Origin of the sequence: Nonomuraea ceibae (assembly GCF_019396325.1) — a bacterium.
Taxonomy (GTDB): domain Bacteria; phylum Actinomycetota; class Actinomycetes; order Streptosporangiales; family Streptosporangiaceae; genus Nonomuraea; species Nonomuraea ceibae.
The window spans coordinates 1-54687 of the sequence record NZ_JAHKRO010000001.1 but is presented as its reverse complement, the minus strand read 5'-3'; the positions used below and the strand labels follow the sequence as shown (position 1 = coordinate 54687).

Here is a 54687-nt window from a genome sequence, read left to right as displayed (position 1 = left end):
TGTCGGACCGGTCGCCGATGTCGCCCACCAGCTCGACCAGGCCGTAGTGCTCGCCCGCGATGCGCGCCGCGATGGCCGCGTCGTACGGCGAGCCCGGCAGCGACACCTCCTGGGCCGCCGCGGCGGTCGACGGCGCGGACACCACGACCGCGTCGGGCAGCTCGCGCGACACGAACGCCCGGCACTGCGTGATCGCCGCCGGATGCGTGTAGACGCGCTTGATGTGCACCAGCTCGGTGTCGGGCCTGGCCAGCAGCGAGAACCGCACCGGCAGCAGCAGCTCGGCGGTGATCAGCAACGGCTCGCCCCAAGCGAACTCGTCGAGCGTCGTCGTGATGCCGCCCTCAAGGGAGTTCTCCAGCGGCACCACGGCCCCGTCTGCCTCGCCGCTCCGCACCGCGTTGAGCGCGGCAGGCACGGTGGCGCACGGCAGGCGCTCGGCCCCTGGCTCCAGCAGCCGCAGGGCCTCCTCGGTGAAGGTCCCCTCCGGTCCGAGATACGCGAGTCTGGGCATACTCACAGGGTATCCGCAGGTTGACGAGCCGCGTCGGGTATTTCGGAACGCCGTTTCGGCAGCCACCAGCCCAGCAGCCACACCAGGGCCAGCGCCCCCAGCCCGAAACCGTTCTGCACGATCTTGCCGAGCACCGGGCTGACCACCGGTATCTCCGCCGCCTTCAGCGACACCCCCCACCACGGGACCGGCACCACGTAGTACAGCCACACCCCCGCGGCCACCCTCAGCCGCACCGGATCGCGCCCGTCGCCCACGATCGCCCCCAGCACCACGACCACCCAGGCCAGATGGTGGATCCAGGCGACCGGCGACAGCAGCACCGCCATCAGCCCCACGAGCGCCACCGCGCGCACCCCGTCACCCGCCCGGTACGCCTCACGCGCGGCGCGGAACCCGTACCACCCGACCACCGCCACCAACGCCAGCCAGATCACCGTCGTCAGCGCGTCCGGCATGTACAGGCGGATCAGCATGCCGCGCATCGACTGGTTCGTCGTGGCGGCGTTCGCGCCCAGCCGCTCGGAGTCGAGCAGCGCCCCGAACCAGAAGTCCACCGCGTCCTGCGGCACCACCGCGAACGGCAGCAACGTCAGCAACGCCGTCACGAACGACGCCATGAACAGCGTCCGCCACTGCCGCGTCACCAGCAGATAGATCAGGAAGACGCCCGGCGTCAGCTTGACCGCCGTCGCCACCCCGATCAGGAACCCGCGCGGCCACCACGGCCGCCGCGCCACGCAGTCGGCCAGGCACAGCGCCACCAGCAGGATGTCCACCTGCCCGAACCGCACCTGGTCGCGGATCGGCATCAGGTACGTGCACGCCACCATCAGGAACGCGAACACCCACGGCGCATACCTGCCGCCCAGCACCCGCCGGAACGCGAACCCCACCGCCACGGCCAGCGTGACGAAGATCCCCGCCGTCCACGCCCACTGCGCCGTCTCCCACGACATCGCCGCGAGGCCCGCCGCCATCATCGCCGCCACCGGCGGGTACGTGAACGGCAGCAACTGCGGCGCCGGGGTGAAATAGTCGTAGACCGGACGCCCGTCGAGCAGCATCCGCCCGCCGGTACGGTAGACGTCGAGGTCCACCAGGCGCTGGTCGTCCGGGTTCGTCAGCCAGTGCTGCACCAGCGGCGTCACAGCCGCCGCGACGACCAGCACCGCCACGGCCCACGCCCACCACTGCCGCCGCCACGGCGCCTCGACACTCGTCACGGTGTGGCACGTTACCGTGGCTGTTGTTCACCGAGCGCGCCAACACCGGGGGTTCCGCACATGCCGCAAGCCACCTTCCGCGCGCCCTCCCCCCTCCCCAAGCACGGGCGCGACCTCCCGGAAGGCCAGCACAACCTCCCCGGGCGCCTGCCCGGTCTCCCCGAGCACCAGCGCAGGCTCCCCGGCCGCCAGCGCGCCCTCCCCGAGCACGGGAGCGACCTCCGCGAGCACGGGCGCGACTTCCCTGGACACGGGCGCGGTCTCCCCGACGCCCGGAGCGACCTCCCCGGGCACGGGCGCGACCTCTCCCTGCGCCGGTGCGGCGAGTACGCGGTACGGCGGAGGTCGGCGCAACGGGTACGGCGAAGTGGCGCACAAGGCGCACGGCGACCGGCCCTCGGCGCACTGGCCGCCCTGCTGCTCACCCTCATGCTCACCACCGTCCTGGCAGCACCCGCCTCGGCCACCACCGCACCCGGCCGGGTGGCGCTCATCGGCGTCCCCGGCCTGGAGTGGAGCGACCTCGACGAGTCCCGCACCCCCAACCTGTGGAAACTCGTCACCCAGGGCGCCTCCGCCTCCATGTCCACCCGCGCCGTCCCGCCCCCGGACCGCGGCATCACCTGCCCGGTCGCCGGCTGGCTCACCGTCTCGGCGGGCCAGCGCGCGGGCACCCCCGGCAAGGGCTGCCCGCCCACCCCCGCCCCCCGGCCCACCGCGGACGGCGGCGCGACGGTCCCCGGCTGGGCCGAGCTGTCCGCCCACCAGGCCGACACCGGGTACGCCGCCCAACTCGGCACCCTCGGCCAGTCCGTGGCCGACGCCGGGGGCAGGACGGCCGCGATCGGGCCGGGAGCCGCCCTCGCCGCCGCCGACAAGGCGGGAAATATCACCCGATACGCCGACACCCCCGAGGCCCTCCCGGACCCGTCCGCCTACACCCTGATCGTCCTCGACGCCCCCGAACTCGCCGACGCCTGGTCCCACCGCCCCCTCGACCAGTACGGCGTCCCCACGGCCATGCCCGCCGCCACCCGCCACGCCGCCGTGGCCAAGGCCGACGCCCGGATCGGCGCGTTCCTCGCCACCCTCCCGCCCGGCTTCACCACCCTCGTCGCGGGCATCTCGGACGTCACCCCCAGCGCCCACCTGCACGTCGCCATCGCCGCCGGTCCCTCGCCCACCGGCCGGCCGTACGGACCCGGCCACCTCACCGCCACCTCCACCCGCCAGGACGCCCTCGTCACCATCTCCGACCTGACGGCCACAGCCATCCAGCTCACCGGCGCCGAACACCCGCGCCAGGTCGTCGGCCGCCCCTGGCAACCGAACGGCGCCGCGGCCACCCCGGCCGAAACGGTCACCGGCCTGGCGGACGCCGACCTGGCCAGCCAGGTCCTCCGCGAGGTCCGCGGCCCCTTCTTCGCCGTCTTCGTCGCCGTGCAGCTCCTCTTCTACGCCTTCGCCGCCCTGGCCCTACGCCGCCGCCGCACCCCCAACCTCGAGGGCCACCCCACACAAGCCGGACACCCCACCCCACAGACCGACCAGGCCCGGACCGAAGAACTCGGCACCGCAGACCAGCCGGCCCACGTAAGAGAGACCGGGACCGCAGTCCCCCTGCCCCCGGGCGACGAGGCCGGGACCGCAGGCCCCCTGGCCCAGGGCGACGAGGCCGGAACCGCAGACCACCCAGCCCATGCCGAAGAGGCCGGGGGCGCAGACCACCCAGCTCCAGCCGAAGAGGCCGGGGGCGCAGGCCGCCAGGCGTCTCCGGGAGCGCCCCTGGGCGGGCGGTCGGCCCACGCCACCGGCAGTGGGCTCCGGGCGGCCGGGGGGATCGATGTGGCCAGTGCCTCACGGTTGCTGGTGGCCGTGCAGGTGGTGTCCGTCGTGAGTGGCGCCATCGCCGTGTCGACGTTCCTGGCCCAGCTGGTCCCGTGGTGGAGCCTGGGGGCGCCGATGACGGCGCTGATCGGCACCATCCTGGCCACCGCCGCCCTGATCACCGGTCTGGCGTTCGCGGGCCCGTGGCGGGCGCACGTGCTGGGCCCGCTGACCGTGGTGGCGGCCGTGACGTCGGTGGCGATGCTGGTGGACGTGATGACCGGCTCCACCCTCCAGGTGAACGCGGTGTCCGGCTACGAGCCCGTCACCGGCGGCCGCTTCTACGGCTTCAGCAACATCGCGTTCGCCATCTACGCGACGGGCACGATCCTGGCCCTGGCCGGAGTGGCGCAGTGGCTGAACGGCCGGGGGACGCCGCGGGTCGTGGTGATGGCGGTGTGCGCGGCGTACGGCGGGCTGGCGGTGTTCGCCGACGGGTGGCCGTCGTGGGGCGCCGACTTCGGCGGGGTGCCGGCGTTCGTGGTGGGGCTGGCGGTGTTTCTCATCCTCCTGTCGGGACGCCGGGTGTCGGTCGTGAAGCTGCTGCTGGTGGGCCTGGCCGGAGCGGTGCTGATCGGCGCGATCGCGGTGTTCGACTGGCTGCGCCCGGACAGCCAGCGGACGCATCTGGGCACGTTCGTCCAGCAGATCATCGACGGTCAGGCGTTGACCGTGGTGGCCCGCAAGTTCGGGGCGATGGTGGGCGTCACGGTGGGGAACTGGTCGCTGACCCTCCTGTCGCTGGTCGCGCTGGCCTTCCTCTTCCTGGTGCTGAACCGGCCGTCGCGGTGGGGCGCCTCGGCGCTCGGCCAGGCGTACGCGCTGGCGCCCACGCTGCGTGCGGGGCTGTTCGGCGCGCTGACGTGCGCGCTCATCGGTTTCCTCATGAACGACTCGGGCATCGCCATCCCGGCCATGGCGCTGACCGTGGCGGTGCCGCTCACGCTCGCGGCGTGTGTAAGGGCCTTGCAGCTCGCCGCGCCCACCACAGCAGGGCCGCCGTCAGGGCCAGCAGCGCCCACGGCGTCACCTGGCCGCGCACGACGCTCCTGAGCCATTCGAGGTCGTCGGGCAGCACGTAGACCCGGGCCGGCAGGTAGGCCAGCGACAGCACGAGCAGGTGGGCGACGAGGAACCGGTCGAGCGTGGACGCGGCGACCAGGGCCAGCACCCCGAACGCCAGCCCGTCGTACCAGGGCAGCACGTAGGGCGAGGCGAACAGGTAGGCGACGACCAGCACCAGCGCCACCACCGCCGCGCTCTCGCCGGCGGGCCCGCGCGCCGCCCGGGTCGCCCGGAACAGCGACCAGGCGATGAGCGCGAGCAGCAGCAGCGAGCCGATCTGGATCTCGCCCCGGTAGGCGCTGCCGGTGCCGACGATCTCCTGCAGCCAGCCCTGGACGAGCTTCCACGGCGAGGCGTGGGAGATCGACTTGCTGGTGCGGGTCACGGGCCCGACGGCCTCGGCCCCGACGAGGACGTAACCGGCGACCACCACCGCGAGCGCGATCCCGGCCACGAGGGCCAGCCGGCCGGGCCGCCGCCGCATCTCCCACGCGGGCCCGAGCGCCACGAGGCCGACGTTGACCTTGGCGGCGACCCCCAGCCCCAGCAGCGCGCCGGTGGCCAGGGCGCCTCCTCTGGACGGCAGGCCGCTCGCCAGCAGGGCGGCCACCACGCAGGCGATGGCCAGCGTGTCGACGTGCATGCCCGCGACGAGCTGGTAGAGCAGCAGCGGGTTGGCCGTCCACAGCAGCGCGGCGCGCACGCGCCTGGCCGGGTCGTGCCGGGTGAAGCGGTCGATCAGGAGCCCGGTCGCGACGAAGGCGGCGGCGTTGACCAGCGCGAGAACGAAGATCGTGAGGCGCAGGGAGTCGCCGCCCACCAAGCTCGCCAGGGCCTGCACGAACGTGGCGACGGGCCCGTAGACGCTGGGCTCCTCCCGCCACGGCTCCTCGACCGCGTCGGCGATCGGGTCGCCGGGCAGGTCGGTCGCGCCGTGGGAGTAGGGGCTCAGGCCGAGCGTGAGCATGCGCCCGTAGGCGGCGTAGTTGAGATGGTCACCGGAGCCGGACGGCGGCAGGAACGCCAGCACCCCGGCGGCCACGCAGCCGAGCGCCACGAGACGGCGGGCGACGAGAGGACGGGCGACGCCCCCGCGCGAGGGCAGGACGCTCAGCCCGGCGAGCAGCCCGGCGGCGCCCAGGACGAGCGCGGCGGCGGCCATCGCGACGACCAGGTGCGGATCGGGCGCGGCGGACAGCGAGAACGGCGGATGCCAGGCCGCGCCGGTCAGCGCGGGCACCAGGGCGGACGGGCCGAGAAGACCGATGGTGATCGTCAGCAGGATCGACGCGACGATCGCCGCCGTGGCCAGGACGGCCACCGGCGTGGCGGCCGGCGCGGCGGCGGCCCCGGCACTCCGGGTCTCGGAAGTCACCCGCAAATTCCAGCACACTCGCCGCGCCCGCCCGGACGCCGATCTCCAGCCTGTGGAAAACGTGACGGGGACGGTCAGCGCCGCAGCTTGGCGAGGTTGTCGGCGACCACCGGCTCGCGGCTGGCCAGGGCCAGCGCCACGTCACGCAGTTGCCGGGCCCGGTGGAGCTGCGCCCGCCAGTCGGAACCGGTCGCCCGGTGGGCCATCTCCACCTCCACCTCGCGGACGCGGAAGCCCTTGCGCAGCAGGTCGATGGTCAGCGCGGTCTCCACGCCGAAGCCGTGCGCCAGCGGCCGGGCCGCCTCGAAGGCATCGCGGGTGAGGCAGCGCTGCCCGTTGAGCGGCTGGGTGGCCTCGAAGCCGGTCGCGCGGCGGATGCCGTCGCGGGAGACGCGGACGACGATGCCGTGGCCGGCGAGCTTGACCCTGGTGGCGAAGACCGCGATGGTCATGTCGGCCTCGCCGGTGCGCACGGGTTCGATTAACGGGGCCGCGGCCTGCGCGGTGCCGGCCAGGTCGGCGTCGAGGAACAGCAGGTGGCGCGGGATCTCGCCGTCGAGGAGCCGGACGGCTTCGGCGCCCGTCTCCATCGCGGCGGCCTTGCCGCGGTTGCGGCTGTGGCGGACCACCCTGGCCCCCGCCGCGCGCGCCACCCGGCCCGTCGGGTCGGTCGAGCCGTCGTCGACGACCACGACGAGGTCGACGCCGGGCAGGCCGAGCGCCGCCTCGACGGTGAGACCGATGCGGTCGGCCTCGTTCTTGGCCGGGACGACCACCGCCGTGTCGGCCGTCATGAGCCCTCGGCGATGAGGAACTCCTGCGGCACCTCGTCATGCACGGTGAACACCGAGTCGAGCCCGGTGACCTGCAGGATCTTGCGCACGGCGGGGCGCGGGGCGGCGACGTCGAGCGCGCCTCCCTGCTCCTTCATCCGTTTGAGCGCCGAAAGCAGCACGTTCATCCCCGTGGAGTCGCAGAAATCCACGGCGGACATGTCGATGACCACGCGGCTGGGCCCCTCCTGCAGCAGTCGCGTGAACTCCGACTGCAGGTGGGGTGCCGTATAGAGGTCGATTTCACCGGCGATCACGACGAGTGCGTGGCCGGCATGTGATCGAGTCGAGACCTTGAGCTCCACATGGGCAGGCTAGCGGCGCGAGCGCCCCGGGTCACGTTGTCACGCCGATAGGGCGACGACCGGTATGGAGCGACGCCGGGAAACGACGGGTTCTTGGCCGAGGCTCGCGAGAGACTTTGACCGCCGGCCGCGAGGTCGTACGAGAGTCGCCGTTTGGGCTCCACGGCGACGGAGAGTACGCGAAACTTGACGGTGCGAAACCTTGGGGTCCGGCGACGGCCCCACTTCACACAGGAGGAGGGGCTGGGCTGGAACCCGCGGGCCCGATCGTCCATGAACACAGACCGACTCGAAGATCCGCAGCGTCAGAGGCTCCGCGAACACCTGGAGGCCATCCTCATCCGCTCCGAGAAGGCCACCTCGTGGCACGACGAGGCCGCTCGCCTGCGCGGCCTGGTCAACCATGAGGGGTACGTGCCGGTCCGCACCCGGTTGGCGGGCGTGGACCTCGACTTCCTGGCGGGCGCCCGGGAGGACCTGCTGAGGTTCTCGGAGCTGGGGCTCCGGCTGCTCGACCTGCACCAGCCGCGCGACGCCGGGGGCATCACCAGCGACGCCGCGCATCCGATCCTGCGGTGCCGGAGCTGCATGTGGCGCTGGCCCTGCCCGACATTCCGCGCTATTTCCGACTCGTTCAACGCGCCTCCGGAGTCCGCCCTCCCGGAGTCGGCCTGACGGCGCCCACCCCGGCCCCTCACGGAGCCCGCCTGACGGCGCCCTGAGCGGGCCCTCCCCCCTCCACCGAAGCCGCAGCCGCAGCCGTAGCCGAACCCGTAGCCGAACCCGCTGGGAGCCGGATCTCGAACCGGCACCCGGGCCCCTCGTTGACCACGCCGATCGTCCCGTCGTGCGCTTCGACGAGGCCCCGGGCGATCGCCAGCCCGAGCCCGGCCCCGCCGTCGGCGGTCGGCGTCCGCGCCGCCTCGCCCCTGAACGCCACGTCGAACACCCGCGGCAGGTCCTCTGCGGGGATCCCGCCACAGCAGTCGGAGACCGACAGGCAGGCCAGCCCGTCGTCGAGCCCGGCGCGCAGCACGACGTCGCGCCCCGGCGGCGTGTGCCTGATCGCGTTCGCCACCAGGTTGAGCAGCGCCCGGCCGAGGGCTCCGGCGTCGGCCGTGACCGGCGGCGCCGCGCCCGCCTCGGCCGTCAGCCGCACGCCCTTGGCGCGGGCCAGCGGCTCGGCCCCGGCGAGCGTGTCGGCGACCAGGTCCGCCAGCCCGATCCCGCTGCGCGACAGCCGCAGCGCCCCGGCGTGGATCCTGGACAGCTCGAACAGGTCGTCGACCATGGCCGACAGCCGGTCCACCTCCAGCCGGATCTGGGCGTGATAGCGGCCGACGGTCGCGGGATCGGACACCACGCCGTCCTCCAGCGCCTCGGCCATGGCGCGCATCCCGGCCAGCGGGGTGCGCAGGTCGTGGCTGACCCAGGCGACGAGCTCGCGCCTGGCTCCCTCCAGGGCGCGTTCGCGCGCGTACGCCTCCTCCAGGGTGGTGGCGATCGTCTGGAGCTCGGCGGGCAGCCCGCGCGGCGCGCTGAACGGGACCTCGCGGACGGCGGCGACGAGCCGCCTGCTCTCCCCCACCACCCGCCTGGCCAGCACGAACGCGACTCCGAGCCCCACCAGGCCGCCCACCGCGACGACGCTGAGCACGATGTCGCGCGCCGGGCCTTCGAGGATCATGCGCATGGTGATCGCCACCACGCCGGCCAGGGTCGCCACGACCGCGACCACCACGACGACAGCCAGCATCACGCCGATCGAGCGGGTGCGCAGGCGGCCCATCACGGCCAGGCCGAGCCCGGCCACCAGGAGCCCGAGCCCGGCGGTGACGGCGACGATCATGCCGAGGTCGCCGGTCATGCCAGCGGCTCGTAGCGGTAGCCGACCCCCCAGACCGTGACGATCCTTCGCGGTTCGGTCGGATCCGGCTCGATCTTCTCGCGCAGCCGCCTGACGTGCACGGTCACGGTGGAGGAGTCGCCGAACGACCAGCCCCACACCTGGTCGAGCAGCGCCGAGCGGCTGAACGCCTGGCGGGGGTTGCGCATCAGGTAGGCGAGCAGGTCGAACTCGCGGGCGGTCAGCATCACCGGCGCGCCGCCGAGCCGGACCTCGTGCGCGCCCACGTCCACGACCAGGTCGCCGTCGCGGAGCACGCCGGTGCCGGCCGTGACGGCGGCGCCGCGGGCGCGGCGCAGCACCGACTGGACGCGCAGCGCCAGCTCGCGGGGGCTGAACGGCTTGGTCACGTAGTCGTCGGCGCCGGTCTCCAGCCCGGCCACGCGGTCGATCTCCTCGCCGAGCGCGGTCAGCATGATCACGGGCACGGGCCAGCGCTCCCTGAGCTTCCTGCACACCTGGAGGCCGTCGAGCTTGGGCAGCATCAGGTCGAGCACCATCAGGTCGGGCGGGCTGGCCAGCGCGCGGCGCAGTGCCTCGGCGCCGTCGCCGACGCACTCGACCTCGTGCCCGTCGCGCTCCAGGTAGCGGGCGACCACCTCGGACACGGTCGGATCATCCTCGACCACCAGGATTCGGGTGCTCACCCCTGCACGGTACGGCGCGGACCTGATCGGGCGGCACCCGCGTCATCGGTTCGTAAGGGTCGCAGATCGTCCCGGCAGGACGTACGGTGGCCTCATGGGTCGAGTAATCATGCTCGTGCTGGGCGCACTGCTTGCGCTCTTCGTGTTGTTCAACTTCATCGTCCCGATGGTTCTGGGGCTTCTGAAGGTCGCTCTCATCATCGGCGTCGTGGCCGTGCTGGTGTTCATCGTGGTCACGATGGTCGGTAAGTCCTCGTCGGCACGGTGACGCTCTTCCTGTTCGATCCGTGGCTCATCGCCGTGACCATGGTCGCGGTCCTGTTGCTGGCCTCCTGGGCCGCCAGGCTGCTGCCTGTCCTCGGCGGTGAGCCGTCCGGGTTTCCGCTGGTCTACGCGCGGCGCACGGCTTTCCAGCGCCAGCGCGATCCCGACGCGGCCGGGCGGCCCCGGCCGCGAGCGCCATCGGCGCGCCCCGCTTTCCGGTAAGCGGGGCTCATCCGGGCCCTGAGGTTCTCTCCCATGGGAAGGGCTCATGATCGACTCACTTGTCACGTTCGTCATCGGCATGTCCGGCGGCCACGCCGCGCTCGGGATCGTGCTGTTCACGCTGGCGGTGCGGCTGCTGTTGCTGCCTCTGGCCGTCAAGCAGGCGCGTAGCGCCCGGGTCAGGGAACGGCTCGCGCCCAGGCTGCGGGCGCTCCAGAAGCGCTATGGGCGCGATCCGGCGAAGCTGGCCGGCGAGACGCGCGCGCTCTACGCCAAGGAGGGCACGTCGCCGTTCGCCGGGATCCTGCCGGGGCTGGCGCAGTTGCCGTTCATGTGGCTGATGTACCGGGTGGCGACGCATCCGACCGCGCTGGCGGGGCACGACCTGTTCGGCGCGCCGCTCGGGCAGCACGTGGCCGCGATAACGGTGAATTACGGTCTGTTCAGCGTGCCGGTTTTGGTCTTTACACTCGTCATCACTCTGATGGCGCTGGTGGCGTGGTGGATGTCACACAAGACCACGGCCATGATGACCGAGGAGCAGCCGGAGCTCATGCGCCGGATCATGCCGCTGCTGCCGTTCGGCTCGCTGCTGGCCGCGGCGGTGCTTCCCCTGGCCGCCGGGCTCTACCTGCTCGTGTCGACGGCCTGGACGGCCGGAGAGCGCGCGGTGCTGGCTACCCGGCCTCTCTGAGCGCGTGCACCTGCCCGTTGTTCACGGTCCCCGTGGGCGCGGGCAGGATCGCCCACACCGTGGTCGTGTCGCCGTCGTGGCGAACCCCCCAGCTCTCCGCGACGTACTCGACGATGCCCAGCCCACGGCCGCCCAGCGACGACAGCGCCGGCCGGCCCGCCCGCGGCTCGGTCGCCGCTCCCCCGTCGCTCACGGCGACCTCGATGTGATCGTCGCTGCGCAGCCAGGTCACTTTCACCATGCCCGACGGCAGCGGATGCGCATGCCTCAACGCGTTGCTCAGCAGCTCGCTCACCACGAGGACGGCGTCGTCGATCGCGGCGGTGAACACCCCGCAATCCTGCAGGTCGGTGCTCAGACGCTGGCGGGCAACGGCGACGCTGGACGGCGCGTACGGCAGCAGCACCACGCTTGACACACCCACCTCCCCGCTCCCAGTGCCCCCCGCGGGAACACTCCCCGGTACGACCGAAATGCCCCGTTACTCAATCCCAGAAACCGCATCTCGATCACAGCTTGTACACATCGGACGATAGATCAGCTCAACCGTGACCACCTCGTTACCGCATCGGTGTGTCGGATCCGATAGGGGATGCACGCTTGAGCACGAGTCTCATACGGGTGCCGCCGCCGGGCCCCGGATGGGCGCTCACCTCGCCGCCCTGGGCCCTGGCCAGGCTCCGCACGATGTAGAGGCCTAAGCCGACCCCGCCGAACCGTCTTCGGTCACCGCTGTCGACCTGCACGAACCGTTCGAAGATCCGCTCCCGGTCGGCCGGCGCGATGCCCACGCCCTCGTCGTCGACGACCACGACCAGCGCGCCGTTCTCGGGCCGGGCGGAGACGCTGATCAGGCCGCCCTTCGGCGAGTACTTGAACGCGTTCTCCAGCAGTTGCGCGAGCACGATGTCGGTGGCAAGCGCGTCGCCCATCGCGAGCGGCAGCCCGTCGGCGACGCTCACCTCGACCCGGTGGCTGTCGGACAGCACGGGTAAGCCCAGCGTGGCCGCGCGCACCCGCTCGGCCAGGTCGAACGGCTCGTCCCTGACCACCTGCTCCTCCGCGCCGGCCCGCGCGCCCAGCAGCAGGTGGTCCATGAGCTGCCCGAGCGACCTGGACCGCTCGGCGATCGTGTGCACGGCGGAGCGGCGCTCGGCGTCGCTCAGCTTGTCCCAGCGGGAGTCGAGCGTGCTGGCGAAGCCGCGCACGATCGTGATCGGGGTGCGCAGCTCGTGGCTGGTCGTGGCCAGGAACAGGTCCTTGGCCTCTTCCAGCTCCTTGGCCGCGGTCACGTCGCGGAAGTCGACGACCAGCTCGCCGGTCTCCTGGATGCGCGCGCCCACCACGTCCAGCCAGCGCCCGTCGGCGAGCTGGACCGTCAGCTTCTCGCCCGGGGCGGGCTGCGGGAACGGCGGCGGCTGCCCCACGGCCTCCTCGGCCGGGACGGCGGTCAGCCGGGCGGCGGCCGGGTTCCAGCGCAGCACCCGCCCCTCGCGGTCGAGCACGGCGATGCCGTCGGCGCTGGCGTCGAACACCGCCCGCTCGTGGGCCCGCTGCCGCACCGCCTCCTGGTAGGCGACCGCGTTGCCGACGGCGATGCCGGCGTGCCCGGCCAGCAGCTCCAGCAGCTCCAGCTCCAGGTGGCCGGGCTTGCGCCGGGCGAACAGCGCGTAGAGCGCCCCGTACGGCCGCCCGCCGACGGCCGCCAGGCCGAGCGCGACCGTGTGCAGGCCCTTGAGGCTGGACCAGACCAGGCTGTCGAGCCCCTCCGACTCCAGCAGCACGGTCTTGCCGGTGCGCAGCAGCTTGCCGACGAGGCTGTTGTGCAGGTCGGTGGTGGTGCCCTTGGGCACGTCGGGAAGCTGGTAGGTGCTGACCAGCCGCAGCCGGTCGCCCTCGATGAGCACGAACCCGCCCGCGTCGGCCCCGGTGAGCTCGGTCAGGCTGGCCGAGATCCGGTCGAGCACGGCGGGCAGCTCCAGCTCGGCGTTGATGTCGCCGACCACGTCGGTCAGCCGCCGCACCAGCCGGGCGCGGCGGGCCATCCGGTTCTTGGCCGCGTCGTCGGCCTGCACCAGGTGGTGGACGCACACGTAACCGGCGACGGCGCTGCCGATGCGCAGCGCGCTGATGTCGACCCGGACGTCCAGCACCTCGCCGTCGCCGCGCACGCGCTTGGTGCGCAGCGAGACCTGCCCGCCGGTGCGCACCCGCTCCAGCACCGCATGGTGCTCGGCGGTCAGCTCGTCCGGCACGATCGGCGCCCGGCGGCCCAGCATCGTGGCCGCCGTCAGGCCGAAGAGCCGCTCGGCCGCGGCGTTCCAGACCAGGACGGTCTGGTCCCGGTCGAGGACCACGACGGCGTTGGGCGAGCTGTCGAGCACGGCACGGGCTATGTCATCGTCACTCCCAGCCCATTCGTCCCCCACGACTCCATAGTGCCCCCGGCGTGGCGGCCTTGTCGGGCGATCCGTCCGATACGCTGCGGTCACGGCGTTTCCAACAGGGGGTGAAGGCATGTCGGACGACATCGACGCCCTGTTGCGGGTGACCTCCGCCACCTATCGAGGCGACGGGCCGCCCGATGTCGCGTTCGGCACGTACGACGGCGCGGTCGGGCGGATGATCATCGCGGTGACGGGCCGCGGCATCATCTCGTGCAGCTTCGAGGACGAGCAGGACGTGTACGAGCGCGTCACCAACCACGTGGGCCGGCACATCGCCCCCAACCCGAGACGGCTCGACCCGGTGCGCCGCGAGCTCGACGCCTACTTCTCGGGGCGGCTGCGGGCCTTCGCCACGCCGGTCGACCTGGCCCTCGCCACCCCCTTCGCGCGCACGGTGCTGCAAAAGACGATGGCGGTGCCGTACGGGACGACCACGACGCTGGAGAGCATCGGCGAGCTGATCGGCAGGCCGCGCGCCCTGCGCGCGGTCGGCAACGCGCTCAGCGCCAACCCGGTGTGCGTGGTGGTGCCGTGCCACCGGGTGGTGCGTGACGACGGCGGGCTCGGCGACTACGCCGGGGGCGAAGCCGCCAAGCGCCACCTGCTCAACGTCGAGCGCCGCGCCGCCTGATCGCGCCGAGCGCCAGCGTCACCAGGGCCGCCACGAGGGCGGCGCCGAGCGCGCCGTTCATCCACGGCTGCCGCTCGAAGCCGATCGCCTCGCGCGCGGCGGCCCAGATGCCGTCCCACTGCTCCACCGTGGGCGTGGAGGTCGTCAGCCAGTAGGCGGCGAAGCCGAGCGCCCACGGCGCCAGCATGGACCAGCGGGCCGGCGCGTCCTCGGCGGTGTTCCACCGGGTGGCGCCGCCGAGCAGGAAGTAGTCCACGGCCAGCACCGCGAACATCGGCACGAACACCGCGCCGATCACGCCCAGGAACGCGCCGTAGGAGGTCACGTCGACCACCAGCGCGATCGCGACGGTCAGCACGCCGATGGCGACGCTGAGGATCCGCCGGTCCACCCGGGGCATGAGGTTCTGCAGCGAGACGGTGGTCGAGTAGACGTTCGCGAACGACTGGTCGGCCTCGCGCAGCACCAGGATGCCGAAGAACATCGCGCCCAGCGGCACGGCCACGAACGGCCCGAACACGGCGGTGCTGTCGTTCTGCACGGCGGCGGCCCCGGCGATCGCCACCGCGTAGACGCCCAGCCCCAGGCAGGCGACCTGGGCGAGCGTGTAGCCGCCGACGACGCCGGTGAAGGCGGCCCGGCTGGAGCGCGAGTGCCTGGCGAAGTCGGCGGCCAGCGGCACCCACGACACCGACAGCGCGATCACGTAGTCGACGGCCGGCGCGAACGCGGTCCAGGACCCGCCGCTCTGCGGGGGCGCGTCGCCCAGGAACTGGAACGTGAACCAGATCAGCGCCACGATCACCAGGGCCGTGATGTAGCGCCGCAGCAGCCTGATGGCGCCGAGCGGCCAGATCGTCAGGGCCGTGGTCAGCACCCCGGCGACGATCACCCACACCGCGTACGGGACGGTGTCGCCGAAGACGGCCATCGCGCCCTGGGCGATGACCCAGAGCTCGAACGCCCCCCAGCCGATCATCTGGATGATGTTGAGCACGGTCGGCACGTACGAGAGCCGGGCCCCGAACAGCCCGCGCAGCAGCACCATCGCGGGCTGGCCGGTCTGGGTCCCGGGGATGGCCGACAGGCCGACCATCGCGGTGCCGATCAGGCTGCCGACGACGGCGGCGGCCAGCGCGGCGGTCAGGCTGAGCGGTGCGTTGCCCAGCGGGTCGAGCAGGAACAGGGCGCCCGAGAACCCCAGGAGGCTGACGGCCAGGTTGGCCCAGAGGGCTCCCTGGTCGAGGACTCCGAGGGTTTTGGGGGCGGCCCCTTCAAGAGTGAGAGGGACTTCGTCGTCGCGGACGTCATGCGCCATCGCACTGCTCCCTACGCCGGCATTACCCGGACAGGTTCATGCGGTCGGCGACGGCCTCGGTCGCCCTCTCAGCCCGGTACGCCCCGAGCTCCCGCGTTGGCTTGATTGGAAAGCTGAGATCAGCCCAGCTAGCGCCCCTATGATGCACCATTTGCCCGAGATCGGCCAGCGTCCGGACGGAGCTGTAGGCGCCACCACAGACAGTCCGCTGACGTCCGCAGAAGTACAGCTAAGTACGCTCCGGTTGCTGTACTTCTTGGCTGTACGATCCGGCGCCGACTCGCCCGCCGGATGGGGAAATCACGCCATGGCGGGAAGCACTGCGGTCGGGATGTCCGCCGATCTGATGATCTGCTTGGGACCAATGAACCGGGCTGTCACGAGCAGCCCCGCGTCATGAGCGACCTGGCCGGCATGGCTAGCGGACGCGTCCTCAATGAGCCACGGCGTCAAATCCAGCTCAAACGCGTCCACCACTGTCTTGAGCACACAGCTTTCAGTGGCAATCCCACATACGTATAGGTCCGTCCAACCATGCTCACGTACGAGCTTGGCACCTTCCGCACTGAACAAGCTATAGATGGTCTTGTCTATGACCGCCGTCGCCTTTTCCGCATATGGCACAAGCTCCTGCGCGATGTCAGTTTCCGGAGAGTCCATAAGCTTGGACCAACCGAAAAGTTTCTCGAAGTTGCTGCCCGAATAGTTCAGATAACGCGTGAACACCACATCGCCACCGGTCGCCTGCCAGCGCTGGACGAGGTCCGCAATCACGGGCACCACATGAGCCGACGCCTCACGAATGAACCCGTTTTGAACGTCAACCACAACGAGAACTGCCGACTTGGACATGAATCTTACCTCTCGCTAGTTTCGCGGAGAACATCAATTGCTTGCGTAAGGTGATCGACTAGGCCGCTCGTTTCCAGTATCGCGGCCCTCATAGAGCGATGCTGACCGGTCTCCTGTGGACGCGCATTGGTCAGGCGAGAGCGAACGCCCCGCAGAAAGCGCCAGCCATACGGCTCCGGCACATCCGGGTCCCGACCTTGCTCGATCTGGCTGTTGATGTGCTCGCAGTACGCCCAAACCGCCTGCGTGGCAAGTTCCGTCGCCACAAGCTCATCTTCGGCAAGAGCGCGTTGCGGAGCAAGAGGGCAATAGACAACTCCCGACCACGACGCGTGCCCGATGGAGATTCCTTTGATGCCGAACGGAACAATCTCTGCATGGTCAAAACCTTCTGCGAGTAGCGCACGCTCGACAAGCTCGGCGTGGCCGAGCGAAGACTCACTCTCTTCCGAATCGCGCTCCAGGAGAACCCGGGGTGTGGACATGATACGCGTTGCCGTGTCCAGCTCAGCTCCGGACCACATTGGTTCATGGAGCCAATAAAGGCTGAGCACGTAAGACGCTTTGACATCCGCGTCGGTCAGATCAGACAGATACCTGGAACCCCAGTCGAGATTTTGACCGTACGACTTACGGCGCCAGACCGCGAGGCTTGCGATATTCGGAAACTTCACATCTTCGCGGATATGGAAGACGGCAACACCGAATGGCCATAAACGTAGCTGGCAAGCACCAGGCGACGGTAGGACTGTGCCTGCGTGACACTCGACTCCGAGTTGCATATCGGCCTGCTTGACTACGCCACGCTCGACGAGCGCCGCCACTCTGTCGGCCCCGATGTATGCACACACGAACTTGTGGGATCGGACCCCGTAGGTGTCGGCGTCGGGGGTTGCCTGCCCGATATCGCCGAACAGTTCATGCGATGTCGCGCCGTACACGAGGCAGTACAGCTCCATATAGAGCGGATCACGGCAGACCGCCCGCCCGGTCTCGTGCCGGTAGACAGCCTTCTCGATGGCGTCCAGGTCCGGCACGCTGCCGAGTCCGTGATGCAACCCAGCACGCTCCATCTCGCGAGCCACCCGGTTGCGGCTCCACCCTTTGGCCTGCCGCTTGGCGATGAGCACGTTGTTCGGCACGAGTCGCTTGATCCCCTGGCCGGGCTCTCCGGACATGACGCGTGTCCCTCCGTGTCCTTGCCGTCATCTAGCAATCACCAAGTGTGACCGTGAATCTAGGTGCTGTGAGGACATTCACAGATGCGCTGTCAACCCGAGCTTGCTTCCAGGCGGGACTCGATGGCAGCAACCCGCTCCCGAAGCTCCGCAAGCTCGTCCCTGAGCTCTGCAACGGCGCCGGACTCCCCGGACACGAGTGCAGGCTCCCGGCCCGTGTCGGCCACCTTCTGAAGGTAGTCGTCCGGCAGCTCAAGCGCACGAGAGATGGCCGTCAGGACTGCCGGCTGCCGGTTCTTGTCCTGTCCTTGCTGGATCTGCCGAAGCGTTGCCGTCGACACCCGCGAGACATCCGCCAGCTTCTTCTGCGTCCAGCCAAGCGAAGTCAACCGCTCGTTGATCACCTTCGCAACGGCGCGCCAATCGCCCACAAGCCCCTCCGAGTCCACATCTAGAAGCCCCTTACCCAAACGAGCGTAGCTAAGTTGTTGCGCTATTGACAGCGCTATTTTTGGCGCTACAGTTAGCGCTAGAAGTTGCTGTCACGCAGCAGCTTCTACGCACACCACACCTCTGACCAGCTGGAAGACCTGGGAAGGCGGCTCACGCCGCGCGCCGACGGGCTGGGCACTTGATCACTTGAGAACTGAATCCGCGCTACCGCCTCGCACCGAAAAGGCGGCCTGAGCAAGCGAACGCCTTCGCCTGTCTCGCTTTCGTCCAGTCCCTGGCCGTGGCGGTGTACACCTCCGCCTCGCTGCTATCCGAAGGGAACGATCATTCGTGTACTCCGAACGCAAACCTCTGCGTCGCTTCCTGCTGTTCGTCCTCATCGGCTTCGCTCTGGTGTTTGTCGTGCGACAGCCCGACAAGGCCGCGATCGCCACCACCCACGCCTTCAACGGGCTGATGGCGGTGGCTGACGCTCTGGCCTCCTTCGCCGGCAACCTCGGCTAGGCCCGGCCAGATGCCCGTTGTTGAAATCGTGTCGTTCGGCTACCTGCACGGTGAGCCGCCGCCCGCACATCTGGCCATCGACCTGCGGCACCACTTCAAGGACCCGCACGTGTCGCCCGAGCTGCGCTACATGACCGCCCACGACGAGCCGGTGCGCACCACGGTGCTGGGCACGCCCGGCATCACCGATCTGCTGGCGGCCAGCGCCGCCGCTGTGGCCGCGTTCCTGTCCGGCCCGAGCGCCGGCCCCGTCACCGTGGCCGACGGCTGCGCTGGGGGCCGACACCGCGCCCCGGTCTTCGCTCAGCACCTGGCCAACCGGCTGCGCCGCGATGGCCTGTCGGTCACCTTGCACCACCGCGACTTGGACAAGCCCGTCGGCCAGCGCTGATCCGTACAGCCCTCAGGGGCGGCCCTCATCCGCCAAGACACGAGCCGCCCCCAACTCCACGAAGGAGGACATCCAGCATGTCACAGGCTCCCCGTGACAAGAAGTACGACCAGGCTCAGGCTCGGCTGGTCCGGGACGCTTCGCGCAGCTACCAGACGCCGGACTGGGGCACGGAGAACCCGCGCACCCGAGAGGCGTACGACCGCGAGTTGGCGCGGACCCTGCGCGCCAACGGCCGCAAGAGCCGCCGGTGATGCCTGAGCAGGACGGCTCTTACTGACGCTCGCTGCCTCATTCATCTCCCACGGGGGCGGCGCGATTCCGCCAAGACCCGAGCCGCCCCCTGGGACTCCCTTTCGCAAAGGAGCACCACCATCATGACCTACGACCTCAACACGCCCCTGTCACAGCTGCCGCCGTCGGCGGAGCGCCACGCCGCGCTGACGCTGCTGGCCACCGTGACCGAGGGGATACCGCGGCATCTGGCCGATGAGGCCGCATGCCGGTTCGACCCCGAGTTGCACACCGGTCCGGACGCCTTCACCGACGAGCCCGACGACGAGCGGGCCGCGCGTGAGCAGGTGGCCCGTGAGGTGTGCGCGGGATGCCCGGTCTGGGCCTCGTGCCTGTTCTCCGCCCGGGACGCGCGCCCGGCGTCGGGGATCTGGGCGGGGCTGACGCCCGAAGAGCTCCGAGCGATGTCCGCGCCGGTGTCGCCCGAATCGGTGCAGGGGGTGGCGTGATGAACGCCCTCGAAGCCGCAGCTCGGCAGGTCGGCCAGGAGTGGCGCATCCGCCTGGCCGCTGCCGAAGACCTGCTGGCCCTCGTCAACCAGGAGCTTGCCGAGATGCAGCGAACCGTGGACGGGGGCACGCGATGAGCCGCATCCGGGCTCGCTTCTTCGACCCGTCCGGCCAGCGCTACAGCCTGCCTACCTGGCCGTGGCGGATGGCCCCGCCGCATCTGCTCACGATGCGCCAGCTGGCCGCGCGAGGGCTTCGCCCCGGTGGTCAGGAGGTGCAGGGACAGGTCCTGTGGGCCTCGCGCCGCTACCGCGCCCGCGGTGAGGTGCGCGCGGCCTACCTGTACGACGTCCGATTGGCGCTGCCCAAGCGCACCCCGACCGCCCGGCAACGTGACGCGCTGGGCAAGGCCCTGGCCGCCCGCCGCACCTGCCCCGCCTGCACGCGGGACGTGGGCTACGTGCTGGCCCGCCGCATCGGCACCTGCAACGACTGCGCTGAAAGGAGCGCCGCATGACCAGCAACCCGGCCGGCAACGTCGGCAACGCCCCGTCCGACAACACGGGCGCCGAGCGGGCCACCCGCGGCCTGTTCGTGGTTGTCACTGTGCAGACCGCCTACGGGGAGGTGTCCACCAGCAGTCACGACCTGATCGTCCCTGTCGGCATGCGCCACGGGGAGCTGCTGACGCACGTGCTGAAGGAGCGCATCCCCGAGCACTTGCGCGGCAAGTCCGTCGTGCTCCACTACTCCGTTCACCCGGCGGTGGTCACATGAAGACCATCACCCGGCGCGACTGGTGGACGATCGGCGGTGTCGGCGTCGTGGCCGCCGCCGCGGTCATCGCCTCCTTCACCGCCCAAGCCGGACTCGGGCACCTGGCCGGATGGGACGCCGCCCTGGCGTTGCCCGGCGGCATCGAGATCTCGCTGTCGTGGCTGCTGCCCTTGTGCGTGGACGCCTACGGCGCGGTGGCCACCCGCATCACCGTCAACGCCAAGTACAGCGCGGAGACCCGCCGGCATGCGCTGATCCACGCGGTCGGCGCGGTGGTGGTGTCCATCATCGGCAACGCCATCTACCACGCTCTGGAAGCTGGTGTCCTGCACCTGGGCAGCTCCCGGTGGGTGCTGGTGGTGGCGGTCAGCATGGTGCCGCCGGTGGCGCTCGGCGCGCTGGCTCACCTGATGGCGCTGTGCGCCCGCGACGACACCCATGCCAAGCCCGCGCCGGCCGAACCGGCACCTGCCCCAACCCCGACCCGTACGGAGGACTTCTCCCGTCCGACCGAAGTCCCGGCGCCGGTATGGCAGGAGTCCGTACGGGTGGACGACACCGACCGCGCGCCGTACGCGGCGCGTACGGCCGGTACAGGCGCGGCGCCGCGTGCGGTGGCCGCCGCCCGTACGGCCCGTACGGAAGTGGTGGCGCTGGCCACCGTACGGGCTGACCGTACGGCCAAGCAGGACGCTACGCCCGCCCGCACTCCCGACCGTACGGAGCGTGCAGACCGTACGGCCTTCGTCGCCGAACTGGCGCGGCAGATCCGTACGGCCGAAGCAGACGGCAGCCGGTGGGAACCGGACTACGACGACCTGGAGGCCCGTTCCGGCTATCGCCGCTCGTGGTGTGAGAAGGCCGTACGGGACGCGCGGGCGCTGGCCGCCCATGCCCTGCCGACCACACCTGAGCCCTTGACCAGCAGCACCCACGACGCCCACACCCGAGACGCTGACGAGCACGCCGGCCACGGCGCCGGTGACAGTGAGGTGGCCCGGTGAGCCGCCGCCGCACCTTCCTGGAACTGCTGGTCGGGAACCTGGTCCCCCTGGCCCTGCTGTCTGCCGCTGTCGGACTGCTGACTGCTGAGCTGACACCGTGGCCCCTCTCGGTGGCGGTGTGGCTGTCCGGCTGCACCGCCGGGCTGATGGCCGCCCCGCTGATCCGGGCCTGTCTCGCCGTGCTGGCCGTACGGCTGTCGCATCTGGCCGACGCCCGTACGGCCACGCGTACGGGCAGCACCCGTACACGTGGCCGTACACGGCACCGGGGGCGGCGATCATCATGACCGAACCGCACACCGTGTACGTCATCACCGACGCCCCGCCCCGTACGGCGTGCCCCGACCCCACGCACACCCGCCCCGTACGCCGCTTCGGTGTGCTGATGCGCACCGTCGTGGCGGTGGCCGCACTGCTGCTGGTGTACGGGCTGATCTCCGAGGCGTACGGCTGCCGATGGTGGCTGTCCGGCGCGGTGCTCGGCTGGCTGGTCTGGCCGCGGCTGACCCGTATACGGGCATCCGCCGCACTGCTGTTCGGCGCGCTGGATGCGCTGCTGGCCGCCATGCTCGGCACCCGCCGCCTGGTCTATCTGGCCGCCCTGCTGCGCCAGGCCATACGCGAAACCCGGTCCTCTGCCCGGTCCACCGATGCCGCCGACCGGGACGACGATGCCTCTTCTGCTGAAGGAGACCCTTCGTGAGCACTCCCGACAACAACACCGCCAAGCCCGGCCGCAACCGCATTCCTGAGCTGTCGTCGATCCCGTGGCAAGGCCCGTCCGCGATCACCCGCTACGCCCAGGTCGGCCGCAACCTGGCCCGTGACCTCGGTGAAGAGTTCGCTCTCGGCTCCGATGAGCTGTACGCGGTGCTGATCCGCAGTTTCAAGGGTCACCCGGTGCTGAGCGTCTTCGGCGCCCCGGACGTGCGCCGCCGCGCCCGCCGCGTGGTCAAGCGGCTCAAGCGCGCCGCCGAGCTCCAGCGCGGCGCCGGGGTGGAGCTGGTGAAGTTCCACGCCCAGTTCCGCAAGGAGTTCGTTGAGGTGCTGCCTCCGGCCAAGCCCGAGAACCGACGTCCGGAGTTCAACTGGAAGGAGGAAGCCTGATGGCCCGCACGACCACCACCCCGCCGACGCCCGCGACGCTGCCCGCGGTCCCGGACTCCTCATCGTGGGAGCAGGTGGCCACCCGCGAGGTGTCCAAGGCGCTGCTGTACTTCCCGCCCTGGCTGGTCGGCGTGCTGCTGTTCGGCCTCGGCGCCGCCTTCCACTTCACCCTGGCCAGCGACGACCCGCAGACGATCGCCTGGACCACCGCGCTCATCATCACGTGCGTGCTGGTGCTGACCGCGCTGACCTGGCGTCAGTCGCACGCCCGCAGCCTGACCGGACGGGCACACACCACGCTGACCACCCTCGCGGGCGGGCTGTGGGTGTGCGCGGCCACCATCAACGGCCCCGCCAGCACCGTCACCGGCCGGTTGATCCTGATCGGCGGGGTCGCGTTCGCGCTGTCGTTCAACATCCGCACCGTCATCCGCTCCAAGCAGATCGACGTCAACGGCGCGGTGGCCGACCCGCTGGGCTTCCTGTTCGGCCGCGGCGCCGAGAAGGCCGGCATGGCTTCGGTGCAGGCCCGCACCATCCAGGCATCCGCGCACAAGGTGACCGGCGAAGTCCAGCTCGCCGAAGGCCGCCAGATCGCCGACGACCTGCAAAAGAAGGTGCCCTACGTCGAATCGGGGATCGGGCTGCCGCCCGGCTCCATCGTGACCAGCGTCGACCCCGACGACGCGAGCAAGGCCAAGGTGGTCATCTCCGATCCGCGGGTGATGAAGCAGCCCATTCCCTGGCCCGGCCCCTCCCGCGTCGGCGCTTCCATCGCTGAACCGGTACGCCCCGGCCTGTGGCAGGACCTGGACGAAGTCGCCTACGTCATCGTCGGCCACCACGTACAGATCATGGGCAAGACCGGCGCCGGCAAGTCCATCGGCGGCGCCTGGAACCTGCTGGGAGAGATCGTCACCCGCCGGGACGTGGCCGTGTTCGCCATCGACATCACCAAGGGAGAGCAGACCCTCGGCCCGCTCAAGGCCGCCCTGCACCGGCTGGAGACCACCAAGGAAGGCGCCAAGGACCTGCTGACGGAGATGCAGGCCAACATCAAGCCACGCACCGACCTGCTGTCGGCCAAGGGCCTGCAGAAGTGGGCCGAAGGGTGCGGGCTCACCTACTGGGTGCTGTGGCTGGAGGAGTTCCCCGACATCTACGACGCCCTGACCGACAAGCAGCAAGAGCAGTTCCTGTCACTGATCAAGGCAATCCGCAGCGCGGGCGGCACCGTGGTGCTGTCGTTGCAGCGCAGCGACTGGACCCAGATGCCCACCATCGCCCGCGGCCAGCTGGCCAAGATGTGCTTCGGCGTCGACTCGGCCGCCGATGCCACCTTCGGCCTGTCCGAGGCCCAGGAAGACGCCGGCTGCCGCCCCGAGCTGTGGAGCAACAAGCAGCCCGGCATGGCCTACCTCGATGCCCCGTCCATTCCCGATGACCGGATCACGATGCCGATGCGAACCTACGCCTGGGGGATGAGCGCCACCGGCGCCTTCGACGACGAACGCGCCAACGAGCAAATGCGCGCCCATGCCGCCGCCTTCCCCGCCATCCACAAGCAGATCGACCCCATGACCGCCGGGCTGTCCCGGCTGGCCGCCAGCGCGCTGGCCACCCCCGCCCCGCTCCCTGCCAGCCACGACAGCGCCCCCGCCGATCCGGCCGACGACGACCCCGACGACGAAGAGGAGGTGCGCAACGTCGCAGGCGAGTACCTGAACACCGACGACCCCGACCCCGAAGTGACCGTCAGCCTGGACGACGAGATCACCGACTTCCCCGAAGGGGAACCGCCGCTGACCTTCGCCCCGCCCGAGCACAAGATGACCCCGGAACAGCGCGGCGCGGCCCTCATGGACCGCCTGCACGAGCTGTGGGACGACGGCGCCCGCGACGTCGGCACCGGCGACTTCAAGGTGTTGTGGGAGACCACCGACATCTCCCGTGCCTGGTTCCAGAAGCAGATGAAGCGGCTGTCAGAGGCCGGCATCATCGGCGCCTACGACGACGACCGGCAGCGCTACCTGATGGAGACCCGGCCCGAACTGCCCTGACCCGCAAGATCTCGTGGCCCCCCTTCGCGGGGCCACGGGCGGGGGCTGGGGGAGAGAGTTACAGCTCAGAGCAGGGGCCACGGCGCGTGGCCCCCACCGTGGCCCCCTCTGTGGCCCCCTCTGTGGCCCCCTCTGTGGCCCCTGCGTGGCCCCCCACTGCACCGAGGCGTGGCCCCCTCGTGGCCCCCTCCATTCAAGATCAAAAAGTTTCGCGGATGCATCCCACGCGCAGCCGTGCGCACGAGCCTGCCCACCCTCTACCTGGAAGGGCAACCTGAACGTGAACCCACTGCGACTGCCCTCGACCGGATGGCGCGTCCTGCGCTACCTGGCCACCTACAGCGCTACCGCCACCCGCGTCGGCTTCCGAGCCACGCAGCTCCGCACGCACACCGGCGCCGACCGCGCCGACCTGGCGCTGCTGGCCGACCTCCGATACATCACCGGCCGACTCCACAAGACACAGCAGAACTACCCGATCAGCATGCAGACCGCTGACAACCCTCTGCTCCGCATCCACCTGACCAAAGCAGGCAAGACCACCGCTGACCGACTTGCCGCTCCCTACCGCGCCCTGCATCACCTGCGCGCCCACGGCCCCCTCCCACTCGCCACGCTCCAGCACGACGCCGGCGTCGACCCCGACACCCTGACCGAGCTTGAAGCCCTCGGACACATCGAGATCACCCCCGCCGACCACCGAATCGCCCTTACCAGCCTCGGCCGTCGGTACGCCGAGCCCTACAGCCACCAGGACCAGCGATGACCACTCCATCCATCTTCACCACGCTCGCGACGATCGCCGTCTGCCTGACCGCCCTGGCGATGACCACGCTCATCCTCGTGGCCTCCTACCGGGTCAGCCTCAAGCGCCACCCCTACACCGAATGCCGCCCCTGCCAGGGCACCGGTGAGCGTCGTAGCCGCCTGTTCGCGCACTCCTTCGGCTACTGCCCCACCTGCACCGGCACCGGCCGTAAGACCCGCCTCGGTGCCCGCCTGCTCAACATCCGCTAACCCGGCCCCACCACATCGACAAGGGAGCCCCACATGATGTCCACCCTGCTCGCAGCCGTGTTCCTGGCCGCCACCCTGACTACCACTGCATGCGGCAACCCACCGCCTCCTCCCGCGTCCAAGACCGACCGCGCCGGACTCGTCATGGGCACCAAGAACGACCAAGTCCTGATGATCGGCATCGCCAACCGCGCGGAAACCTTCGAGCGATCCGCCACACCCGCCCAAATCCGGGCCTGCACCCGACGGCCCACCATGGCCTACCCCGCGTGCCTGCCTCCAACGAGCTGACCAGCTCGCCAGCCACAACCAACGGAAAGGACCGCTCCACCATGCTTGAAGCGTCGCGTGCCACCGGCGCGACCCTACGCGTCGCCTCCGCCGGAGGAGGCGACGCGTCGCGTACCACGGCCGCACCACACGACGCGTCGCGTTCCACCACGGTGGCACCCGACGCATCACCCACCCACGAGCACGCCGACACGCGACGGCTGTGCGCCTGGTGCCGCGCTCCTATCCCAGCCCGTGCCCGGCGAGACGCCGTGTGCTGTTCGGTGCGCTGCCGTCAGGCCCGGCACCGCTTCACCCGAACCGTGGGCAGCTCCCCGCGAAGCGTCGATCCCGGCCGCCCGCTACGGCTGGCCTACGCCGACCCGCCCTATCCCGGCAACGCCCGGCTGTATCGCGGGCACCGCGACTACGCCGGCGAAGTGGACCACGCCGCACTGATCCGCCGCCTGACCCCTTACGACGGTTGGGCGCTGTCCACCTCCGCCGCCGCCCTGCCCTCCGTCCTGGCGCTGTGCCCGCCCGGCGTGCGCGTCGCCGCCTGGCACCGCGGCGAACGTCCCACCGCAAGCCGATGGCCGCTGAACGCCTGGGAGCCCGTCATCTACACCGGAGGCCGCCTCTCCGACCCGTCGCGGCGACCAGGTACGCGACGAGTGGACTCCCTCGTGCACGGTGTGTCAGCAATGACCACCCTGCCTGACAGGGTCATCGGCGCCAAACCCGCCGCCTTCTGCCGCTGGCTGTTCGAGCTGCTCGGCGCCGCCCCCGGCGACACCTTCGACGACCTGTTCCCCGGCTCCGGCGCCGTCTCCCGCGCATGGGCAGCCTTCGCCCGCACACCGAACCCGTCGCCCATGGCCACGCCCGACGCGTCGCAGCAGGCCCCAAACGACACGTCGCCTGCAGCTGGACACGACGGGTCGAGTTCGCAGGAACGATACGTCGCTTCCCCCGGCGCACACGACGGCTCCACCCATCCCGGACGCGTTCTCGCCGACGGAAACGACGCCTACCACCAGCCTCACCGTTGAGGAGATCGCATGACCCCGCCCGCGCGACTGCGCTACGCCCTGGCCGCCACCCTGACCACCACCGCCTGCGGCAACCCACCGCCGCCGCCCGTGTCCAAGACCGACCGCGCCGGACTCGTCATGGGCACCAAGAACGACCAGGTCCTGATGATCGGCATCGCCAACCGCGCGCAAGCCTTCGGGCGGTCCGCCACACCCGCCCAGATCCGCGCCTGCACCCGACGGCCCACCATGGCCTATCCCGCGTGTCTGCCCACGACGCGCTGACCGCCGCTAACGAGCCGGGCGCGGCCTCCACTCCGCCAAGAACAGTGGCCGCGCCCTGCCACCCCGACACCCGCAAGGAGCACGAGGTGAACCCATCATGACCTACGGTCTGCGTGTCTTGGATGCCTGCTGTTGTGCCGGCGGAGCCGCCATGGGCTACCACCGGGCCGGATTCGACGTCACCGGCGTGGACATCGCTCCACAGCCCAACTACCCGTTCACCTTCCACCAGGGCGACGCCGTCGCCTTCATCCGCGCCCACGGCCACGAATACGACCTCATCCACGTCAGCCCTCCCTGCCAAGCCGACTGCACTCTGACCGCCGGCACCAACCAGGACCGTCGGCACCTGCACCGCAGCATGCTGGCCGTCGTCCGCGACGCGCTGATGGCCACCGGCCGCCCGTGGCTGATCGAACAGCCCATGGGACAAGCCCGGATGCGGCGGGACCTGCTGCTGTGCGGGCTGATGTTCGACCTGAAGGTCTTCCGGCACCGACAGTTCGAGCTGCACGGCCTGACCATCCCACAGCCTGATCACCCGACCCACCACGGTCACCGCGTGCGCGGCTGGCGGCATGGTCGCTTCTACGAGGGCGACATGGTCGCCGTCTATGGCGACGGCGGCGGCAAGGGCTCCATCACCGACTGGCAGACCGCCATGGGCATCGGCTGGACCGACGTCCGCCGTGAGATCGCCGAAGCCATCCCGCCCGCCTACACCCAGCACATCGGCCAAGCCATCGCTCACGCCCTGCTCAGCCACCCGCAGAAGGAGGCGGCATGAACGACCGCACCCGCTACGCCTTGGCCGCCGCCGCCCGCGGCTGGCACGTCTTCCCGGCCGCCATTGGCGATAAGCCCCCGGTCAAGGGCTTCACCGACTGGGAGGCCAACGCCACCACCGACCCTGATCTGATCCGCCGTTGGTGGGCGCGAGCGCCGTACAACGTCGGCATCGCGTGCGGCCCGTCCGGTCTGGTGGTGGTGGACCTGGACAAGCCGAAACCCGGAATGGAGGGGCTTCGCCCCCCGCCCCCCTGGGACCTCCCCGGCGTCAACGAAGGCGCCGACGTCCTGGCACTGCTGTGCGAACGCGCCGGCCAACCCCTGCCGTTCGAGACGTTCACGGTTCGCACCAGGCGCGGCGGCACCCACCTCTACTACGCCGCCCCCGACGGCCCCGAGCTGCGCAACACCGAAGGCGACCGCGGCGGGCTGGGCTGGCTGATCGACACCCGCGCCCACGGTGGCTACGTGCTCGGACCCGGCAGCTACGTGGACCTGCCGGACGGCACCGGAACCTACGAGGTACTGCACAACACCACCCCGGCCCCGCTCCCCCCTTTCCTGTTCCAGCAGCTTCTACCCGCCGGACGACCCGCCCCGCAGCCCGTCCACCTCACGCTGCCGGACGGGCGGCGCGGCGCCTACCTGCACGCCGCGCTCACCCGCGAACTCCAGCGCGTCACCACCGCCCCGATAGGCCAGCGCAACGGCGCGCTCTACCTGGCAGCCATCGCCCTGGGCCAACTCGTGGCCGGCGGCGCGCTCGACCAGCACGAGGTGACAACCCTGCTGGAACAGGGAGGGGGCGACGCCGGACTACCACCGGCCGAAGCCCGAGCCACCATCGCATCCGGCCTACGCGCGGGCGCCCAACGGCCCCGCACCGTCGCCGCATAACCGCACTGGGAGCACTGATCTCGTGAACCAACCCATCACCCACGGCGCGACCCTGCTGGACGCTCTGCTGGCCGCGCTCACCCGATACGTCATCCTGCCGAGTCCCGAGGCGGCCAACGCCGTCGTGCTGTGGATCGCCGCCACCCACGCGCAACCCGCCTGGGCACACGCCCCGCGGCTGGTCATCCGCGCTCCGGAGAAGCGCTGCGGCAAATCCCGGCTGCTGGACGTGGTGGAGGCCACCTGTCACGAGCCGTTCATCACCGTCAACAGCAGCAGCGCCGCCGTCTACCGCTCCATCAGCGACGACCCGCCCACCATGCTCGTGGATGAGGCCGACACCATCTTCGGCCCCAAATCCGACGGCAACGAAGACCTACGCGGGCTACTCAACGCCGGACACCAGCGCAACCGGCCCGCCAAACGCTACGACGCCAACACCCACCGCGTAGAGAGCATCCCCACCTTCGCCATGGCCGCACTCGCCGGCATCGGAGCCATGCCCGACACCATCGAAGACCGCGCCGTCGTCATCCGCATGCGCCGCCGCGCCCCCGGCGAAACCGTCTCGCCCTACCGCCACAAACGCGACCGGCCCGCCCTACGCCAGCTGGCCGCCGAGCTGCGCACCTGGCTCCGCGCCGACCTCGCCATCTTGGAACAGTCCGAACCCGCCATGCCGGTGGAAGACCGCGCCGCCGACACCTGGGAACCTCTCGTCGCCGTGGCCGACCACGCCGGCGGGCACTGGCCCGACCGCGCCCGCGCCGCCGTCCTCGCCCTCACCGCCGAAGCCGACGACAACAACCAGCCATCCAGCCGTGTCCGGCTCCTCACCGACTGCCGCACCGCGTTCCGCACCGACACCGCTCTGCCCACCGCGACCCTGCTGGAACGGCTCAAGGCCGACCCCGAAGCGCCCTGGGCCGACTACGGCCCCAACGGGCTCACTGCCATGAAGCTCGGAGTCATCCTGCGCGAGTACGAGATCCGCTCTGCCACCATCCGGTTTCCCGCCCCGATCGGGCAGGCCAAGGGCTACCAACGCGACGACTTCATCGACGCCTGGGCGCGCTACTGCCCCGACGTGGAGCCGCCCGAGAACGGCGAAGTCCTCCCCTTCGGCAAGGGGAGCCGTACCAGCCGTACCAGCCTCAACATCGCAGGTCAAAGCGATGAGGCTTGCATCCCTGGTACGGCTTAAGCCGTACCACCGAAAAAGCCGTACCGGCCCTGACCAGGCAAAACGAGGCTGGTACGGCTGGTACGGCTTCCCCTCCCGAAGTGCCCATGTCTCCCGACACCGAGACCTGAAGCGACCCCGCCGGAAGCGCCGGCAAAGCAGAAACCGGCAGGGCCGCACCCCTTCAGAGAGGCATCACCATCATGACCGTTGCCATCGCGAATGCCCTACACCGGCCCGTCGACGACCTGGAGCTCTACCGCATCCCCGACGCCATGCGAATGCTGCGGATGAGCCGCACAGTCATCTACGAACAGCTCCGTACCGGCCGTCTGCGGTCCGTCCGACAGGGCCGCGCCAGGCTCATCCCGCCCTCTGCCATCCGTGAGTACATCGCCCTCTTGGAGGAGGAAGCCGCTCAATGACGCGTAAGCGAACGCGCGCCAACGGGGAAGGCTCGATCTTCCCCTACCGCAATGGATGGGCTGCCTACGTCTGGGTCACAACACCGGCTGGTGAGAAGACCAAGAAGTGGGCGTACGGCAAGTCCCGCGAAGAGGTGCACGAGAAGTACATCCGGCTACAGAACGAATCGCGGCGCGGGTCGGTAGCCACGAAGGTCCCCACGCTCCAACTGCGTGCCGCCTATTGGCTCAAGGAGGTGGTCATAGAGCCGAACTATGCGCCGTTGGCCGTGGTGACGTACGAGACGTACCTGCGGCTCTACATCCTCCCCCACCTGGGAGCCAAGCGCCTGGACAAGCTCACGGTGCGCGACGTGCGCGAATGGGTGAACAAACTCCGCGCTGCTTGCCAGTGCTGCGCCCAGGGCAGAGACGCGCGCCGCCCGGAGAAGCACTGGAACCCGAAGCGCCGCCGGCACTGCTGCGCCATCGGCCAGTGCTGCGGCCAAACGCTCAGCGAGAGCACCGTCCAGAAGGCGGTTAAGATCCTCCGAAGCCTGCTCTCCAACGCGATCACCGACGAACTCATCACGAAGAACGTCGCTGCCTCGCTGCGACTGCCGGCCCTGCGAAGGCGCAAGGCCAAGGCGTGGTCGGTGGACGAAGCCCGGCAATTCCTGGAGAGCGCGCGGAATGAGAGCGACCCGCTCTATGCCGTGTACGTGCTCATTCTCGTCCTCGGGCTCCGTAAGGGTGAGGTGCTTGGGCTCGACTGGAAGTATGTGGACCTGGACGCCGGCGAACTCTACGTTGGCGAGCAACTCCAACGGGTCCGCGCCCAACTCCTGCGACGGGTCGTCAAGACCGAAGACTCCGAGGCGCCGCTACCCCTGCCGGGAATCTGCACCGCCGCCCTCCGACTCCGAAAGCAGCAACAGGACCGCGACCGGGAGGAGGCCGGCGAGCGTTGGCAGGAGTCGGGCTTGGTCTTCACCTCGCCCTCGGGCAAGGCCCTCGACCCCACCAAGTTCAACGGCCGGTTCGACGCCCGCATTGCCAGAGCGGGCATACGCCGAATCACTGTCCATGGGACCCGCGGCACGTGCGCCACGCTGCTGGCCGCGTTGGACGTACACCCGCGGGTCGCCATGCGGATTCTTCGCCACAGCAACATCAAGATGACCATGGAGGTCTACACGGACGCGACAGACGAAGCCACCTGCGAAGCGCTCAGAAGGCTCGGTGGCGTCCTTGACGGCGCGGCGGGACCCGTGGAAGCGGAACGGCCGAGCTAGGGCTCAAAACGGCCCTCACGGCGCCTACTGCTGTACTTCGTAGCTGTACGGCCGACGAAAGGGCCATCTGCACCCGCGCGGGTGGCCCTTGACCTGCAACGCAGCTCGGCACCCGCCCCTGACGGCACCATCCGGACAGGTTCATGCGGTCGGCGACGGCTTCGGTCACCCTCTCAGCCCGGTACGCCCCGAGCTCCCGCGTTGTGTAATTTTCCGCCGCGCATTATGCCAGTTTTCAGGCTACGAAGGGAGTCTGTCCTGTTTCGCTGACCATGGGGCGCTTGTCGTGAGCCCATGCCTGCATGCCGCCGTCGACGTTGACCGCGTCGCGGCCGATCTGGTTGAGCCAGGCGGCGACCTGGAACGACCGGCCGCCCACCCGGCAGACGACGTAGACCTGGCGGTCGGCGGGGACCTCCTCGACGCGGGCCTGGATCTGCGTCATCGGGATGTGGACCGCCTCGGGGGCGTGGCCCGCGTCCCATTCGTTCTGCTCGCGCACGTCGAGCAGGTAGGCGCCTTCTGGGACATCGCGTGCCTCGACTTCTGGAACCGTCATGCCTCCATCATCCCGTGCCTCGCGTCGTAGGCCGCACGCGCTTCGGCGATCTCCTGCTGGTGGGTCTCGGTCCAGGTCACCAGGGCCTTGATGGTCTCGTGCAGGGTGCGGCCGAGCGGCGTGAGCGCGTAGTCGACCCGGGGCGGCACCACCGGGTGGACGGTGCGGCTGACCAGGCCGTCGCGTTCGAGCTTGCGCAGGGTCACGCTGAGCATGCGCTGGCTGACGCCGTCGATCTCGCGGCGGAGCTGGGAGAAGCGCAGGCTTTCGCAGTCGAGCATGGCGATGACCAGCAGTGACCACTTGTCGGCGACGCGGTCGAGGATCTGCCTGACCTCGCAGCCCTCGCGGGCGTCCCAGTGGCGGACGTCGAAGTCGGCGTCGGTGGTGGTGCTGTCGACGTAACCAGGTGACTTCAAAGTGCCGTCTTCCATGTCGATCCATGCTGCCGCATGATTCTGACGGTTACAAGAGATAACCGACATGCGAGAACGTAACCACTGGAGTTTGATCATGCGTGCATCCGAACGGCTGACAGGCCGCCCGCTGGGCGTGCTGCTGGTGCTGTGCGGAACGATCTTCCTTGAGGGCGTCGACGTGGCCATGCTGAACGTCGCCCTGCCCGCCATCCGCGCCGACCTCGGCGTGTCCACGAGCGTGCTGAGCGGCGTGGTCACCGCGTACGTGCTCGGCTACGGCGGTTTCACGCTGCTCGGCGGCCGGGCGGCCGACCTGCTGGGCAGGCGGCGCATGTTCCTGTTCTGGCTGACGGTGTTCCTGGTGTTCTCCGGGCTCGGCGGGTTCGCGAACGAGGGCTGGGTGCTGCTGGTCGCCAGGTTCGTGACCGGGGTGGCCGCCGGGTTCATGACCCCTGCCGGGCTCTCGTTGATCACCACGTCGTTCGCCGAGGGCAGGCAGCGCAACAAGGCGCTGCTCGTCTACGCCGGGACGGGCGCCGCCGGGTTCGCGCTCGGCCTGGTCATCGGCGGCCTGCTCACGGCGGTGGGCTGGCGCTGGGTGTTCTTCGCGCCGGTGATCCTGGCCGCCGCCATCCTGCTCGCCGCCGTCGTGCTGATCAAGGAGCCGGCCGTCCCGCGTCCCGCCGGTGGCCGCTTCGACGTGCCGGGCGCGGTCACGATGACCGGCGGCATGATGCTGCTGGTCTACGGCGTCGTACGGCTGGAGCACCCAGGCGAGGGCTGGGGCTGGACCGTCGCCGCGTTCGCCGGCGCGTTCGCGCTGCTGGCGGCGTTCACCGCGATCGAACGCCGCTCGGCCGACCCGCTGGTCCGCCTCGGCGTGTTCAGGTCGGCCTCGCTCGTGCGCGCGAACGTGGTCGCCACCCTGCTCACCGCCTCGTTCATGGGCTTCCAGTTCCTCGTCACCCTCTACCTCCAGGAGCTGCGCGGCTGGACGCCCATCCAGACCGGGCTCGCGCTGCTCATCGCCGCCGCCGACGTGCTGCTCGCGCCGACGCTCACGCCGGTGCTGGTCAACCGCTACGGCAACGCGCGGGTGATCCTCGGCGGGCTGCTGTCGGGGGTGGTCGCCTTCGCGATGTTCCTCGGCGTCGGGATGGACTGGACCTACGCCGCGATGGTGCCGTCGATGCTGCTGATCGGGCTGATGTTCGCCTTCGTGTACGGGCCCGTGACCATCGTGGCGACGGAGGGCATCGCCGAGCACGAGCAGGGGCTGGCCGGCGGGCTGATCACCTCGTCGTTCCAGTTCGGCGCGGCACTCGGGATCTCGATGGTGACCGTGGTGAACGTGGCGGCGCTCGACGGCGGCGCGAGCGGCATCGACGCCGTGCGCGCGGCCCTGGTGGTGCCGGTGCTGGCCACGCTGGTGTCGGTCGTCGTGGTGGCCTCCGGGCTGCGCCGCCGGACCCCGGTGCCCGTGGAGGCGTGAGCTACTTCAGCAGCTTGGACAGGCGGCGGTCGGCCAGCGGCTTGCCGCCTGTCTGGCAGGTCGGGCAGTACTGCAGCGAGGAGTCGGCGAACGACACCTCGCGGATCGTGTCGCCGCACACGTCGCACGGCTGGCCGGTGCGGTTGTGCACGCGCAGCCCGGACTTCTTCTCGGCCTTGAGGTCCTTGGCGGCCAGCCCGCGCGCCCGCTCGACGGCCTCGTGCAACGTCGTGACGATGGCCTCGTGCAGGTCGGCGATCTGGGCGTCGGTCAGCGACGACGCGATCTTGAACGGCGACATCCGGGCGGCGTGCAGCACCTCGTCGGAGTAGGCGTTGCCGATGCCGGCGATGACCTTCTGGTCGCGGAGCAGGCCCTTGATCTGGGTGCGGTTGCCGCCCACGATGGCCTTGAGCGCGTCGATGGTGAAGGTGTCGGCGAGCGGGTCGGGGCCGAGGGCGGCGACGCCGGGCACCTCGTCCGGATTTTTCACCACATAGACGGCCAAGCGCTTCTGCGTCCCCGCCTCGGTCAGCTCGAACCCGGGCGCCAGGCCCAGCTCGTCGGGCGCCAGCCGCACCCGTACGGCCAGCGGGCCCTTGCCCGGACGCACCGGCTTGGCGCCCGACAGGTCGTCACGCCAGCGCAGCCAGCCCGCCCGGGCCAGGTGGATGACCAGGTGCAGCCCGTCACAGTCGAAGTCGAGGAACTTGCCGTGCCTCGACACGCCCGTGATGGTCAGCCCGCCGAGCGCGGTGACCGGCGGGTCGAACGTCTTGAGCGCCTGGATGGCCACCACGTCGACGCCCAGCACGGCGCGGCCCACCGCCCGCTCCCGCAGGAACGCGGCGAGCGATTCGACTTCGGGAAGTTCCGGCATGCCACCAGGGTACGATCCCCGTCCACAGGCTGTGGACGGCTACGGCACGTCCCAGAACGCCAGCTCGTGGGCCATGCCCTCGGTGAACATCGCCTCCGCCCGAGCCGGGTCGGGATCGGCCTCGTCGATCATCTGCGCGATCCTGGCCGCCAGCGCCGCGAACCCCGGATCGGCGTACGTGTCGACCCACGCGCGGTAGCGCGGCTCGGCGGGCGGGTTCTCGGCCAGGATCTGCCCCAGCGTCGAATACCCCCACATGCACGGATAGAGGGCGGCCAGTCCTTCGGCGTACGAGCCCGCCGACTCCAGCAGGAACGCCGTGTAGGCCGCGCACGCCGGGCCCTTGCGCGCCCCTTCCAGGTCGGCCCCGAACCCGGCCGACAGCGACCGGTGCAGGTCGAGCTCCTCGTGGAAGGTCGCGTGCGCCAGGTCGACCAGATCGCCCAGGTGCCCGTCGGGCGCCTGCCAGGCCAGCCGGGCGAACACCCGCGTGTAGTCCATCAGGAACAGGTAGTCCTGCTCCAGCCACGACCTGAACACCGGCTCCGGCAGGTCGCCGCGCCCGATGCCCACCACCGTGGGGTGGGCGAGCTGGGCGTCCAGCAGCGGCCGGCCGATCGCGTGCAACTTCTCGGAGATAGTCATGGCCGAAACGTTAGTGTCGAAGCATGAAAGTGACGATTGCGGAGGAAATCCTCCTTCTCGCCCACAAGGAAGATGACGGCAAGCCCCTCATCCCCTCCACCCAGCTCGACCCCGCGCTCGCCGGCGCCCTGCTCGCCGAGCTGGCCGTCAACGAGCGGGTGACGCTGGACGGCAAGAAGGTCCAGCTCGTCGACCCCACGCCGCTCGGCGACGAGGAGCTCGACGCCGTGCTCGCCGCGATCGCCGAAGGCAAGGAGCGCAAGGCCGCCTGGTGGGTGCAGAAGCTCCAGTCGGTCAAGCTGCGCGCCCGCCTGCTCACCCGCCTCGCCCGGGCCGGCGTGCTGGCCGAGGAGCCCGCCAAGGTGCTCGGGCTGTTCCCCACGACCCGCTGGCCCGAGGTCGACGGCCGGACCGAGGCGGAGGTCCGCGAGCGCGTCGCCTCCGCGCTCGGCGGCGCCGACCCGACGGCGCGCACCGCCGTGCTCATCGCCGTCATGCACGCCGCCAAGCTCGACCGCAAGGCGTTCCCCGGAGCCGACAAGGCGCGGGTCAAGGAGATCGCCGAGGGCACCTGGGCGGCCGAGGCCGTGGCCCAGACGATCACCGCGATCCACGCGGCCATCGCGGTCACCGCCGCCACGAGCGCCGTCGTGGCGGCGAGCTGACCCGTCAGTTCGCGTCGATGACGTCCTGAGGGACCGGCTTGTCCGCCTTGAGCGCGTCGAACAGCGCCAGCGCCTTGGTCCGGTCCCACTTGACGGCGGTGCCGCCGCCCGCGATCTCGCTGCCGCCGAACGGCACCACCGTCGTCACGGGGCTGTCGCCCATCGCCAGCCCCAGCGACAGCATGTCGAACACGCCGGTGCCGGAGTCGACCTCGACCGCGTCGGTGGCGCTGACCGCCAGCGGGATCGAGGTGAACGGGTTGATCAGCACCCCGGGGCTGGCGGCCTTCTTGACCACCGCGCTGAGGAACTGGCGCTGCCGCTTGGTCCGCTCGAAGTCGGGCAGCGCGCCGCCCTTGCGGGTGCGGACGTAGCCGAGCGCCTGGCCGCCGGTGAGCGTCTGGGTGCCCTTCTTGAGCTTCAGCCCCGCCTTCGGGTCGTTGACGGCGGCGCGTACGTTGATCTCCACGCCGCCGACGGCGTCGACGATGTCCACGAAGCCGGCGAACCCGATCTCCATGTAGTTGTCGACGCGCAGGCCGGTGACGGTCTCGACGGTCCGCACGAGCATCCTGGGCCCGCCGATCGCGTAGGCGGCGTTGAGCTTGTTGCGGCCCTGGCCGGGGATGGTGACGGCCGAGTCGCGGGGCAGGCTGACCAGCGTGGGCCGGTCGCTGCCCTCGGGCAGGTGCAGCAGCATCATCGAGTCGGTGCGCTGGCCCGCGCTGCGGCCGGTGGCGAGCTTGCGGCGCTGGGCGGCGGTCAGGCCCTTGCGGCTGTCGGAGCCGACCAGCAGCCAGTTGGTGCCCGGCGTGTCGGCCGGGCGGCCCTCGTAGTCGTCGAGCACGCCGTCGATGCCGGCCAGCCGGCCGTCGATCCAGAACAGCATCCCGGCGGCCCCGACGAGCAGCACCACCACGAACGCGCCGATGATCCCGGCGATCAGACGCCCGCGCGGCCTCCTCGGCCGCCTCGGCCCCGCCGGGCTCTGCGCGGCGGCCCCACCGCCGCCGTCACCGCCACCGCCGCTGCGGAGCGGCCTGATCGGGCTGTTGCCCGAGCGCTGCTTGCCGTAGACCCGCGAGGCGCCCTTGCGGGGCTCGCCCTGCGGCGGGGGGTTGATCCTGGTCGCCTCGGCGGCGCCCGGGATCGGCCGCCCCTGCGGCTGCGGATGCGCCGGCGCCCCCGCCGCGCGCAGCCCGTCGTCATGGCGGGGAGGCAGCGGGCGGCCGTCACCCGGCGAGCGCATGGCCCGCGTCCGGTCGTCCTCAGACACGTGGTTTCTTCTTCCCTTCGCTTGACATAGACGCTACGTCGATCGCCTTACCAGTGCAGACTTCTCGCCAAGGAATTCCTACGGAAAAGTACGCGGAACGCGCTCCCCGGACCCTCCGGAAACACAGCGGCCATCACGGTCGTTAGGTTTGTGGACGACCTCTATCGAAGGGAAGATCGTGTCCGCTCCGGACTCATGGAGTATTGGCCCGTGCACGAGCACGGGTACCCCTGAGAGCTCGCAACGGTGAGCGCCTATATGGGCCTTCTGGCCCTCTTCCTGCTCACAGCCGCGACCGGCTACTTCGTCGCCCAGGAGTTCGCCTTCGTCGCCGCCGACCGGGGCGTCCTGCGCGAGCAGGCCGCCGCCGGCGACCCGGCCGCCGAAAAGGCGCTCCGGGTCACCTCCCGCCTGTCCTTCATGCTGTCGGGCGCGCAGCTCGGCATCACCGTCACCGCGCTGCTGGTCGGCTTCCTGGCCGAGCCCGCCATCGCGGTCCTCGTACGTCCCTGGCTCACCGAGGCCGGGCTGTCCGACGGCCTGATCACCGGCCTGTCGGTGGCCATCGGCGTGTTCGTGGCGACCATCGTGCAGATGGTGCTCGGCGAGCTCGCCCCCAAGAACCTCGGCATCGCCAGGCCGGAGCCGGTCGCCAAGTTCCTGGCCGGCTCCACCCTCGCCTACCTGGCCGTCGTCGGCCCGGTCATCCGGCTGTTCGACTCGGCGGCCACCGGCCTGCTCAGGAAGGTCGGCATCGAGCCGGTCGAAGAAGTGGAGCAGGGCGCCACGCCCGAGGAGCTCTCGCGCATCATCGAGGAGTCGACCGAGGCCGGCGAGCTGCCGCCGCGCCTGTCGGAGCTGCTCGAACGGGCGCTGGAGTTCGGCGACCACACGGCTGAGGAGATCATGGTGCCGCGCCCGCGGGTGGTCGTGTTGCGCTCCTCCCAGCCGATCTCCGACCTCGTGGAGACCATGCGCGAGTGCGGGCACTCCCGCTACCCGGTGCTCGGCGCCGACGGCGACGTGCTCGGCGTGACGGGCGTGCGCGAGCTGCTCGCCTCCGGGCTCGACGAGGGCCGCGTCGCGGCCATCACGCGCCCGCCGCTGCTGGTCCCCGACTCGCTGCCGCTGCCGGCCGTGCTCGACCGCATGCGGGTGGCCAAGGACGACATCGCCTGCGTCATCGACGAGTACGGCGGCCTCGCGGGCGTCGTCACCGTCGAGGACCTGGCCGAGGAGCTGGTCGGCGAGCTCGTCGACGAGAACGACCCCGACCCGGTCGGCGCGGTCGCGCAGGCCGAAGGCGTCTGGGACGTGCCCGGACGGCTCCGGCTGGACGAGGTCGAGCGCGCCACCGGCGTCGCGCTGCCCGAGAGCGACGACTACGACACGCTCGGCGGGCTCATCCTGGCCAAGCTCGGCCGGATGCCGGAGGCGGGCGACACGGTGACGGTCGAGATCGTCCCCGAGCTCGACCCGTTCGCCGAGGACGCCGAGCCGCCCCTGGCCGAGCTGACCGTGATGTCGATCAACCGCCGGGTGCCCGAATGGGTGCGCCTGGCCCCGGTCCGGCACGCGGAGGCGGCCCGATGACGATGATTCTCGTCAGCCTCGCGCTGCTGGCCTTCAACGCGCTGTTCGTGGCCGCCGAGTTCGCCTTCGTCTCCTCGCGCCGGCACCGGCTGGAGGAGATGGCGGGCGGCGGCAACCGCCTGGTCAGGATCGCCGCCAGGTCCGCCGTGGGCGGCAGCCGCCAGCTCTCGCTCATGCTGGCCGGCGCCCAGCTCGGCATCACGCTGTGCACGCTGGGGCTCGGCCAGGTCACCGAGCCGGCCATCGAGCACTACCTGGAGCCGGTCTTCGCCACCATCGGCATCCCGGAGGCGCTGCGGATGCCGATCGCGCTGACGCTGTCGCTGGCGCTGGTCACGTTCCTGCACATGGTGGTGGGCGAGATGGCGCCCAAGTCGTGGGCGCTGACCCATCCCGAGCGGGCGGCGCTGCTGCTGACGCTGCCGTTCCGGGCGTTCACCTGGGTGATGCGGCCGCTGCTGTCGACGCTGAACGGCGTGACGAACGTCATGCTGCGCCTGTTCGGCGTCCAGACCCGGGACGAGCTGGCCACCACCAGGACGCCGCGCCAGCTCGCCATGCTGGTCGGCGAGTCGGGCCGGATGGGCCTGCTCGACCGCGAGGAGCACGACCTGCTGACGCGGGCGCTGCGGTTCGAGGCCGAGGGCATCGAGCGCCTGATGGTGCCGATCGGCCAGGTCGTCGGGGTGGCCCCGGCCGCCGGCACCGCGGAGATCCGTGAGGCGGCCGCCCGCAGCGGTCACCTGAGGCTGCTCGTGAGCGGGCCGGCCGGCGTGGAGGGGGTCCTGCACGCCCGTGACGCGCTTCTGGAGCCCGGACGCACGGCGGCCGAGCTCGCCAGGCCGGTGCCGCGCCTGGAGTGCGTCACACAGGTCCCCGAGGCCGTCACGGCGCTCCAGGAGGCCCGCGCGCACCTGGCGCTGGTCACCGGGGCCGGTGGCGCCGTCATCGGCATGGTGAGTCTCACGGACCTGCTCGGCCAGCTTCTCGACACGAGGGCCCTGGCGGCCTGACCGACGATGCCCGGCCCCGGATTTCCCGGGGCCGGGCATCGCGCGTACGGAAATGTGCGTTAAATCACGCAAGTCATCCGAAAGTGATCTGAAAGTGGGGAGATCTAGCGTCATCCCTGCGGGAGGCGGCCGCGCCAGGCAGCCTGTGAGAAAGAAGTAGCCCCGGCTCTTGCCAACCGGGGCTGTCTTTCGTCAGTGTGGGTCTGCCGATTTCATCGGTGAGACCGAAGTGGGCGAGGAGGGATTTGAACCCTCACGTCCTTTCGGACACACGGACCTGAACCGTGCGCGTCTGCCGTTCCGCCACCCGCCCTTGTGGGTGCGGAGAAACAGTAGCACGGAACAGCCACTGGTACTGAACCCGGATACGATCGCATAAGACACGGGAGCGGATGAGCAGGGCGCGACAGCCGACGAGCGCCAGGATCGCCGTGACCGTGGGACGAGCGGAGACCGGGCGCCACGAGCGTCTGGGGGCCGCGATCATATGCACGGAGGAAGGGAGGTACCCGGTGGGAGTCCTTCAGCGCTTCGAGCGACGGCTCGAAGGCTTGGTTGAGGGGGCCTTTGCGCGGGCGTTCAAATCTGACCTTCAGCCGGTCGAGGTCGCCAGCGCGGTGCAGCGGGAGATGGACGAGCGGGCGGCGATCGTCGCCCAGGGTCGCACTCTCGTGCCCAACGACTTCGTGGTTGAGCTGTCGACGACCGACAGCGAGCGGCTTGAGGTGTACGCCGACAGCATCAGCCACGAGCTGGCCAACCTCGCCAGGGAGTACGCCAAGGAGCAGGGCTACTCCTTCGTGGGACCGGTCCGGGTCCGATTCGAGACTGCCGGCGATCTGGCGGTGGGACTGTTCCGCATCAGGTCCGGCGTCATCCGTGGCGCGACCGTCGAGCAGGACGAGATCCGCCAGCCGGCGAGCGACCTGCCCCCGTCGCGGCCCAACGCTTTCGGCGGGCGGCCCCGGCTGCTCGTCTCCACCCAGGACGACCCGCAGGGCGACCGCTCCTACGAGCTCACCACTCCGGTGACCTTGCTGGGCCGCGGCACCGACTGCGACCTTCGTCTCGTCGACCCCGGCGTCTCGCGTCACCACGCGGAGTTGCGCGTCGAGGGTCAGCAGGTCGTCCTCGTCGATCTCGGATCGACGAACGGCACTTTCGTCAATGGCCAGCCGGTACGCAGAATCGAGCTCCAGAACGGCACGCGAGTGACGTTGGGGCGTACGACTCTGGTGTTCCGGCGCGATTAGGGGTAGACAAACGGTCCATGTCCGAGCTCACGCTGCTGCTGATCCGGCTCGCTTTCCTGGCGGTGCTGTGGTTCTTCGTCATTGCCGCAGTCGGCGTGATCCGGACGGACTTGTTCGGATCACGCACTGCTCCCGCCGGCCCGCGCAAGGGGGTCAAACCCGCCAAACCCATGGCAAAGCCCAAGAGCAAGAAGGGCGAGCCACGCCAGCTCATCGTGACAGGTGGCCCACTGCAAGGCACCACCATTAACCTCACGGAGACGCCCATCACCATTGGCCGGGCCAACGACGCGACGCTGGTCGTCAGCGATGACTACGCATCCAGCCGCCATGCCCGGCTCTTCCCTCAGGACGGTCAGTGGATCGTGGAAGATCTCGGCTCAACCAACGGCACGTATCTCGACCGCTCGAAAGTCACCCGTCCGACCCCGGTGCCGCTCGGTGTTCCGATCCGCGTCGGCAAGACAGTCATTGAATTGCGCAAATGACCATCGCACTCCGCTACGCCGCCCGCTCGGACGTCGGCCTCCTCCGCGAAGGGAACGAGGACTCGGCGTACGCCAGCGGCCGCCTGCTCGCCGTCGCCGACGGCATGGGCGGGCACGCACACGGCGAGGTGGCGAGCTCCGTCGCCATCGCCGCCATGGCCTCTCTCGAAGAGGCCCAGCAGGGGGGTGACCTGCTCAACGCCATCGAGGCGGCCGTCCGCGACGCCAATCGCAAGCTGCACGAGATGGTGGGTCGCGATCCCAGCCTCAAAGGCATGGGCACCACGCTCACGGCCATGCTGTGGAACGGCACCCAGGTCGCGCTGGTGCACGTCGGCGACTCGCGCGCCTACCTGCTCAGACGCGGGGAGCTCTACCAGATCACCCACGATCACACGCTGGTGCAGCAGCTCGTCGACGACGGCCGCATCACGCCCGAGGAGGCGGCGACGCACCCGCAGCGGTCGATCCTGCTGCGCGCGCTCGACGGCAGCGGCGAGGTCGACCCCGACCTGACGCTGCGCGAGGCCCAGGTCGGCGACCGCTACCTGCTCTGCTCCGACGGCCTGTCCGGCGTGGTGAGCGCGGAGACGCTGCACGCCACGCTGACCAACCTCGACGATCCCGAAGAGGTGGTGCGCCAGCTCATCGACCTGGCCAACCGGGGCGGCGGGCCGGACAACATCACCTGCGTGCTCGCCGACGTGCTGGAGATCGGCGACGAGCCGCAGCCGGTGACGGAGGCCGCGGTGGTCGGCGCGGCGGGCATGAACCGCCTGATGGCGGAGGAGACCTCGCCGGGCGGAGCGGGCGCGGCCACCGCGCCCCAGCCGGTGATCGGTGACGACGAGGACTTCGACGAGCCGGTCGCCAGGGCGGCCGGCCGGCCGCGCCGCCGCCGCGTGTGGCCCGTGCTGGCCTCGGTGGTCTCCGTGGCCGCGATCGTGGGCGTCGGCGGCTACTTCGGCTGGCAGTACACGCAGGACCACTTCTTCGTCGGCGCCTGGGACGACGAGGTGGTCGTGTTCCAGGGCATCCAGCAGGAGGTCGGGCCGCTGCAGTTCTTCAAGGTCGCCGAGCGCACCGGCCGTTCGCTGTCGGAGCTGTCCCCCCCGGACCAGGCCCTCATAAGGGACGGCATCGAGGTCACCAACGTCGCCGAGGGCCTCACCAAGATCAACAGCCTTGACTTCTCCGACCAGAAGGCCACCAGCACGCCCGAGGCGACCACGTCGCCATCCACCACGCCGACGAAGACGAAACCCCAATAAATGAGCGAAGTGGCCGCTTCCCCCGTCCCCATGCCCGCCAAGCGTCGCCTGGCCCAGCTGGTCATGCTCGCGTTCGCGGTCGCCATCACCATGGGCGCCTACGCGAACGTCGGCCTGGCGATGAACGGGGAGATCCCGTCGGGGATGCTGACCTACGGCCTGAGCCTGGGCGGGCTGATGCTGGCCGCCTACCTCGTGCTCGCCAAGTTCGCCCCGTGGGCCGATCCGCTGATCCTGCCGCTGGTCACGGTCATCAACGGGCTCGGGCTCGTGATGATCTTCCGGTTGTCCGAGTCGCCGTCGAAGCTGCCGTCGGCCACGCTGGCCTCGCCCAACTCGCAGATCCTGTGGACCCTGGTCGGCGTCGTGCTGTTCAGCGTCACCCTGATCTTCATGCGCGACCACCGCGCGCTCCAGCGGCTCACCTACACCGCGGGCGCGCTCGGGCTGCTGCTGCTCGTCTCGCCGCTCACCCCGGGCCTCGGCCAGGAGCTCAACGGCGCCCGGATCTGGATCGGCATCCCCGGCCTCGGCCAGCTCCAGCCCGCCGAGTTCGCCAAGCTCGCGCTGGTCGTGTTCTTCGCCGGCTATCTGGTGGCCAAGCGCGACGTGCTCGCCCTGGCCGGGCGGCGGCTGCTGTTCATCGACCTGCCGCGTGCCCGCGACCTCGGCCCGGTGCTCATCACCTGGGGCGTCAGCCTGGGCATCCTGGTCATGCAGAAGGACCTGGGCTCGTCGCTGCTGCTGTTCGGCACGTTCATCGTGATGCTCTACATCGCCACGCAGCGCAGCTCCTGGGTCATCATCGGCATCCTGCTCTTCGTCGGCGGCGCGCTGCTGGCCGGCATGCTCTTCGACCACGTACAGGCCCGGTTCGAGGTCTATCTCAACCCCGAGGACCCGGAGCTCTTCAAGAAGATCGGCGGCAGCGAGCAGCTCATGCAGGGCCTGTTCGCCATGGGCTCGGGCGGCATCCTCGGCACCGGCCTCGGCCAGGGCCACCCGGAGCTGATCCCGCTGGCCTTCTCCGACTTCATCTTCGCCGCCACCGGCGAGGAGCTGGGCCTGACCGGCCTGATGGCGCTGCTGATGCTCTACGCGCTGCTGGTCGAGCGCGGCCTGCGCACCTCGCTCGCGGCCCGCGACCCGTTCTCCAAGCTGCTCGCCGGCGGCCTGTCGTTCCTGCTGGCCTGGCAGGTCTTCATCATCGTCGGCGGCGTGACCAACCTCATCCCGCTGACCGGCCTCGTCACCCCGTTCATGTCGCAGGGTGGCTCGGCGTTGCTGGCTAACTGGATCCTTATCGCGCTCCTGGTACGCATGTCTGATGCCGCTCGGCGCCCCCCGCCCCAGGCGATCCAGAACGAGGGAATGACGCAGGTGTTCCAGCGATGAACGGAACGATCAAGCGAGCGGCCGTAGCTTGCCTGGCCATGTTCGCGCTGCTGATGATCAACGTGAACGTGCTGCAGGCGGTCAACGCCAAGGACCTGAGCGACGACGCCCGCAACACCCGCAACTTCTACGAGCGCTACGCGGTGCAGCGCGGTCGCATCACGACGGGCGGCAAGGTCATCCTCGCCCAGTCGAAGGAGACCGACAGCAACGAGTTCAAGTTCGTCAGGCAGTATCCCGAGGCCAAGCTGTACGCGCACGTGACCGGCTTCTTCTCGCCCGAGAGCGAGTCGGGCATCGAGCACTACCGCAACGACCTGCTCGACGGCTCCAGCGCCGACCTGCTGCTCCAGCGCGGCATCGACCTGTTCACCGGCGAGCCGACGCGCGGCGCGAACGTCGACCTGACGATCAACCCGAAGGCCCAGCAGGCCGCCTACGACGCGCTGCGGCAGAGCGGCAAGCGCGGCGCCGTGGTCGCGCTCAACCCGAAGACCGGCGCGATCCTGGCGATGGTCTCGCTGCCCACCTACGACCCGGCCGAGCTGTCCGGCACCAACAAGAGCCAGGTGTTCTCCCGCTACGACGAGCTCGCCAAGGACAAGAACCAGCCGCTGCTCAACCGCAACATCGACCGCACCTACCCGCCCGGCTCGACGTTCAAGGTCGTGACGGCGGCGGCGTACCTGGAGGACGACCCCAGCCGCGACGGGCAGACGGTGGTCGACGCGCCGCAGGTGCTCAAGCTGCCCAACACCACGGTCGGCCTGCCCAACTACGGCGGCGCGGCGTGCGGCTCCGGCCAGGTCACGCTCGTGTACGCGCTGGAGAGGTCGTGCAACACGCCGTTCGGCTCGATGGGCATGGACCTGGGCTACGACAAGATGCGCGAGCAGACCGAGCGGTTCGGCATGGGGGTGCCCGTCAGCGTCCCGATGCCGGTGGCCAAGAGCGACTTCGGCCCCCGCGAGGACCAGTCGGCGGTCGCCATGGCCTCGATCGGCCAGCGCAGCAACCAGATGACGCCGCTGCAGATGGCCATGATCGCGGCCGGCATCGCCAACGACGGCACCGTGATGAAGCCGTACCTCGTGAACAAGATCACCGATGCCAAGGGTGACACGATCGACGAGGCCGAGCCCGACGAGCTGACCGAGGCGGTCAGTTCCGAGACGGCGGGCAAGCTGCGCGACATGATGGTCAGCGTCGTGCAGAACGGCACCGCGAACCAAGCTCAGGTCTCAGGCGTCCAAGTAGCGGGCAAGACCGGCACGGCCGAGACCGCTGAGGGGCAGGCGCCGCACGCGTGGTTCATCTCCTTCGCGCCGGCCGACGACCCGCAGATCGCGATGGCGGTGCTGGTGGAGTCCGGCGCCGCCAGGGTCGGCGCCGAGGCGACGGGCGGCGGCACGGCCGCCCCGATCGCGCGGACCGTGATGGAGGCGGTGCTGAAGTAGTGAGGGACTGTAACGTGCAGGACCATGCGGCTCGGTAACCGCTATCTGCTGATCTCCCGCATCGCCACCGGAGGCATGGGGGAGGTCTGGCGTGCCCGCGACGAGCTGCTGGGCCGCGAGGTCGCCGTCAAGGTGCTGCGCAGCCACGTCTACGCCGACCACACCTTCCGCGAGCGCTTCCGCAACGAGGCGCGCATCACCGCGGGCCTGGCCGACAGCGGCATCGCCCAGATCTTCGACTACGGCGAGCACAGCGACCTCGCCTATCTGGTGATGGAGCTGGTGCACGGCGAGCCGCTGTCGGCCATCCTGGCGCGCAACGGCTCGCTGGGCCCCGAGGTGACGCTCGACGTGCTGCACCAGACGGCCAGGGCGCTGCACGCGGCGCACGCCTCCGGGATCATCCACCGCGACGTCAAGCCGGGCAACCTGCTCGTGACGCCCGAGGGCGCCATCAAGGTGACCGACTTCGGCATCGCCCGCGCGCTGGAGGCCGCGCCGGTCACGCAGACCGGCACCGTGCTCGGCACCGCCCAGTACGTCAGCCCGGAGCAGGCGCAGGGCCTGCCGCTGACGCCCGCGACCGACCTCTACTCGCTGGGCGTGGTGGCCTACGAGTGCCTGTCGGGCCGGACCCCGTTCCAGGCCGACAGCGCGGTGGCGATCGCGCTGCTGCACCTGAACGAGACGCCGCCGCCGCTCGGCGTCGACGTGCCCGCGCCGGTGCGCGAGCTCGTCATGGCGCTGCTGGCCAAGGACCCGGCGCGGCGGCCCGGGTCGGCGCTGGAGATCGCGGACCGCGCGTACGTGCTGCGCGAGTCGCTGGCGGGCGGCGGCGACGGCGGCGCGGAGCTGAGCATGCTGACCGACCCGTCCGGCTTCAAGGTGCGCCCGCCTGACCCCGAGGACGAGCGGACCACCGACAGCCTGGGCGAGAGCCCGTCGACGGTGCTGCACGAGCGCGCCCCCAAGCGGCGGCGCAGCCGCGCGCTGGCGCTGGTCGCGGGGGCCGGATGCGCGGCGGCGGTGGGGATCGGCGCGTTCGCGCTCACCCCGGCCAGGGCCCCGGTCCAGGCGCCGCCCCCGGTCACCGAGCCCGCCTCGCGGACGGCCTCACCGGTGAAACCGAAACCGTCGCCCGGTAAGAAGGAGACCCGGCGGCCCCCGGTTGTTACGGTGAAGTCGACGAAGCCGGTACCCTCGCGGTCGGCTACGGTAAGCAAGTCAGCAACACCGACGAAGACGCCGACGCCGAAACCGACCCCGACCACCACCCGAACCCCGACCCCCACACCGACGCCGACGCCCACGCCGACACCGACGACGTCGGCCACACCGGACCCGGGTGAGACAAACCCGACGAAGGAGCAGACGTGACGTGCCAACGGGTCGACGATGGACACCGGCGGCCGCCCCCCGCGCAGGCCGGCACCAAGATGAACGGTAAGGGACAGTGCAGGAAATGACTCAGCCTCGGCAACTCGGAGGTCGTTACGAGCTCGACGGTGTCGTCGGGCGCGGCGGCATGGCCGAGGTGTATCGCGCCCGGGACATCCGGCTCGACCGGGTGGTCGCGATCAAGACCCTCCGGTCGGATCTGGCTCGTGACCACACCTTCCAGGCCCGTTTCCGCCGTGAGGCGCAGTCGGCGGCGTCGCTGAACCACCCGGCGGTCGTGGCCGTCTACGACACGGGCGAGGACGTCACGGACGGCACTCCCGTGCCCTACATCGTCATGGAGTACGTCGACGGGCGGACGCTGCGCGACCTGCTGCGCGCCGACCGCCGGCTGCTTCCCGAGCGCGCGGTCGAGCTGGTCGACGGCATCCTGCGCGCCCTCGACTACAGCCACCGCGGCGGCATCGTGCACCGCGACATCAAGCCGGCCAACGTGATGATCACCCGGGCCGGCGACGTCAAGGTGATGGACTTCGGCATCGCCCGCGCGATGGCCGACTCGGCCGCGACGATGACGCAGACCGCGCAGGTGATAGGGACCGCCCAGTATCTGTCGCCGGAGCAGGCCCGCGGCGAGCGGGTCGACGCGCGCAGCGACATCTACTCCACCGGGTGCGTGCTCTACGAGCTGCTGACGGGCCAGCCGCCGTTCACCGGCGACTCCCCTGTCGCGATCGCCTACCAGCACGTGCGCGAGGAGCCGATCCCGCCGTCGCAGATCGACCCGGAGATCCCCGCGTGGGCCGACGCGATCGTGCTCAAGGCCATGGCCAAGGACCCCGCCCACCGCTATCAGAGCGCGGGCGAGATGCGGGCCGACATCCAGCGCGCGATGTCCGGCATGCCGGTCGACGCGCAGACGATGGCGATGACGGGCAACTACGGCCAGGGCACCCGCATGATGACGGCCACCCAGGCCGCGCAGGGTCCGGCGACGCAGCGCACCGGCACGGTCCCGCCCTACGAGTACGACGAGGGCGGTGGCGGCGGCGGTCGCGGCCGGCGCCGGGCCAACAGCGGTGGCGGCGGCAGCGCGGTCAAGACGGCTCTGTGGATCATCATCCCGCTGCTGATCATCGGCGCGTTCATCACCATCGGCTACGTGGTGCTGAGCGGCGGCGGCAGCGAAACCCCGGCCGACTCCCAGATCGCGGTGCCGGAGCTGGTCTCGACCGAGCAGGAGTACGCCGAGGCCCAGGTGAAGAGCGCCAAGCTCACGCCCAAGGTGGTCGAGGAGTTCAGCGCCGAGTTCGACAAGGGCACGGTCATCAAGACCGACCCGGCCGCCGGCACCAAGGTCGACGAGGGCGCCACCGTCACGCTGTACGTGTCGAAGGGCACGGAGAAGGTCGCGGTGCCCGACGGGCTCGTGGGCATGAGCGTCGACGAGGCCAACCAGATGCTCAGCGAGCTCGGGCTCAAGGGCGTGGTCGAGCCCAGGGCGTCCACCAAGGCGCAGGGCAAGGTCTTCCAGACCGACCCGAAGGCCGGCGCGGAAGTGGAGAAGGGCGGCACGGTCAAGCTCTTCATCCCCAAGGAGCTGGCCACGGTGCCCAGCGTGCTCGGCATGACCGAGCAGGAGGCCAAGGCGCTGCTGGAGTCGGAGGGCTTCAAGGTCAAGAGCGTCCCGCAGCCGAGCGAGCAGGCGGCCGGCACCGTCATCCAGCAGAACCCGGGCGAGGGCGCCAAGCTCGCGCCGAGGATGACGGTCACGATCGTGGTCTCGGAGGGGCCGGACGTGTCGACGCCCACGCAGGAGCCGACGGACGACTTCCCGACCGACGGCCTGCCGACCGACACGCCGACGGACGAGTTCCCGTCGGAGGACGAGCCTCCGGGTGACGACGGTCCGCTCGACGGCGGCCTCAACGGCTGACCAGGCGCGCCGAAGGCCGCCATCCCGTTCGCGGGGTGGCGGCCTTCCGCATGAAAGAAGCGCCCCCGCCGCTCGGGGGCAACGGCGGGGACGCTCATCTGGATGTCGCTCCGCGTTCGGCGTGCGTTACACCAATCCACGCAACCAGTTCAAAAGGAGCCGGTGGCCGTGCTCGGAAAGCACGGATTCGGGGTGGAACTGGACACCCTCGATGGGCGCCTCGCGGTGACGCAGGCCCATGATGACGCCGTCGGCGGTGCGGGCGGTCACCTCCAGCGCGTCCGGGACGGTGCCCGGCAGCACGGCCAGCGAGTGGTAGCGGGTCATCCGCACGGGCGTGGGCAGCCCGTCGAACACGCCGCGCCCGTCGTGCTCGACGGCGCTGGTCCGGCCGTGCACCGGTTCGGGCGCCCGCCCGACCGAGGCGCCGAACGCGCGGGCGATGGCCTGGTGGCCGAGGCAGACGCCGAGCAGCGGCCGCGCGTCGCGGTGGGCCCGGTGGACGAGCGGGACGCTCACCCCGGCGGCCTCGGGCGTGCCGGGCCCCGGGCTGATCAGGACGCCGTCGAAGCCGTCGGCGTCGGCCACCCGCACCTCGTCGCGCGGGCGCACGTCGCACTCGGCGCCCAGTTCCTTGAGGTACTGGACGATGTTGTGGACGAAGCTGTCGTGGTTGTCCACCACGAGGACACGGGTCATCGGCGTACGGTCACCTCGTCGAGCGTCACCGCCGGCTCCAGGAGCGGAAACACGGCATACCAGAGTACGGCGACCGCGACCGCGCTCAGCACCACGGCCCAGGCCGCCTTGGCGCCGGTGCCGCCCGGCAGCTTGCGCCAGATCCAGCCGTACACGTCACTCCTTCCTGAGCTCGGTCTTCTTGAGCACCCCGTACACGATGAGCCGCTGGGCGGCTGAGTATTCGGGGTGGCAGGTCGACAGGGTGATGAAGGCGCGGATGGGCCGGATGTCGGGCTTGCCGGGCACCGGGGCGAGCACCTCGACCTCGTCGGGCTCCACGATGTCCTGTGAGGTCACCCGGTAGGTGTAGCGGGCCTCGCGGGCCTCGACGATGATCTCGTCGTCGCGTTCGAGCTCGTCCAGGCGGTTGAACGGGGCCGCGTACGTGGTCCGATGCCCCGAGACCACGAAATTTCCCACCTTGCCGGGCGGGGCGCTGGCCGGGTCGTGCCCCGGCCCCTTCTTCAGGTGCTCGGCGTCCACCCCCTCCACCACCGCGTAGCGATAGCCCCGGCCCAGCTTCGGGATGCGCAGCAACGCCACGGCCTCGCCCAGCTCGATCCTCGCCAGGCGGCCGGCGTTGCGCTCCTCCAGCTCGCGCTGCAGCAGGAGCTGCTGGCTCTGCGTGTACGCGCCCGTACCCCAGAGCAGGTAGGCGCAGAACAGCATCAGGATCAGGCCCGCGGTGACGCTCAGCTCCCCCACGGTCCGCAGCAAGGCCCGCACCCGCCCAGAGTAAGCAGGTCCGAACCGTGACCCTGGGGATCGCCATGTCGTGCGCGTGGCGACTATCCTGGGGCCGCTACCCTTAACGAAGAGCCTGCGGACGATCCGGAAGCCCAGGCCCTCAGCAGGAGTTAACCCAGTGCCCAAGTCGAAGGCCCGCAAGAAGGCGGTTTACACGCCGCCGCAGAAGTCCCAGCAGGTGAAGGTCAGCCCGCGCTGGCTCGCGCCGACGATGGTCGCCGCCTGGCTCATCGGCATTCTGTGGATCGCCACCTACTACGTGGCCCCTCAGGCGCCCTTCATCGGCGATCTGCAGAACTGGAATCTGCTGATCGGGTTTGTTTTCATCATCTTCGGTGTGGTGCTTTCCACTCGCTGGCGTTAGTTCTTTCCACAGTCTTTTCCACACCTGGGGACAGAGCTCAGAGGGTGAGGGTGACCGCCCGCACCACGACGAGCGCCGCGAGCAGCACCACCGCTCCCGCGATCGTCACCACGTGCCACAGGGTCCGGTTGTTCCCGGGGGCGTAGGCCATCCCGGCGGCCAGCGCCGCCCCCGTGATCAGCCCGCCGATGTGTCCGGTCCAGCTGATGCCGGGCACGAGGAACGTGATGGCCAGGTTGATCACGAGCAGCACGATGATGCCGCGCACGTCCATGTTCAGCCTGCGCCCGACCACGAACACGGCGCCGAACAGGCCGAAGATCGCCCCGGACGCGCCCATGCTGAACGTGTTGGCCGAATCGAACCACAGCCCCAGCACCGATCCGCCGAGCGCGCTGATCAGGTAGAGCGCCACGAACCTGACATGCCCGAACGCCCGCTCCAGGTAGGGCCCGGTCACGTAGAGCGCCCAGCAGTTGAACAGGATGTGGAAGACGCCGAAGTGCCCGAACGCGGCGCTGAGCAGCCGGTAATACTCGCCGTCGACGAGCACCCAGTAGGGGTTCATCGCCAGCAGGCCGCTGACGGCGTCTCCGGTCAGGTATTGCGCCCCGAACACCAGCACGTTGACCGCCAGCAGCGTCCACGTCACGAACGGCGTGCGCACCACCGCCCCGCCGAACGTCGACCTCGCCTGCCGGATCCCCCGGTTGCCCTCGGCGACGCACTCCGGGCACTGGAACCCGACCGCGGCATCCCGCATGCAGTCAGGGCAGATGGGCCGCTCGCAGCGCTGGCAGCGCACCCACGTCTCACGATCGGGATGGCGGAAACACGTCGGCACCGCCTCGGCGGGCTGCTCGGGCTGCGGAGGCGTGCTGGGCGGCTGGGCGGTCATGACCGCAGCCTATGACTTGGCCGGGCATGCCGCGTCCCCCCTGCCATGCCCGGCCCGGTCGTGCGTCGGCGCTTCTACTCCTGGACGCGCTCGATGGTGACGCTCTGCAGGACGACGTCCTCGACCGGCTTGTTGTTGCGGCCGGTGCGGACCTTGGAGATCGCGTCGACCACGTCCTGGCCCTCCAGCACCTCGCCGAAGATGGTGTGCTTGCCGTTGAGGTGCGTGGTGTTGACCGTGGTGATGAAGAACTGCGACCCGTTGGTCCCCTTGCCGAAGCGGACGCCCGCGTTGGCCATGGCCAGCAGGTAGGGGCGGTTGAAGGCGAACAGGTCCGGGTGGATCTCGTCGTCGAACTCGTAGCCGGGGCCGCCGGTGCCCTGGCCCAGCGGGTCGCCGCCCTGGATCATGAAGTCGGGGATGACACGGTGGAAGATCGTGCCGTCGTAGTAGCGGTTGGTGCTCTTCTCGCCGGTGCCCGGGTGGGTCCACTCGCGCTTGCCCTCGGCCAGCTCGACGAAGTTACGGACCGTTTTGGGAGCCTTGTTGGGGAAGAGCTCTACCTTGATATTGCCGTGATTGGTCTGCAGGTTTGCGATCAGCTTCTCAGCCACGAGACAGCGGCCTTCCTCTATGCACCGGGTTGGTTTTGTGGTGATTTGACGATTATGGCCGTACGGCCTTCGGGCCCATCCTCCCACGCCCCGTCATGATTGAGCCGCCTTGTACCGGGAAGGTCAGGCGCGGGGCCCCAACGACAGGGGAGGTAGACGTGTCCCTGACACTGAGGAAGCGCCACGTGGCCATAGAAGTTCCCACCACGTGGATGGGCCGGATGAAGGCCCAGGCCGTCAAGACCGGCCGCAGTATGGCGCCGATGGCCGACCAGGCAAAACTGGTCGCCAACCGGCGAGTGGAAGACGCCCGCTACTGGGCTGCTCCAAGGCTAGAGAACGCCGCGCACCGGGTCGAGGACCAACTCGCCCCGGCCGTGAGTTCGATGCTCAACTCGGCCGCGTACAAGGTGAATCCCGCGAGGCCGAAGTCGCGGCGCTGGCCGATGCTCGCGCTGATCACCGGTCTGGCTGTGGGGGCGGTGGGCTACATGGTCTACCGCCGCAACGCCCAGCAGTGGACCGAGCACATGAAGGACTCCGCCTCCGACGCCTCGCGCTGGGTCGGCGAGAAGTCCGACAGGGCTGCGGACACCGTGCGCCACACGGGCGCCAAGGCGTCCGACAAGGCGGACGAGGTCTCGCGCAAGCTGCCGTGATCGGCGCCTGAAGCGCGCCCCCGACAACCGGGGGCGCGCTTTTCGCATGTTCAGGGGCCTATATCGTCACCTGCATGCTGTACGGCAGAACCGCGGAGACTGCCGCGATCGACGAGCTCATCGGATCGACGCTGGCCGGAGACGGACGGGCGCTGGTGCTGCGCGGGGCGGCGGGGGTCGGCAAGTCGGCCCTGCTCGACCTGGCGGCCTCCCGGGCCGGAGGCGCGACCGTGCTGCGCGCCGGAGGCGTCGAAGGGGAGGCGGATCTGGCGTTCGCGGCGCTGCACCAGCTCGTGTGGCCGGTGATCGGGCTGCTCGACGCGCTCCCGGGGCCGCAGCGTGACGCCGTCGCCGGGGCGTTCGGGATGGCGGCGCCCAGCCAGGACCGGTTCCTGGTGTCGGCGGGGGTGCTCTCGCTGCTCGTCGAGGCGGCGGCCGACAGCGGGCTGATCTGCGTGGTGGACGACTTCCAGTGGGTGGACCGGGCGTCGGCCGACGCGCTGCTGTTCGCGGCCAGGCGGCTGCGTACCGAACGGGTCGGGATGGTGCTGGCCGTACGCGGGGACGCGCCCGTCAAAGGGGTGCCCGAGCTGCGGGTGGACGGGCTCGACGCCGAGAGCGCCGACGCCCTGCTGGACGCGCGGGCCGAGGTGGCGCCGGGGGTGCGGTCGCGGCTCGTGGCGCTCACCGGCGGGAACCCGCTCGTGCTCGGCGAGGCGGTCGCGGTGCTGACCGCCGACCAGCTCGCCGGGCGGACGCCGCTGCCGGACCCGCTGCCCGGAGGCGAGCAGCTGTTCGGCGACCAGGTGGCGCTGCTCTCGGAGGGGGCGCGGCGGGTCCTGCTGGCGGCCTCCCTGGAGAGCGACCTGGGGCCGGCGCTGGGGGCGGCGGACGCGCTCGCCGGGGCCCGTGAGCGCGGGACGCACGAGGCCGGGCTGCACGAGGCCGAACGGGCCGGGCTGGTGGTGGTGTCCGGGGCCGTGGTGCGGTTCCGGCACCCCCTGGTGCGGTCCGCCGTGCACGCCGCCGCCGGAGCCCGTGAGCTGCGGCGGGCCCATGAGGTGATGGCGGAGCTGGTCGACGGGGACCGGCGGGCCTGGCACCTGGCCGCCGCCGCCGTGGGCCGGGACGAGTCCGTGGCCGGCGCCCTCGCGGCCGCTGCCGGGCGGGCGCAGGCCCGGGGCGGCTACGGTGACGCGGCCACGGCGCTGGCTCGGGCGGCCGAGCTCACCCCCGACCCCCTCATCCGGGCGCGCCGGCTCAAGGACGCCGCCGAGGCCGCCTGGCTCGGCGGGCGCCCGGGCCAGGCCCAGACCTACCTGGCAGAAGCCCGCCTCCTGGTTGGGG

At 70.5% G+C, this 54687-nt stretch carries 65 protein-coding genes, 1 tRNA gene and 1 riboswitch (1 of these 67 only partly in view); of the genes, 42 read left to right on the top strand and 24 right to left on the bottom strand.

Going from position 1 to position 54687, the window contains the following annotated elements:
- Both pheA and KME80_RS00325 read right to left on the bottom strand, forming a co-directional pair.
- Positions 1-514: the 5' portion of a prephenate dehydratase gene (pheA, locus tag KME80_RS00330; RefSeq protein ID WP_219498644.1), read on the bottom strand. 407 nt of this gene lie to the left of the window's left edge; only the first 514 of its 921 coding nucleotides appear in the window; its start codon is at positions 512-514; its stop codon lies off the left edge, out of view.
- Positions 515-516: 2 nt separating this feature from the next.
- Positions 517-1740, bottom strand: a complete 1224-nt coding sequence (locus tag KME80_RS00325; RefSeq protein ID WP_219498641.1) for a glycosyltransferase 87 family protein — start codon at positions 1738-1740, stop codon at positions 517-519.
- A 60-nt stretch (positions 1741-1800) separates the two neighbouring features.
- Here KME80_RS00325 and KME80_RS00320 point away from each other — a divergent pair, with 60 nt between their 5' ends.
- Complete coding sequence (locus KME80_RS00320) at positions 1801-4680, top strand: hypothetical protein (RefSeq protein ID WP_246643585.1); 2880 nt, start codon at positions 1801-1803, stop codon at positions 4678-4680.
- Here KME80_RS00320 and KME80_RS00315 read toward each other — a convergent pair.
- The 3 genes from KME80_RS00315 to KME80_RS00305 all read right to left on the bottom strand — a co-directional run bounded on the left by KME80_RS00315 (position 4568) and on the right by KME80_RS00305 (position 7205).
- Positions 4568-6067: an MptA/MptB family glycosyltransferase gene (locus tag KME80_RS00315; protein WP_219498625.1), complete on the bottom strand. Its 1500-nt coding sequence runs from the start codon at positions 6065-6067 to the stop codon at positions 4568-4570. The two genes, KME80_RS00320 and KME80_RS00315, sit on opposite strands and share 113 nt — an antisense overlap.
- Before the next feature lie 74 nt (positions 6068-6141).
- Positions 6142-6861 carry a glycosyltransferase family 2 protein gene (locus tag KME80_RS00310; protein WP_219498622.1) on the bottom strand — a complete coding sequence of 240 codons (720 nt, stop codon included), beginning with the start codon at positions 6859-6861 and terminating at the stop codon, positions 6142-6144.
- Entirely contained in the window at positions 6858-7205 is a 348-nt protein-coding gene (locus KME80_RS00305) for an STAS domain-containing protein (RefSeq protein WP_082309855.1), read from the bottom strand. The genes KME80_RS00310 and KME80_RS00305 overlap by 4 nt, the downstream gene beginning before the upstream one ends.
- Positions 7206-7478: 273 nt before the next feature.
- Here KME80_RS00305 and KME80_RS00300 point away from each other — a divergent pair, with 273 nt between their 5' ends.
- Positions 7479-7880 carry a hypothetical protein gene (locus KME80_RS00300; RefSeq protein ID WP_219498620.1) on the top strand — a complete coding sequence of 134 codons (402 nt, stop codon included), beginning with the start codon at positions 7479-7481 and terminating at the stop codon, positions 7878-7880.
- A gap of 19 nt (positions 7881-7899) precedes the next feature.
- On the opposite strand, the gene KME80_RS00295 is transcribed toward KME80_RS00300, so the two are convergent.
- Both KME80_RS00295 and KME80_RS00290 read right to left on the bottom strand, forming a co-directional pair.
- Entirely contained in the window at positions 7900-9072 is a 1173-nt protein-coding gene (locus tag KME80_RS00295; RefSeq protein ID WP_219498617.1) for a sensor histidine kinase, read from the bottom strand.
- On the bottom strand, positions 9069-9758 hold the full coding sequence (locus tag KME80_RS00290; RefSeq protein ID WP_219498615.1) for a response regulator transcription factor: 690 nt from the start codon (positions 9756-9758) through the stop codon (positions 9069-9071). Before KME80_RS00290 ends, KME80_RS00295 begins: the two co-directional genes overlap by 4 nt.
- A gap of 109 nt (positions 9759-9867) precedes the next feature.
- Between KME80_RS00290 and KME80_RS00285 the strand changes: the two genes are divergently transcribed.
- From KME80_RS00285 to KME80_RS00275, 3 genes are read left to right on the top strand one after another with little or no spacing between them, the layout of a single operon-like run.
- Positions 9868-10026 (top strand): hypothetical protein, encoded by a 159-nt coding sequence (locus KME80_RS00285; RefSeq protein WP_219498614.1) that lies wholly within the window; start codon positions 9868-9870, stop codon positions 10024-10026.
- On the top strand, positions 10023-10244 hold the full coding sequence (locus KME80_RS00280; protein ID WP_219498612.1) for a DUF6412 domain-containing protein: 222 nt from the start codon (positions 10023-10025) through the stop codon (positions 10242-10244). The genes KME80_RS00285 and KME80_RS00280 overlap by 4 nt, the downstream gene beginning before the upstream one ends.
- A 46-nt stretch (positions 10245-10290) precedes the next feature.
- Positions 10291-10938 carry a YidC/Oxa1 family membrane protein insertase gene (locus KME80_RS00275; protein ID WP_219498608.1) on the top strand — a complete coding sequence of 216 codons (648 nt, stop codon included), beginning with the start codon at positions 10291-10293 and terminating at the stop codon, positions 10936-10938.
- On the opposite strand, the gene KME80_RS00270 is transcribed toward KME80_RS00275, so the two are convergent.
- A complete protein-coding gene (locus KME80_RS00270; RefSeq protein ID WP_308125557.1) occupies positions 10922-11356 on the bottom strand; it encodes an ATP-binding protein in 435 nt (144 codons plus the stop codon). The genes KME80_RS00275 and KME80_RS00270 overlap by 17 nt on opposite strands.
- A 142-nt stretch (positions 11357-11498) precedes the next feature.
- A complete protein-coding gene (locus KME80_RS00265) occupies positions 11499-13322 on the bottom strand; it encodes an ATP-binding protein (RefSeq protein WP_308125556.1) in 1824 nt (607 codons plus the stop codon).
- A gap of 133 nt (positions 13323-13455) precedes the next feature.
- Between KME80_RS00265 and KME80_RS00260 the strand changes: the two genes are divergently transcribed.
- Positions 13456-14016, top strand: a complete 561-nt coding sequence (locus tag KME80_RS00260; RefSeq protein WP_219498599.1) for a methylated-DNA--[protein]-cysteine S-methyltransferase — start codon at positions 13456-13458, stop codon at positions 14014-14016.
- Here the strand turns inward: KME80_RS00260 and KME80_RS00255 are convergent.
- The 4 genes from KME80_RS00255 to KME80_RS00240 all read right to left on the bottom strand — a co-directional run bounded on the left by KME80_RS00255 (position 13991) and on the right by KME80_RS00240 (position 17768).
- Positions 13991-15334, bottom strand: a complete 1344-nt coding sequence (locus KME80_RS00255) for a purine-cytosine permease family protein (protein ID WP_219498596.1) — start codon at positions 15332-15334, stop codon at positions 13991-13993. The two genes, KME80_RS00260 and KME80_RS00255, sit on opposite strands and share 26 nt — an antisense overlap.
- Positions 15326-15439, bottom strand: a riboswitch (TPP riboswitch). (Overlaps the previous gene by 9 nt.)
- Before the next feature lie 195 nt (positions 15440-15634).
- Positions 15635-16186 (bottom strand): cysteine hydrolase family protein, encoded by a 552-nt coding sequence (locus KME80_RS00250; RefSeq protein WP_219498594.1) that lies wholly within the window; start codon positions 16184-16186, stop codon positions 15635-15637.
- Positions 16187-16191: 5 nt separating this feature from the next.
- On the bottom strand, positions 16192-17364 hold the full coding sequence (locus KME80_RS00245; protein WP_219498592.1) for a hypothetical protein: 1173 nt from the start codon (positions 17362-17364) through the stop codon (positions 16192-16194).
- A 92-nt stretch (positions 17365-17456) separates the two neighbouring features.
- A complete protein-coding gene (locus KME80_RS00240; protein WP_219498574.1) occupies positions 17457-17768 on the bottom strand; it encodes a helix-turn-helix domain-containing protein in 312 nt (103 codons plus the stop codon).
- Positions 17769-18147: 379 nt separating this feature from the next.
- Here KME80_RS00240 and KME80_RS00235 point away from each other — a divergent pair, with 379 nt between their 5' ends.
- From KME80_RS00235 to KME80_RS00130, 22 genes are all read left to right on the top strand, one after another.
- Positions 18148-18321 carry a hypothetical protein gene (locus KME80_RS00235; protein WP_219498572.1) on the top strand — a complete coding sequence of 58 codons (174 nt, stop codon included), beginning with the start codon at positions 18148-18150 and terminating at the stop codon, positions 18319-18321.
- A gap of 10 nt (positions 18322-18331) precedes the next feature.
- Positions 18332-18712, top strand: coding sequence for a RapZ C-terminal domain-containing protein (locus tag KME80_RS00230; RefSeq protein ID WP_219498569.1), 381 nt, complete (start codon positions 18332-18334; stop codon positions 18710-18712).
- A gap of 77 nt (positions 18713-18789) precedes the next feature.
- Positions 18790-18966, top strand: coding sequence for a hypothetical protein (locus KME80_RS00225; protein WP_219498566.1), 177 nt, complete (start codon positions 18790-18792; stop codon positions 18964-18966).
- 123 nt (positions 18967-19089) lie between these two features.
- Entirely contained in the window at positions 19090-19455 is a 366-nt protein-coding gene (locus KME80_RS00220; RefSeq protein ID WP_219498563.1) for a WhiB family transcriptional regulator, read from the top strand.
- A complete protein-coding gene (locus KME80_RS00215) occupies positions 19455-19592 on the top strand; it encodes a hypothetical protein (RefSeq protein WP_219498560.1) in 138 nt (45 codons plus the stop codon). Before KME80_RS00220 ends, KME80_RS00215 begins: the two co-directional genes overlap by 1 nt.
- On the top strand, positions 19589-19972 hold the full coding sequence (locus KME80_RS00210; RefSeq protein WP_219498557.1) for an RRQRL motif-containing zinc-binding protein: 384 nt from the start codon (positions 19589-19591) through the stop codon (positions 19970-19972). Before KME80_RS00215 ends, KME80_RS00210 begins: the two co-directional genes overlap by 4 nt.
- Positions 19969-20232, top strand: a complete 264-nt coding sequence (locus tag KME80_RS00205; protein ID WP_219498553.1) for a hypothetical protein — start codon at positions 19969-19971, stop codon at positions 20230-20232. The genes KME80_RS00210 and KME80_RS00205 overlap by 4 nt, the downstream gene beginning before the upstream one ends.
- Complete coding sequence (locus tag KME80_RS00200) at positions 20229-21236, top strand: hypothetical protein (RefSeq protein WP_219498550.1); 1008 nt, start codon at positions 20229-20231, stop codon at positions 21234-21236. The genes KME80_RS00205 and KME80_RS00200 overlap by 4 nt, the downstream gene beginning before the upstream one ends.
- A complete protein-coding gene (locus KME80_RS00195) occupies positions 21233-21523 on the top strand; it encodes a hypothetical protein (protein ID WP_219498547.1) in 291 nt (96 codons plus the stop codon). The genes KME80_RS00200 and KME80_RS00195 overlap by 4 nt, the downstream gene beginning before the upstream one ends.
- On the top strand, positions 21520-21939 hold the full coding sequence (locus KME80_RS00190; RefSeq protein WP_219498544.1) for a hypothetical protein: 420 nt from the start codon (positions 21520-21522) through the stop codon (positions 21937-21939). Before KME80_RS00195 ends, KME80_RS00190 begins: the two co-directional genes overlap by 4 nt.
- Complete coding sequence (locus KME80_RS00185; RefSeq protein WP_219498541.1) at positions 21936-22343, top strand: TraA-like protein; 408 nt, start codon at positions 21936-21938, stop codon at positions 22341-22343. Before KME80_RS00190 ends, KME80_RS00185 begins: the two co-directional genes overlap by 4 nt.
- Positions 22343-24403 (top strand): ATP-binding protein, encoded by a 2061-nt coding sequence (locus tag KME80_RS00180; RefSeq protein WP_219498538.1) that lies wholly within the window; start codon positions 22343-22345, stop codon positions 24401-24403. Before KME80_RS00185 ends, KME80_RS00180 begins: the two co-directional genes overlap by 1 nt.
- Before the next feature lie 280 nt (positions 24404-24683).
- Positions 24684-25169, top strand: coding sequence for a hypothetical protein (locus tag KME80_RS00175; RefSeq protein ID WP_219498536.1), 486 nt, complete (start codon positions 24684-24686; stop codon positions 25167-25169).
- Complete coding sequence (locus tag KME80_RS00170; protein ID WP_219498533.1) at positions 25166-25420, top strand: hypothetical protein; 255 nt, start codon at positions 25166-25168, stop codon at positions 25418-25420. The genes KME80_RS00175 and KME80_RS00170 overlap by 4 nt, the downstream gene beginning before the upstream one ends.
- Positions 25421-25453: 33 nt before the next feature.
- Positions 25454-25711 (top strand): hypothetical protein, encoded by a 258-nt coding sequence (locus KME80_RS00165; RefSeq protein WP_219498530.1) that lies wholly within the window; start codon positions 25454-25456, stop codon positions 25709-25711.
- 302 nt (positions 25712-26013) lie between these two features.
- Positions 26014-26742, top strand: coding sequence for a hypothetical protein (locus KME80_RS00160; protein WP_219498527.1), 729 nt, complete (start codon positions 26014-26016; stop codon positions 26740-26742).
- A gap of 9 nt (positions 26743-26751) precedes the next feature.
- Entirely contained in the window at positions 26752-27009 is a 258-nt protein-coding gene (locus KME80_RS00155) for a hypothetical protein (RefSeq protein ID WP_219498524.1), read from the top strand.
- Positions 27010-27106: 97 nt separating this feature from the next.
- Positions 27107-27796, top strand: coding sequence for a class I SAM-dependent methyltransferase (locus tag KME80_RS00150; protein ID WP_219498521.1), 690 nt, complete (start codon positions 27107-27109; stop codon positions 27794-27796).
- Positions 27793-28695: a bifunctional DNA primase/polymerase gene (locus KME80_RS00145; RefSeq protein WP_219498519.1), complete on the top strand. Its 903-nt coding sequence runs from the start codon at positions 27793-27795 to the stop codon at positions 28693-28695. The genes KME80_RS00150 and KME80_RS00145 overlap by 4 nt, the downstream gene beginning before the upstream one ends.
- A gap of 22 nt (positions 28696-28717) precedes the next feature.
- A complete protein-coding gene (locus KME80_RS00140; protein ID WP_219498517.1) occupies positions 28718-29899 on the top strand; it encodes a DUF3631 domain-containing protein in 1182 nt (393 codons plus the stop codon).
- Between the two features lie 182 nt (positions 29900-30081).
- Positions 30082-30303, top strand: coding sequence for a helix-turn-helix domain-containing protein (locus tag KME80_RS00135; RefSeq protein WP_219498515.1), 222 nt, complete (start codon positions 30082-30084; stop codon positions 30301-30303).
- Complete coding sequence (locus KME80_RS00130) at positions 30300-31577, top strand: tyrosine-type recombinase/integrase (RefSeq protein WP_219498512.1); 1278 nt, start codon at positions 30300-30302, stop codon at positions 31575-31577. Before KME80_RS00135 ends, KME80_RS00130 begins: the two co-directional genes overlap by 4 nt.
- A gap of 235 nt (positions 31578-31812) precedes the next feature.
- Here the strand turns inward: KME80_RS00130 and KME80_RS00125 are convergent, their stop codons facing one another.
- Both KME80_RS00125 and KME80_RS00120 read right to left on the bottom strand, forming a co-directional pair.
- Positions 31813-32136 (bottom strand): rhodanese-like domain-containing protein, encoded by a 324-nt coding sequence (locus KME80_RS00125; protein ID WP_219498509.1) that lies wholly within the window; start codon positions 32134-32136, stop codon positions 31813-31815.
- Positions 32133-32570: a winged helix-turn-helix transcriptional regulator gene (locus KME80_RS00120; RefSeq protein WP_219498505.1), complete on the bottom strand. Its 438-nt coding sequence runs from the start codon at positions 32568-32570 to the stop codon at positions 32133-32135. Before KME80_RS00120 ends, KME80_RS00125 begins: the two co-directional genes overlap by 4 nt.
- A gap of 79 nt (positions 32571-32649) precedes the next feature.
- On the opposite strand from KME80_RS00120, the gene KME80_RS00115 reads away from it, so the two are divergent.
- Positions 32650-34047 (top strand): MFS transporter, encoded by a 1398-nt coding sequence (locus KME80_RS00115; protein WP_219498503.1) that lies wholly within the window; start codon positions 32650-32652, stop codon positions 34045-34047.
- A 1-nt stretch (position 34048) separates the two neighbouring features.
- Here the strand turns inward: KME80_RS00115 and KME80_RS00110 are convergent, their stop codons facing one another.
- Both KME80_RS00110 and KME80_RS00105 read right to left on the bottom strand, forming a co-directional pair.
- Positions 34049-34927 (bottom strand): Fpg/Nei family DNA glycosylase, encoded by an 879-nt coding sequence (locus tag KME80_RS00110; protein WP_219498501.1) that lies wholly within the window; start codon positions 34925-34927, stop codon positions 34049-34051.
- A gap of 39 nt (positions 34928-34966) precedes the next feature.
- The gene (locus KME80_RS00105) at positions 34967-35572 is read right to left on the bottom strand and encodes a TenA family protein (RefSeq protein WP_219498498.1); all 606 of its coding nucleotides are present in this window, start codon (positions 35570-35572) and stop codon (positions 34967-34969) included.
- 23 nt (positions 35573-35595) lie between these two features.
- On the opposite strand from KME80_RS00105, the gene KME80_RS00100 reads away from it, so the two are divergent.
- Positions 35596-36237, top strand: a complete 642-nt coding sequence (locus KME80_RS00100) for a GOLPH3/VPS74 family protein (protein WP_219498495.1) — start codon at positions 35596-35598, stop codon at positions 36235-36237.
- A 4-nt stretch (positions 36238-36241) separates the two neighbouring features.
- On the opposite strand, the gene KME80_RS00095 is transcribed toward KME80_RS00100, so the two are convergent.
- On the bottom strand, positions 36242-37513 hold the full coding sequence (locus KME80_RS00095) for an LCP family protein (protein WP_308125555.1): 1272 nt from the start codon (positions 37511-37513) through the stop codon (positions 36242-36244).
- A 258-nt stretch (positions 37514-37771) separates the two neighbouring features.
- Here KME80_RS00095 and KME80_RS00090 point away from each other — a divergent pair, with 258 nt between their 5' ends.
- Both KME80_RS00090 and KME80_RS00085 read left to right on the top strand, forming a co-directional pair.
- The gene (locus KME80_RS00090) at positions 37772-39106 is read left to right on the top strand and encodes a hemolysin family protein (RefSeq protein ID WP_246643583.1); all 1335 of its coding nucleotides are present in this window, start codon (positions 37772-37774) and stop codon (positions 39104-39106) included.
- Positions 39103-40119, top strand: a complete 1017-nt coding sequence (locus KME80_RS00085) for a hemolysin family protein (RefSeq protein WP_219498486.1) — start codon at positions 39103-39105, stop codon at positions 40117-40119. The genes KME80_RS00090 and KME80_RS00085 overlap by 4 nt, the downstream gene beginning before the upstream one ends.
- 230 nt (positions 40120-40349) lie before the next feature.
- Here KME80_RS00085 and KME80_RS00080 read toward each other — a convergent pair.
- Positions 40350-40432 (bottom strand) — tRNA-Leu (locus tag KME80_RS00080).
- Between the two features lie 199 nt (positions 40433-40631).
- On the opposite strand from KME80_RS00080, the gene KME80_RS00075 reads away from it, so the two are divergent.
- From KME80_RS00075 to pknB, 7 genes are all read left to right on the top strand, one after another.
- Positions 40632-41372 carry an FHA domain-containing protein gene (locus KME80_RS00075; RefSeq protein ID WP_219498484.1) on the top strand — a complete coding sequence of 247 codons (741 nt, stop codon included), beginning with the start codon at positions 40632-40634 and terminating at the stop codon, positions 41370-41372.
- 17 nt (positions 41373-41389) lie between these two features.
- Entirely contained in the window at positions 41390-41860 is a 471-nt protein-coding gene (locus KME80_RS00070) for an FHA domain-containing protein FhaB/FipA (RefSeq protein WP_219498481.1), read from the top strand.
- Positions 41857-43131: a Stp1/IreP family PP2C-type Ser/Thr phosphatase gene (locus tag KME80_RS00065; RefSeq protein ID WP_219498479.1), complete on the top strand. Its 1275-nt coding sequence runs from the start codon at positions 41857-41859 to the stop codon at positions 43129-43131. The genes KME80_RS00070 and KME80_RS00065 overlap by 4 nt, the downstream gene beginning before the upstream one ends.
- Complete coding sequence (locus KME80_RS00060) at positions 43132-44526, top strand: FtsW/RodA/SpoVE family cell cycle protein (RefSeq protein ID WP_219498476.1); 1395 nt, start codon at positions 43132-43134, stop codon at positions 44524-44526.
- On the top strand, positions 44523-45983 hold the full coding sequence (locus KME80_RS00055) for a peptidoglycan D,D-transpeptidase FtsI family protein (protein WP_219498473.1): 1461 nt from the start codon (positions 44523-44525) through the stop codon (positions 45981-45983). The genes KME80_RS00060 and KME80_RS00055 overlap by 4 nt, the downstream gene beginning before the upstream one ends.
- Before the next feature lie 24 nt (positions 45984-46007).
- On the top strand, positions 46008-47360 hold the full coding sequence (locus tag KME80_RS00050; protein ID WP_219498470.1) for a serine/threonine-protein kinase: 1353 nt from the start codon (positions 46008-46010) through the stop codon (positions 47358-47360).
- A gap of 85 nt (positions 47361-47445) precedes the next feature.
- Positions 47446-49317, top strand: a complete 1872-nt coding sequence (gene pknB, locus KME80_RS00045) for a Stk1 family PASTA domain-containing Ser/Thr kinase (RefSeq protein ID WP_219498467.1) — start codon at positions 47446-47448, stop codon at positions 49315-49317.
- Positions 49318-49443: 126 nt separating this feature from the next.
- On the opposite strand, the gene KME80_RS00040 is transcribed toward pknB, so the two are convergent.
- The 3 genes from KME80_RS00040 to KME80_RS00030 are packed head-to-tail and all read right to left on the bottom strand — an operon-like array spanning position 49444 to position 50784.
- The gene (locus KME80_RS00040) at positions 49444-50016 is read right to left on the bottom strand and encodes an anthranilate synthase component II (protein ID WP_219498465.1); all 573 of its coding nucleotides are present in this window, start codon (positions 50014-50016) and stop codon (positions 49444-49446) included.
- Positions 50013-50171 (bottom strand): hypothetical protein, encoded by a 159-nt coding sequence (locus KME80_RS00035; RefSeq protein WP_219498462.1) that lies wholly within the window; start codon positions 50169-50171, stop codon positions 50013-50015. Before KME80_RS00035 ends, KME80_RS00040 begins: the two co-directional genes overlap by 4 nt.
- Position 50172: 1 nt before the next feature.
- Positions 50173-50784 (bottom strand): class E sortase, encoded by a 612-nt coding sequence (locus tag KME80_RS00030; protein ID WP_219498461.1) that lies wholly within the window; start codon positions 50782-50784, stop codon positions 50173-50175.
- Positions 50785-50923: 139 nt separating this feature from the next.
- Here KME80_RS00030 and KME80_RS00025 point away from each other — a divergent pair, with 139 nt between their 5' ends.
- Complete coding sequence (locus tag KME80_RS00025) at positions 50924-51169, top strand: cell division protein CrgA (protein WP_219498459.1); 246 nt, start codon at positions 50924-50926, stop codon at positions 51167-51169.
- A gap of 37 nt (positions 51170-51206) precedes the next feature.
- Here the strand turns inward: KME80_RS00025 and KME80_RS00020 are convergent, their stop codons facing one another.
- Positions 51207-52067: a rhomboid family intramembrane serine protease gene (locus tag KME80_RS00020; protein ID WP_219498457.1), complete on the bottom strand. Its 861-nt coding sequence runs from the start codon at positions 52065-52067 to the stop codon at positions 51207-51209.
- 74 nt (positions 52068-52141) lie between these two features.
- Positions 52142-52681: a peptidylprolyl isomerase gene (locus KME80_RS00015; RefSeq protein ID WP_308125554.1), complete on the bottom strand. Its 540-nt coding sequence runs from the start codon at positions 52679-52681 to the stop codon at positions 52142-52144.
- A gap of 158 nt (positions 52682-52839) precedes the next feature.
- On the opposite strand from KME80_RS00015, the gene KME80_RS00010 reads away from it, so the two are divergent.
- Together KME80_RS00010 and KME80_RS00005 are read left to right on the top strand one after the other, a co-directional pair.
- Positions 52840-53340 (top strand): hypothetical protein, encoded by a 501-nt coding sequence (locus tag KME80_RS00010; RefSeq protein ID WP_219498456.1) that lies wholly within the window; start codon positions 52840-52842, stop codon positions 53338-53340.
- Positions 53341-53414: 74 nt separating this feature from the next.
- A partial coding sequence (locus KME80_RS00005; RefSeq protein WP_219498453.1) for an AAA family ATPase occupies positions 53415-54687 on the top strand: 1273 nt, incomplete at its 3' end.

Coding starts and splice junctions, on each gene's coding strand:
- KME80_RS00105 (WP_219498498.1), bottom strand. CDS start 35,572: ATGACTATCTCCGAGAAGTTGCACGCGATCGGCCGGCCGCTGCTGGAC.
- KME80_RS00110 (WP_219498501.1), bottom strand. CDS start 34,927: ATGCCGGAACTTCCCGAAGTCGAATCGCTCGCCGCGTTCCTGCGGGAG.
- KME80_RS00115 (WP_219498503.1), top strand. CDS start 32,650: ATGCGTGCATCCGAACGGCTGACAGGCCGCCCGCTGGGCGTGCTGCTG.
- KME80_RS00040 (WP_219498465.1), bottom strand. CDS start 50,016: ATGACCCGTGTCCTCGTGGTGGACAACCACGACAGCTTCGTCCACAAC.
- KME80_RS00180 (WP_219498538.1), top strand. CDS start 22,343: ATGGCCCGCACGACCACCACCCCGCCGACGCCCGCGACGCTGCCCGCG.
- KME80_RS00100 (WP_219498495.1), top strand. CDS start 35,596: ATGAAAGTGACGATTGCGGAGGAAATCCTCCTTCTCGCCCACAAGGAA.
- KME80_RS00065 (WP_219498479.1), top strand. CDS start 41,857: ATGACCATCGCACTCCGCTACGCCGCCCGCTCGGACGTCGGCCTCCTC.
- KME80_RS00020 (WP_219498457.1), bottom strand. CDS start 52,067: ATGACCGCCCAGCCGCCCAGCACGCCTCCGCAGCCCGAGCAGCCCGCC.
- KME80_RS00255 (WP_219498596.1), bottom strand. CDS start 15,334: ATGGCGCATGACGTCCGCGACGACGAAGTCCCTCTCACTCTTGAAGGG.
- KME80_RS00155 (WP_219498524.1), top strand. CDS start 26,752: ATGACCCCGCCCGCGCGACTGCGCTACGCCCTGGCCGCCACCCTGACC.
- KME80_RS00215 (WP_219498560.1), top strand. CDS start 19,455: ATGAACGCCCTCGAAGCCGCAGCTCGGCAGGTCGGCCAGGAGTGGCGC.
- KME80_RS00250 (WP_219498594.1), bottom strand. CDS start 16,186: ATGTCCAAGTCGGCAGTTCTCGTTGTGGTTGACGTTCAAAACGGGTTC.
- KME80_RS00085 (WP_219498486.1), top strand. CDS start 39,103: ATGACGATGATTCTCGTCAGCCTCGCGCTGCTGGCCTTCAACGCGCTG.
- KME80_RS00150 (WP_219498521.1), top strand. CDS start 27,107: ATGACCTACGGTCTGCGTGTCTTGGATGCCTGCTGTTGTGCCGGCGGA.
- KME80_RS00190 (WP_219498544.1), top strand. CDS start 21,520: ATGACCGAACCGCACACCGTGTACGTCATCACCGACGCCCCGCCCCGT.
- KME80_RS00220 (WP_219498563.1), top strand. CDS start 19,090: ATGACCTACGACCTCAACACGCCCCTGTCACAGCTGCCGCCGTCGGCG.
- KME80_RS00310 (WP_219498622.1), bottom strand. CDS start 6,861: ATGACGGCCGACACGGCGGTGGTCGTCCCGGCCAAGAACGAGGCCGAC.
- KME80_RS00260 (WP_219498599.1), top strand. CDS start 13,456: ATGTCGGACGACATCGACGCCCTGTTGCGGGTGACCTCCGCCACCTAT.
- KME80_RS00200 (WP_219498550.1), top strand. CDS start 20,229: ATGAAGACCATCACCCGGCGCGACTGGTGGACGATCGGCGGTGTCGGC.
- KME80_RS00295 (WP_219498617.1), bottom strand. CDS start 9,072: ATGACCGGCGACCTCGGCATGATCGTCGCCGTCACCGCCGGGCTCGGG.
- KME80_RS00060 (WP_219498476.1), top strand. CDS start 43,132: ATGAGCGAAGTGGCCGCTTCCCCCGTCCCCATGCCCGCCAAGCGTCGC.
- KME80_RS00165 (WP_219498530.1), top strand. CDS start 25,454: ATGATGTCCACCCTGCTCGCAGCCGTGTTCCTGGCCGCCACCCTGACT.
- pknB (WP_219498467.1), top strand. CDS start 47,446: ATGACTCAGCCTCGGCAACTCGGAGGTCGTTACGAGCTCGACGGTGTC.
- KME80_RS00125 (WP_219498509.1), bottom strand. CDS start 32,136: ATGACGGTTCCAGAAGTCGAGGCACGCGATGTCCCAGAAGGCGCCTAC.
- KME80_RS00130 (WP_219498512.1), top strand. CDS start 30,300: ATGACGCGTAAGCGAACGCGCGCCAACGGGGAAGGCTCGATCTTCCCC.
- KME80_RS00230 (WP_219498569.1), top strand. CDS start 18,332: ATGCCCGTTGTTGAAATCGTGTCGTTCGGCTACCTGCACGGTGAGCCG.
- KME80_RS00245 (WP_219498592.1), bottom strand. CDS start 17,364: ATGTCCGGAGAGCCCGGCCAGGGGATCAAGCGACTCGTGCCGAACAAC.
- KME80_RS00055 (WP_219498473.1), top strand. CDS start 44,523: ATGAACGGAACGATCAAGCGAGCGGCCGTAGCTTGCCTGGCCATGTTC.
- KME80_RS00275 (WP_219498608.1), top strand. CDS start 10,291: ATGATCGACTCACTTGTCACGTTCGTCATCGGCATGTCCGGCGGCCAC.
- KME80_RS00120 (WP_219498505.1), bottom strand. CDS start 32,570: ATGGAAGACGGCACTTTGAAGTCACCTGGTTACGTCGACAGCACCACC.
- KME80_RS00170 (WP_219498533.1), top strand. CDS start 25,166: ATGACCACTCCATCCATCTTCACCACGCTCGCGACGATCGCCGTCTGC.
- KME80_RS00205 (WP_219498553.1), top strand. CDS start 19,969: ATGACCAGCAACCCGGCCGGCAACGTCGGCAACGCCCCGTCCGACAAC.
- KME80_RS00320 (WP_246643585.1), top strand. CDS start 1,801: ATGCCGCAAGCCACCTTCCGCGCGCCCTCCCCCCTCCCCAAGCACGGG.
- KME80_RS00050 (WP_219498470.1), top strand. CDS start 46,008: ATGCGGCTCGGTAACCGCTATCTGCTGATCTCCCGCATCGCCACCGGA.
- KME80_RS00210 (WP_219498557.1), top strand. CDS start 19,589: ATGAGCCGCATCCGGGCTCGCTTCTTCGACCCGTCCGGCCAGCGCTAC.
- KME80_RS00225 (WP_219498566.1), top strand. CDS start 18,790: ATGTCACAGGCTCCCCGTGACAAGAAGTACGACCAGGCTCAGGCTCGG.
- KME80_RS00300 (WP_219498620.1), top strand. CDS start 7,479: ATGAACACAGACCGACTCGAAGATCCGCAGCGTCAGAGGCTCCGCGAA.
- KME80_RS00070 (WP_219498481.1), top strand. CDS start 41,390: ATGTCCGAGCTCACGCTGCTGCTGATCCGGCTCGCTTTCCTGGCGGTG.
- KME80_RS00135 (WP_219498515.1), top strand. CDS start 30,082: ATGACCGTTGCCATCGCGAATGCCCTACACCGGCCCGTCGACGACCTG.
- KME80_RS00090 (WP_246643583.1), top strand. CDS start 37,772: ATGGGCCTTCTGGCCCTCTTCCTGCTCACAGCCGCGACCGGCTACTTC.
- KME80_RS00145 (WP_219498519.1), top strand. CDS start 27,793: ATGAACGACCGCACCCGCTACGCCTTGGCCGCCGCCGCCCGCGGCTGG.
- KME80_RS00285 (WP_219498614.1), top strand. CDS start 9,868: ATGCTCGTGCTGGGCGCACTGCTTGCGCTCTTCGTGTTGTTCAACTTC.